General features: G+C 64.3%; 51 protein-coding genes, 1 tRNA gene and 4 pseudogenes (1 of these 56 only partly in view). 32 read left to right on the top strand and 24 right to left on the bottom strand.

Features of this window, described 5'->3' with window-relative positions:
- Positions 1 to 1,369: the 5' portion of an MATE family efflux transporter gene (locus IVA87_RS30070; protein WP_247299500.1), read on the bottom strand. It extends 17 nt beyond the left edge of the window; the window shows 1,369 of its 1,386 coding nt (coding positions 1–1,369); it begins with the start codon at positions 1,367 to 1,369; the stop codon falls past the left edge of the window.
- Between the two features lie 80 nt (positions 1,370 to 1,449).
- Positions 1,450 to 1,977, bottom strand: a complete 528-nt coding sequence (locus IVA87_RS30065; RefSeq protein WP_247336546.1) for a GNAT family N-acetyltransferase — start codon at positions 1,975 to 1,977, stop codon at positions 1,450 to 1,452.
- A 232-nt stretch (positions 1,978 to 2,209) separates the two neighbouring features.
- On the opposite strand from IVA87_RS30065, the gene IVA87_RS30060 reads away from it, so the two are divergent.
- The 11 genes and pseudogenes from IVA87_RS30060 to IVA87_RS30010 all read left to right on the top strand — a co-directional run bounded on the left by IVA87_RS30060 (position 2,210) and on the right by IVA87_RS30010 (position 10,201).
- Positions 2,210 to 2,806, top strand: a complete 597-nt coding sequence (locus tag IVA87_RS30060; RefSeq protein ID WP_027573470.1) for a superoxide dismutase — start codon at positions 2,210 to 2,212, stop codon at positions 2,804 to 2,806.
- Positions 2,807 to 3,079: 273 nt separating this feature from the next.
- Positions 3,080 to 3,660: pseudogene (locus IVA87_RS30055) on the top strand (permease).
- Positions 3,657 to 4,156: pseudogene (locus tag IVA87_RS30050) on the top strand (hypothetical protein). The pseudogenes IVA87_RS30055 and IVA87_RS30050 overlap by 4 nt, the downstream one beginning before the upstream one ends.
- Before the next feature lie 43 nt (positions 4,157 to 4,199).
- Positions 4,200 to 4,424, top strand: a complete 225-nt coding sequence (locus tag IVA87_RS30045; RefSeq protein WP_247299173.1) for a hypothetical protein — start codon at positions 4,200 to 4,202, stop codon at positions 4,422 to 4,424.
- Between the two features lie 2 nt (positions 4,425 to 4,426).
- Positions 4,427 to 5,182: an ABC transporter ATP-binding protein gene (locus IVA87_RS30040; RefSeq protein ID WP_247299175.1), complete on the top strand. Its 756-nt coding sequence runs from the start codon at positions 4,427 to 4,429 to the stop codon at positions 5,180 to 5,182.
- 6 nt (positions 5,183 to 5,188) lie between these two features.
- Positions 5,189 to 6,058, top strand: coding sequence for a metal ABC transporter permease (locus tag IVA87_RS30035; protein ID WP_247299177.1), 870 nt, complete (start codon positions 5,189 to 5,191; stop codon positions 6,056 to 6,058).
- A gap of 2 nt (positions 6,059 to 6,060) precedes the next feature.
- Entirely contained in the window at positions 6,061 to 6,924 is an 864-nt protein-coding gene (locus IVA87_RS30030) for a zinc ABC transporter substrate-binding protein (RefSeq protein WP_247299179.1), read from the top strand.
- Between the two features lie 54 nt (positions 6,925 to 6,978).
- Positions 6,979 to 8,004: a GTP-binding protein gene (locus IVA87_RS30025; protein WP_247299180.1), complete on the top strand. Its 1,026-nt coding sequence runs from the start codon at positions 6,979 to 6,981 to the stop codon at positions 8,002 to 8,004.
- The gene (locus tag IVA87_RS30020; RefSeq protein WP_247299182.1) at positions 8,004 to 9,023 is read left to right on the top strand and encodes a WD40 repeat domain-containing protein; all 1,020 of its coding nucleotides are present in this window, start codon (positions 8,004 to 8,006) and stop codon (positions 9,021 to 9,023) included. The genes IVA87_RS30025 and IVA87_RS30020 overlap by 1 nt, the downstream gene beginning before the upstream one ends.
- A gap of 30 nt (positions 9,024 to 9,053) precedes the next feature.
- Positions 9,054 to 9,770, top strand: a complete 717-nt coding sequence (locus IVA87_RS30015) for an MgtC/SapB family protein (protein WP_247336543.1) — start codon at positions 9,054 to 9,056, stop codon at positions 9,768 to 9,770.
- A gap of 101 nt (positions 9,771 to 9,871) precedes the next feature.
- Entirely contained in the window at positions 9,872 to 10,201 is a 330-nt protein-coding gene (locus IVA87_RS30010) for a hypothetical protein (protein WP_247299502.1), read from the top strand.
- Positions 10,202 to 10,315: 114 nt separating this feature from the next.
- On the opposite strand, the gene IVA87_RS30005 is transcribed toward IVA87_RS30010, so the two are convergent.
- From IVA87_RS30005 to IVA87_RS29985, 5 genes are all read right to left on the bottom strand, one after another.
- A complete protein-coding gene (locus tag IVA87_RS30005) occupies positions 10,316 to 11,758 on the bottom strand; it encodes a homospermidine synthase (protein ID WP_247277706.1) in 1,443 nt (480 codons plus the stop codon).
- 49 nt (positions 11,759 to 11,807) lie between these two features.
- A complete protein-coding gene (locus tag IVA87_RS30000; protein ID WP_247277705.1) occupies positions 11,808 to 12,197 on the bottom strand; it encodes a RidA family protein in 390 nt (129 codons plus the stop codon).
- Positions 12,198 to 12,346: 149 nt separating this feature from the next.
- Positions 12,347 to 12,934: an N-acetyltransferase gene (locus IVA87_RS29995; protein WP_247299187.1), complete on the bottom strand. Its 588-nt coding sequence runs from the start codon at positions 12,932 to 12,934 to the stop codon at positions 12,347 to 12,349.
- A gap of 131 nt (positions 12,935 to 13,065) precedes the next feature.
- Positions 13,066 to 14,208: a type III PLP-dependent enzyme gene (locus IVA87_RS29990; RefSeq protein WP_247299188.1), complete on the bottom strand. Its 1,143-nt coding sequence runs from the start codon at positions 14,206 to 14,208 to the stop codon at positions 13,066 to 13,068.
- A 691-nt stretch (positions 14,209 to 14,899) separates the two neighbouring features.
- Entirely contained in the window at positions 14,900 to 15,154 is a 255-nt protein-coding gene (locus tag IVA87_RS29985; RefSeq protein ID WP_247299190.1) for a hypothetical protein, read from the bottom strand.
- A 137-nt stretch (positions 15,155 to 15,291) separates the two neighbouring features.
- Here IVA87_RS29985 and IVA87_RS29980 point away from each other — a divergent pair, with 137 nt between their 5' ends.
- The 3 genes from IVA87_RS29980 to IVA87_RS29970 are packed head-to-tail and all read left to right on the top strand — an operon-like array spanning position 15,292 to position 19,114.
- Positions 15,292 to 17,373 (top strand): M3 family metallopeptidase, encoded by a 2,082-nt coding sequence (locus tag IVA87_RS29980; protein WP_247336541.1) that lies wholly within the window; start codon positions 15,292 to 15,294, stop codon positions 17,371 to 17,373.
- A complete protein-coding gene (locus IVA87_RS29975; protein WP_247336538.1) occupies positions 17,373 to 18,011 on the top strand; it encodes a DUF1007 family protein in 639 nt (212 codons plus the stop codon). The genes IVA87_RS29980 and IVA87_RS29975 overlap by 1 nt, the downstream gene beginning before the upstream one ends.
- Positions 18,008 to 19,114, top strand: coding sequence for a nickel/cobalt transporter (locus IVA87_RS29970; protein WP_247299195.1), 1,107 nt, complete (start codon positions 18,008 to 18,010; stop codon positions 19,112 to 19,114). Before IVA87_RS29975 ends, IVA87_RS29970 begins: the two co-directional genes overlap by 4 nt.
- 69 nt (positions 19,115 to 19,183) lie before the next feature.
- On the opposite strand, the gene IVA87_RS29965 is transcribed toward IVA87_RS29970, so the two are convergent.
- Entirely contained in the window at positions 19,184 to 19,582 is a 399-nt protein-coding gene (locus IVA87_RS29965) for an MAPEG family protein (protein ID WP_247299197.1), read from the bottom strand.
- Between the two features lie 80 nt (positions 19,583 to 19,662).
- Here IVA87_RS29965 and hemH point away from each other — a divergent pair, with 80 nt between their 5' ends.
- The 3 genes from hemH (at position 19,663) to IVA87_RS29950 (ending at position 22,377) form a co-directional block, all read left to right on the top strand.
- Positions 19,663 to 20,700: a ferrochelatase gene (hemH, locus tag IVA87_RS29960; RefSeq protein ID WP_247299199.1), complete on the top strand. Its 1,038-nt coding sequence runs from the start codon at positions 19,663 to 19,665 to the stop codon at positions 20,698 to 20,700.
- A 218-nt stretch (positions 20,701 to 20,918) separates the two neighbouring features.
- Complete coding sequence (locus IVA87_RS29955) at positions 20,919 to 21,917, top strand: SPFH domain-containing protein (protein ID WP_247299201.1); 999 nt, start codon at positions 20,919 to 20,921, stop codon at positions 21,915 to 21,917.
- A 16-nt stretch (positions 21,918 to 21,933) separates the two neighbouring features.
- Positions 21,934 to 22,377: an NfeD family protein gene (locus tag IVA87_RS29950; protein ID WP_247299202.1), complete on the top strand. Its 444-nt coding sequence runs from the start codon at positions 21,934 to 21,936 to the stop codon at positions 22,375 to 22,377.
- A gap of 39 nt (positions 22,378 to 22,416) precedes the next feature.
- Here IVA87_RS29950 and IVA87_RS29945 read toward each other — a convergent pair whose 3' ends face one another.
- A complete protein-coding gene (locus IVA87_RS29945; protein WP_247299204.1) occupies positions 22,417 to 22,740 on the bottom strand; it encodes a helix-turn-helix domain-containing protein in 324 nt (107 codons plus the stop codon).
- An 83-nt stretch (positions 22,741 to 22,823) separates the two neighbouring features.
- Between IVA87_RS29945 and IVA87_RS29940 the strand changes: the two genes are divergently transcribed.
- Positions 22,824 to 23,375 carry a carboxymuconolactone decarboxylase family protein gene (locus tag IVA87_RS29940; RefSeq protein ID WP_247336611.1) on the top strand — a complete coding sequence of 184 codons (552 nt, stop codon included), beginning with the start codon at positions 22,824 to 22,826 and terminating at the stop codon, positions 23,373 to 23,375.
- Positions 23,376 to 23,534: 159 nt separating this feature from the next.
- Here IVA87_RS29940 and IVA87_RS29935 read toward each other — a convergent pair whose 3' ends face one another.
- Positions 23,535 to 24,542 (bottom strand): KpsF/GutQ family sugar-phosphate isomerase, encoded by a 1,008-nt coding sequence (locus IVA87_RS29935; protein ID WP_247299206.1) that lies wholly within the window; start codon positions 24,540 to 24,542, stop codon positions 23,535 to 23,537.
- 192 nt (positions 24,543 to 24,734) lie between these two features.
- On the opposite strand from IVA87_RS29935, the gene IVA87_RS29930 reads away from it, so the two are divergent.
- Positions 24,735 to 26,489, top strand: coding sequence for an outer membrane beta-barrel protein (locus IVA87_RS29930; RefSeq protein ID WP_247336535.1), 1,755 nt, complete (start codon positions 24,735 to 24,737; stop codon positions 26,487 to 26,489).
- Positions 26,490 to 26,691: 202 nt separating this feature from the next.
- Here the strand turns inward: IVA87_RS29930 and IVA87_RS29925 are convergent, their stop codons facing one another.
- Both IVA87_RS29925 and gltB read right to left on the bottom strand, forming a co-directional pair.
- Positions 26,692 to 28,143, bottom strand: coding sequence for a glutamate synthase subunit beta (locus IVA87_RS29925; protein WP_247299210.1), 1,452 nt, complete (start codon positions 28,141 to 28,143; stop codon positions 26,692 to 26,694).
- 155 nt (positions 28,144 to 28,298) lie between these two features.
- Positions 28,299 to 33,032, bottom strand: a complete 4,734-nt coding sequence (gltB, locus tag IVA87_RS29920; protein ID WP_247299212.1) for a glutamate synthase large subunit — start codon at positions 33,030 to 33,032, stop codon at positions 28,299 to 28,301.
- 486 nt (positions 33,033 to 33,518) lie between these two features.
- On the opposite strand from gltB, the gene IVA87_RS29915 reads away from it, so the two are divergent.
- Positions 33,519 to 34,298, top strand: a complete 780-nt coding sequence (locus IVA87_RS29915) for a hypothetical protein (protein ID WP_247299216.1) — start codon at positions 33,519 to 33,521, stop codon at positions 34,296 to 34,298.
- A gap of 130 nt (positions 34,299 to 34,428) precedes the next feature.
- Here IVA87_RS29915 and IVA87_RS29910 read toward each other — a convergent pair whose 3' ends face one another.
- On the bottom strand, positions 34,429 to 35,199 hold the full coding sequence (locus IVA87_RS29910) for an alpha/beta hydrolase (RefSeq protein ID WP_247299218.1): 771 nt from the start codon (positions 35,197 to 35,199) through the stop codon (positions 34,429 to 34,431).
- 306 nt (positions 35,200 to 35,505) lie between these two features.
- Entirely contained in the window at positions 35,506 to 35,973 is a 468-nt protein-coding gene (locus IVA87_RS29905; protein WP_247299220.1) for an Hsp20 family protein, read from the bottom strand.
- Between the two features lie 206 nt (positions 35,974 to 36,179).
- Between IVA87_RS29905 and IVA87_RS29900 the strand changes: the two genes are divergently transcribed.
- Positions 36,180 to 37,127 carry an alpha/beta hydrolase gene (locus tag IVA87_RS29900; protein WP_247299222.1) on the top strand — a complete coding sequence of 316 codons (948 nt, stop codon included), beginning with the start codon at positions 36,180 to 36,182 and terminating at the stop codon, positions 37,125 to 37,127.
- A 98-nt stretch (positions 37,128 to 37,225) separates the two neighbouring features.
- On the opposite strand, the gene IVA87_RS29895 is transcribed toward IVA87_RS29900, so the two are convergent.
- Both IVA87_RS29895 and IVA87_RS29890 read right to left on the bottom strand, forming a co-directional pair.
- Positions 37,226 to 40,000, bottom strand: coding sequence for a di-heme-cytochrome C peroxidase (locus IVA87_RS29895; RefSeq protein ID WP_247336530.1), 2,775 nt, complete (start codon positions 39,998 to 40,000; stop codon positions 37,226 to 37,228).
- A 173-nt stretch (positions 40,001 to 40,173) separates the two neighbouring features.
- Positions 40,174 to 41,970, bottom strand: a complete 1,797-nt coding sequence (locus IVA87_RS29890; RefSeq protein ID WP_247299226.1) for a tetratricopeptide repeat protein — start codon at positions 41,968 to 41,970, stop codon at positions 40,174 to 40,176.
- A gap of 209 nt (positions 41,971 to 42,179) precedes the next feature.
- Between IVA87_RS29890 and IVA87_RS29885 the strand changes: the two genes are divergently transcribed.
- Positions 42,180 to 42,812, top strand: a complete 633-nt coding sequence (locus IVA87_RS29885) for a LysE family translocator (protein WP_247336527.1) — start codon at positions 42,180 to 42,182, stop codon at positions 42,810 to 42,812.
- Positions 42,813 to 42,818: 6 nt separating this feature from the next.
- On the opposite strand, the gene IVA87_RS29880 is transcribed toward IVA87_RS29885, so the two are convergent.
- Positions 42,819 to 43,571 carry a sulfite exporter TauE/SafE family protein gene (locus IVA87_RS29880; RefSeq protein WP_247299230.1) on the bottom strand — a complete coding sequence of 251 codons (753 nt, stop codon included), beginning with the start codon at positions 43,569 to 43,571 and terminating at the stop codon, positions 42,819 to 42,821.
- A 90-nt stretch (positions 43,572 to 43,661) separates the two neighbouring features.
- On the opposite strand from IVA87_RS29880, the gene IVA87_RS29875 reads away from it, so the two are divergent.
- The 4 genes and pseudogenes from IVA87_RS29875 (at position 43,662) to IVA87_RS29860 (ending at position 47,309) form a co-directional block, all read left to right on the top strand.
- Entirely contained in the window at positions 43,662 to 44,552 is an 891-nt protein-coding gene (locus IVA87_RS29875) for a LysR substrate-binding domain-containing protein (RefSeq protein WP_247336524.1), read from the top strand.
- 548 nt (positions 44,553 to 45,100) lie between these two features.
- A pseudogene (locus IVA87_RS29870) lies at positions 45,101 to 45,885 on the top strand (succinate dehydrogenase iron-sulfur subunit).
- A gap of 76 nt (positions 45,886 to 45,961) precedes the next feature.
- Positions 45,962 to 46,480, top strand: coding sequence for an NUDIX hydrolase (locus IVA87_RS29865; RefSeq protein WP_247336521.1), 519 nt, complete (start codon positions 45,962 to 45,964; stop codon positions 46,478 to 46,480).
- On the top strand, positions 46,449 to 47,309 hold the full coding sequence (locus IVA87_RS29860; RefSeq protein ID WP_247299238.1) for an SIR2 family protein: 861 nt from the start codon (positions 46,449 to 46,451) through the stop codon (positions 47,307 to 47,309). Before IVA87_RS29865 ends, IVA87_RS29860 begins: the two co-directional genes overlap by 32 nt.
- 8 nt (positions 47,310 to 47,317) lie before the next feature.
- On the opposite strand, the gene IVA87_RS29855 is transcribed toward IVA87_RS29860, so the two are convergent.
- Positions 47,318 to 47,686, bottom strand: coding sequence for a hypothetical protein (locus IVA87_RS29855; protein ID WP_247299240.1), 369 nt, complete (start codon positions 47,684 to 47,686; stop codon positions 47,318 to 47,320).
- Between the two features lie 107 nt (positions 47,687 to 47,793).
- Entirely contained in the window at positions 47,794 to 48,027 is a 234-nt protein-coding gene (locus tag IVA87_RS29850) for a DUF3551 domain-containing protein (protein ID WP_247299242.1), read from the bottom strand.
- Between the two features lie 136 nt (positions 48,028 to 48,163).
- Between IVA87_RS29850 and IVA87_RS29845 the strand changes: the two are divergent.
- Positions 48,164 to 48,421, top strand: a pseudogene (locus tag IVA87_RS29845) (NADH-quinone oxidoreductase subunit D); the annotation flags it as partial.
- Positions 48,422 to 48,428: 7 nt separating this feature from the next.
- On the opposite strand, the gene IVA87_RS29840 reads toward IVA87_RS29845, so the two are convergent.
- The 3 genes from IVA87_RS29840 to IVA87_RS29830 form a co-directional block, all read right to left on the bottom strand.
- Positions 48,429 to 49,397 (bottom strand): tripartite tricarboxylate transporter substrate binding protein, encoded by a 969-nt coding sequence (locus IVA87_RS29840; protein ID WP_247299244.1) that lies wholly within the window; start codon positions 49,395 to 49,397, stop codon positions 48,429 to 48,431.
- A gap of 21 nt (positions 49,398 to 49,418) precedes the next feature.
- On the bottom strand, positions 49,419 to 50,201 hold the full coding sequence (gene hisN, locus IVA87_RS29835) for a histidinol-phosphatase (RefSeq protein WP_247299246.1): 783 nt from the start codon (positions 50,199 to 50,201) through the stop codon (positions 49,419 to 49,421).
- 523 nt (positions 50,202 to 50,724) lie between these two features.
- A complete protein-coding gene (locus tag IVA87_RS29830; RefSeq protein ID WP_247299248.1) occupies positions 50,725 to 51,615 on the bottom strand; it encodes an N-formylglutamate amidohydrolase in 891 nt (296 codons plus the stop codon).
- 329 nt (positions 51,616 to 51,944) lie between these two features.
- Between IVA87_RS29830 and IVA87_RS29825 the strand changes: the two genes are divergently transcribed.
- From IVA87_RS29825 to IVA87_RS29805, 5 genes are all read left to right on the top strand, one after another.
- Entirely contained in the window at positions 51,945 to 52,304 is a 360-nt protein-coding gene (locus tag IVA87_RS29825) for a response regulator (protein ID WP_200296331.1), read from the top strand.
- Between the two features lie 73 nt (positions 52,305 to 52,377).
- Positions 52,378 to 52,452 (top strand) — tRNA-Val (locus IVA87_RS29820).
- Between the two features lie 158 nt (positions 52,453 to 52,610).
- Complete coding sequence (locus IVA87_RS29815; protein ID WP_247299250.1) at positions 52,611 to 52,826, top strand: DUF2945 domain-containing protein; 216 nt, start codon at positions 52,611 to 52,613, stop codon at positions 52,824 to 52,826.
- 27 nt (positions 52,827 to 52,853) lie between these two features.
- Positions 52,854 to 53,390, top strand: a complete 537-nt coding sequence (locus IVA87_RS29810) for a DUF488 domain-containing protein (RefSeq protein WP_247299251.1) — start codon at positions 52,854 to 52,856, stop codon at positions 53,388 to 53,390.
- A 110-nt stretch (positions 53,391 to 53,500) separates the two neighbouring features.
- The gene (locus IVA87_RS29805; protein WP_247336515.1) at positions 53,501 to 53,986 is read left to right on the top strand and encodes an L-2-amino-thiazoline-4-carboxylic acid hydrolase; all 486 of its coding nucleotides are present in this window, start codon (positions 53,501 to 53,503) and stop codon (positions 53,984 to 53,986) included.
- On the opposite strand, the gene IVA87_RS29800 is transcribed toward IVA87_RS29805, so the two are convergent.
- On the bottom strand, positions 53,956 to 54,465 hold the full coding sequence (locus tag IVA87_RS29800; protein WP_247336512.1) for an NUDIX hydrolase: 510 nt from the start codon (positions 54,463 to 54,465) through the stop codon (positions 53,956 to 53,958). The two genes, IVA87_RS29805 and IVA87_RS29800, sit on opposite strands and share 31 nt — an antisense overlap.
- 192 nt (positions 54,466 to 54,657) lie before the next feature.
- Entirely contained in the window at positions 54,658 to 56,292 is a 1,635-nt protein-coding gene (locus tag IVA87_RS29795) for an AAA family ATPase (RefSeq protein WP_247336509.1), read from the bottom strand.
- Between the last annotated feature and the right edge of the window lie 102 nt (positions 56,293 to 56,394).

Below are 56,394 nucleotides of genomic sequence, written 5' to 3'. Positions count from 1 at the left end.
CGAAGGCGACCGAGGCGGCAGTCGACAGCCCGAACACGACCATGGCGCCGCCGACCAGAGCGAACAAGGTCCAGGCCGGCGCCTGCACCATCATGAGGCTGACGCCGCCGACCGCGACGATCAGGAGCCGCGCCGTGGAGGCGAGCACGGGCCCGCCGACGCGCGCCGCGCCTTGTGAGGAGAAATACAACGATACGCCCATGCCGAAGAACACGAAAGCCGGACCTGCCCAGTAGAAATAGCTGTAGGCAGCGGCGGTTACGCCGGGATCCCGTGTGAAGAGCGCGACCCATAGCGACGGATCGAGCGCGATCACGAGGCCGATCAGGCCGACCGTGAGCCCGGAGGCGGCGGCCGCGGTCCAGGCCACGCGCCGCGCGCGCTTCAAATGTCCGGCACCGATCGCCATGCCGACCATCGGCACCGATGCGATGCCGAAGGCGAAGGTGATCGGGATCAGCAGGAATTCCAGCCGCGACCCGATGCCGTAGCCGGCCAGCATCTCGGTGCCGAAGGTCGCGAGGATTTTTGTGAAGATCAGAATGGTGAGCACGGTCTGGAGCGGCGACAGGCAGGCCACCGCGCCCACCTTGAGAATGTCCAGGAACATCGCCCGGTCGAAATGGAAGGCGCGGACGTCGAGCTGCAACCGGCTGCGGCCGGACAAGAGATACCAGAGCAAAAAGACCGCGGCGCAGCTGAACGCGATCAGTTGGCCGCTCGCGACGCCCGGCATGCCGAACTGCTTCACGCCGAACAGGCCGAGGCCCAGCGTGCCGCCGAGCGCGACCTGGAGCACGCTCGCCCCGATCAGCGTCATCGAAGGCAGACGCATGTCGCCGGTGCCGCGGATCGCCGAGGCCAGCGTGTTGACGAGCCAGATCGCGACCGCGCCGGAGAACAGCACCTGCGAATAGCCGCTGGCCTCCTCGAGCACGCGCTCGCGGCCCCCGAGCAGCGCAAAGAACGAGCGGCCGAACACGAGCATCATCACTGTGAAGAACAGCCCGCCGCAGAGGCCGATGATGGCCGCATGCAGCGCGAGCGTCGCGGCGCGGTCGCGATCTCCCGCCCCGAGCGCGCGGCTGATCGCGGAGGAGACGCCACCACCCATCGCGCCCGCGCTCATCATCTGCGTCAGCATTGCGAATGGAAACACCAGCGCGATCGCGGCGAGCGGGATCGTGCCGAGCCGGCCGATATAGGAGGTCTCGGCGATCGCAACCAGCGTGCTGCCGACCATCGCGATCATGTTGGGGATCGCGAGCCGCAGCAATGTCGGCAGGATCGGCGCCGTCAGCAGGCTGGCGATGGGGGAGACGACCGGCGCAATCGGCGGGACGGCGTCTGCAGAGGCGTCGATCGTCATGTTCACCGGGCGGGATTTTAAATGATGGCTGACATATTATAGGCGTGAGGCGGCCGGCGCAGCCCTCGCTCACGCAGGGCTCACCACGGCAGGCCGCATAGGTCGATGGTGCCCAGCGTCGGCGCGCGGACGATGTCGAAGACGTAGGGTGCCATGTAGTCGAAGCGGATTCGGCCCTCCGGCTGCTCGCAATAGACCTCGCCCTTGAAGGGCTGCCATCTGCGTGCCTCGTAGAACGCGAAATTGTGCGGCTCGCAGAACAACAGCGCGAAGCGCACCGCCTCGTTGGCGCGCATGGTGTGCACCGCTGCGTCCATCGCCATGGTGGCATAGCCGCGGCCGCGCCGGTCCTCGCGGGTGCAGACGCCGCCGATGCCGCCGACATGGACCTTCTGCCCGTTCCAGGTGACGGTTCGGAAGTAGACGCCGACATGGCAGACGAGACCATCCTCGGGCGTTTCGATCAGCACGCGGAGATCGGCATTGGCCCATTTGACATAAGCCCAGGGCTTATCCGCAACCATGTGCGGGCCCCAGACCGCCTGGTGCAGCGGCTCCGCGATCGGCCACGAGGCGTCGCCGTTCAGAATGTCGATTTCGATGCTCATGACTTTCTCTTTCGCGGTCGAAGCATTCGTTCTGCGATAAGCGCCTCAAAGGCAATGATATTTTGTACCAGGGCACCCAGCCGTGCGAATGCCCGTGCTGCGACGATTTTTGCAATCGTGCCAAGCGTCCGCCTCACGCATATTCGCAAATTGGCGGTATTTAACGGCGACGGAACCTTCTATAAGGGGTGACCGTTAGAACTCGTTCCCCACCAGTTGCGGACAAGAAGCCATGACCTTTACGCTGCCCCCCCTCCCTTACGCCTATGACGCCCTCGGCCAGTACATGTCGAAGGAGACGCTGGAATATCATCACGACAAGCATCATCAGGCCTACGTCACCAACGGCAACAACGCGCTCAAGGGGACCGAATGGGAAGGCAAATCCCTTGAAGAGATCGTCAAGGGCTCGTTCGGCAAGAACCCCGCGGTGTTCAACAATGCCGGCCAGCACTACAATCACATTCATTTCTGGAGCTGGATGAAGCCCAATGGCGGCGGCACCAAGCTGCCGGGCAAGCTCGAGAAGAAGATCAACGAGGACCTCGGCGGCTTCGAGAAGTTCAAGACCGACTTCCAGGCGGCCGGCGTCGGCCAGTTCGGCTCCGGCTGGTGCTGGCTCCAGGTCAAGAACGGCAAGCTTGAGATCTCCAAGACCCCGAACGGCGAGAATCCGCTGGTGCACGGCGCCACCCCGATCCTCGGCTGCGACGTCTGGGAGCACTCCTACTACATCGACTATCGCAACCGCCGTCCGGACTATCTCAAGGCGTTCGTCGAGAACCTCGTGAACTGGGAATACGTCGAGTCCCTGTTTGAGAAGGCGTAAGGTCTCACCTCGTTATCCGGGATGGTGCGCCAGCACCAGACCCGGAATCTCGAGATTCCGGGTTCGCACTTCGTGCGTCCCGGAATGACAGACAAGGCGGTCGCATGCGCGGCCGCCTTTTTGCTGTGCGGAATTCGTCTGCTCTGCGGAATTCGTTGGCGTCTCGCATGGCCCTGCGCAGGGCACGCAACGCGCCCGCCGCGCTAATGTTTGCATCGTGAGGACGGCGCCCCTAATCAGGACGGGCATCCCCTCGATCCGACCCAAGCCCGTTTGTCAGAACCTTCCCCGAAAGACCCGGCGTCTGCCGAGGACGCGGACTCCGAGCCGCGGCCTGGGCGTGTGCGCAAGCCGCTGGTGGTGGTGAGCGCCGCTCTGGTCTGGCGGCGTGACGGCACGGGCGGTGTTCTCGACATTCTCACACACGACCTTTCGCTATTCGGCGGCATCCTGCCGCGCGTGCTGGCCGGCTGTCTGCTCGGCGCCTTCATCTCGGAGATCCTGCCGCATGAAAAAGTCTCGCGCTCGCTCGGGCCGAAATCCGGCCTGATGGGGCTTCTGATCGGCACCGCCTTCGGCGCGATCCTGCCGGGCGGTCCCTTCACCGCCTATCCGGTCGCGAGCGCGCTGCTCGCGGTCGGCGCCGATTTCGGAGCCACCATCGCCATGGTCGTGAGTTGGACCCTGATCGGCTACGGTCGGGCTGTGGCGTGGGAAATCCCGATCATGGGCACCGATTTCACGCTGTGGCGGATCGTGATCTCGCTGCCGCTGCCGGTGCTTGCCGGCGCGCTCGGCCGCTTCGTCTATGTCCGGCTCTATCCGAGCCGATCACGAAGGATGACGAGACGTGAGCGCCGCGTTTCTGATCGACATCTTGTTGTGGAGTTCGGTGTTCGGCGTCGGCCTGATCGCCTTCCGCCGCGGCCCTGCCGTGTTCAAGGCTTCGCTGCGCGAAGGCTCGATGGACTTCATCAACATCGTGCCGCGGATCGCGCTGGGAGTGATCGGCGCCGGCTACATCGCCGCCATCATCCCGCAGGAGGTGATCACCGGCTGGCTCGGGCCGGACAGCGGTTGGCTCGGGGTCGCATCTGCTGTGGTCGCCGGTGCCGCCACGCCGGGCGGACCTGTCATCGGCTTCTCCATCGGCACGGTGGCGCTGAAGTCGGGCGGCGGGGTGCCCCAGGTGGTTGCCTATGTCGTTGCCTGGGCCCTGTTCGCGTTCCAAAGGGTGATCCTGTGGAGATCCCGTTCATGCCGGCCCGTTTCGTCTGGTTCCGCTGCGCCGTATCGATGCCGTTCCCGTTCGTGGCGGCCGCCATCGCCATGCTGATCGGCAAGCCTTGAGCCCGGCGTGGACAGACGAAATGTTATAATATAACGTCCTGCCATGGTTCCCGCCGTGTCTCACGCCCGTCACCACGACCACTCCCACGACCACGTGCATTCGCACGGGCACGACCACACCCATGCCCATGTCCATGATCCCGCTTCGCCGCATCCGGCCCAGGCGGCCCCGTGGTCGATCCTGCGCATGACCATGGCCGGCCGCCTCGCGGCCGCGCTCGCCGTCTGCGCGGTGCTCTGGGGCATGGTCTTTCTGGCGATGAGGTGACCATGGCGGCGCTACACTTCCACAATGTCACGCTCGGCTATGACCGGCATCCGGCAGTGCACCATCTCAATGGCGAGGTCGCATCCGGCGCGCTCGTCGCAGTGATCGGCCCGAACGGCGCCGGCAAGTCGACGCTGCTGCGCGGCATCGTCGGCATCCTCAAGCCGCTCGACGGCAGCATCCATCTGGGCGGCCTCGACAGCAGGGACATCGCCTACCTGCCGCAGAGCGCCGAGATCGACCGCAGCTTTCCGATCTCGGTGTTCGATTTCGTCGGCACCGGGCTGTGGCGCGGGACCGGCCTGTTCGGCGGCATCGGCAAGGCTGCGCGGGACAAAATCCTGCGCGCAATCGCCGCCGTTGGCCTCAACGGTTTCGAGAACCGTCCGATCGGCACGCTCTCCGGCGGCCAGATGCAGCGCGTGCTGTTTGCCCGGGTGCTGCTTCAGGACGCGAGCCTGATCGTGCTCGACGAGCCTTTCAACGCCATCGACAGCAAGACCACGGCCGATCTGCTCGCGCTGGTGAAGGATTGGCACACCGAGGGCCGCACCGTGCTGGCCGCGCTGCACGACATGGAGATGGTGCGTACCCATTTCAGCGAGACACTGGTGCTGGCGCGCGGCCCCGTGGCCTGGGGGCCGACGGCCGAGGTGCTGACGCCGGAAAACCTGATGGTCGCGATGCGGATGTGCGAGGCTTTCGACGACAGCGCGGCGGCCTGCGCGGGCGACGACGGGCGGTCGCAGGCGGCGTGATTGCAAATGACCTATGACGCGCTGATCGGTCCGTTCACCGAATTCGAGTTCATGCGGCGGGCACTCGCCGCCGTGATCGCACTGTCGCTGGCAGGCGCGCCGATCGGCGTGTTCCTGATGCTGCGGCGGATGAGCCTCGTCGGCGATGCCATGGCACATGCGATCCTGCCGGGCGCCGCCGTCGGCTTCCTGCTCTCCGGGCTCAACCTGTTCGCGATGACCGCCGGCGGCCTGATCGCCGGCTTTGCGGTCGCGATCCTCGCCGGTGTGGTCGCGCGCTCGACCGGGCTGAAGGAGGACGCTTCGCTGGCCACCTTCTATCTGGCCTCGCTGGCGCTCGGCGTCACCATCGTCTCGATCAAGGGCACCAATATCGACCTGTTGCATGTGCTGTTCGGCAACATTCTCGCCATGGACGACCAGACGCTGCTGGTGGTGGCCTTCAACGCCACTGTGACGCTGCTCGTGCTGGCGGTGATCTACCGCCCGCTGGTGATCGAGAGCGTCGATCCCTTGTTCCTGCGCACGGTGAGCCGCGCCGGGGGCCCTGCGCATCTCGCCTTCCTCGCGCTCGTCGTGATCAACCTCGTCAACGGCTTTCAGGCGCTCGGCACGCTGCTTGCGGTCGGCCTCATGATCCTGCCGGCCGGCATTGCGCGATTCTGGTCGCGTGATCTCACCGCCATGATCTGCATCGCCGTGATTGCTGCCGCGGTCTCGGGTTATGCCGGCCTTGTGCTGTCGTTCCAGACCCGAGTGCCGTCGGGCCCTGCGATCATTCTGGTGGCGACGGTGCTCTACGTGGCCTCCGTCCTGTTCGGCCGCGTTGGCGGCATCGTCCGGCAATTGTTTCCCGGCCGGCATCTGGAAGCGTGACGATGCGGCTCATCCTGCTTTGCGTGCTGTTGCTGATCGCCTCGCCGCTGCACGCCGCCGAGCGGCTCAACGTGGTTGCGAGCTTCTCGATCCTGGCCGATTTCGTCCGCAATGTCGGCGGTAACAGGATCAATCTGACCACGCTGGTCGGCGCCGACAGCGACGTCCACGTCTACACGCCTGCGCCGAGCGATGCGAAGCGGATCGCCGATGCAAAGCTCGTCGTCGTCAACGGGCTCGGCCTCGAGGGATGGCTGCCGCGGCTCGTGCAGTCCTCGGGCAGCAAGGCGACGGTCGTGACTGCAAGCGCCGGTATCACGCCCCTGAAATTGGGTTCGGCCGCAGATCCGCACGCCTGGCAGTCCATCCCCAATGCCAAGATCTACGTCACCGACATCGCCAATGCGCTCGCCGCTGCTGCCCCGGATGACGCGGCGTTCTTCCGCGCCCGGGCCAAAGCCTATCTGGAAACGCTCGAAACTCTCGACAGTGAGGTCCGCGAAGCCGTGGCGAGAATCCCACTGGAGCGGCGCAAGGTGATCTCCACCCACGACGCCTTCGGCTATTTTTCCGCCGAATACGGTATCCAGTTCATCGCCCCCTTGGGCGTCTCCACCGAGACCGAGCCCAGCGCGCGCGACATCGCCGCGATCATCGGCCAGATCAAGGCCCAAAAAATCCCGGCTGTATTCCTGGAAAATATCAGCGACGACCGGCTGATCCGGCGGATCGCGGCCGAGACCGGCGCAAAGGTCGGCGGGACCCTGATTTCCGACGGTTTAACCGGCGAAAAGGGGCCTGCACCCACTTACATTGACATGGTCAGGCACAATATAAAGAGCCTGATCAGCGCGCTTGACCATTAGGGCAGGGGGCCACCCCGCCTCGCGTCGCGCGAAAGCCCGAAGTCCGGAGTTGTTATGTCTGAAGTGACCTCCCCAAAAATTCCCGTGACCGTCCTGACCGGCTATCTCGGTGCCGGCAAGACTACGCTTTTGAACCGCATCCTGTCGGAAAACCACGGCAAGAAATACGCTGTCATCGTCAACGAATTCGGCGAGATCGGCATCGACAACGATCTTATCATCGGCGCCGATGAGGAAGTGTTCGAGATGAACAACGGTTGCATCTGCTGCACCGTGCGCGGCGACCTCGTGCGCATCATGGACGGCTTGATGAAGCGCAAGGGAAAGTTCGACGCCATCATCGTCGAGACCACGGGCCTTGCCGATCCCGCGCCCGTCGCCCAGACCTTCTTCGTCGACGAGGACGTGCAGAAAAACGCGCGGCTCGACGCAGTGGTGACGGTCGCCGATGCAAAGTGGTTGTCCGACAGGCTGAAGGACGCGCCCGAGGCGAAGAACCAGATCGCGTTCGCCGACGTGATCGTGCTGAACAAGACCGATCTCGTCAACAAGGGCGAGCTCGCGGAGGTCGAGGCACGCATCCGCGCCATCAATCCCTATGCGAAGCTGCATCGCACCGAGCGCTGTTCGGTGGCGCTAGCTGACGTGCTCGATCGCGGCGCGTTCGACCTCGACCGCATCCTCGACATCGAGCCGGATTTCCTTGAGGCCGATGATCATGATCACGACCATGATCATCATCACCATGATCACGGCCATGGCCTGAAGCACTACCACGACGAGGACATGCAGTCGCTGTCGTTGAAAACCGACAAGCCGCTCGATCCGAACGTGTTCATGCCCTGGCTTCAGAACCTGGTGCAGGTCGAGGGCGGCAAGATCCTGCGCTCCAAGGGCATCCTCGCCTTCCACGATGACGATGACCGCTACGTCTTCCAGGGCGTCCACATGATGCTGGAGGGCAACCACCAGCGGAAGTGGAAGGAGGGTGAGCCGCGCGAGAGCCGCCTCGTCTTCATCGGCCGCGAACTGCCGGAAGAGGCCATCCGCAAGGGTTTTGAGAGCTGCATCGTCTCGTGATGAAAGAGTTTACGCCGGCTCCCGAGTCCGCCTCGATCGTCTCCGTCACCGACCGCGTCAAGCCGATCGCGCTCGGCATGGGCGTGACCTCGGCGCATTTCCTCGCCGATCGGGCCGCCTTCGTCGGCGGCGAGGAGAAAGTCGCGCTGGTCGACCCCAAGGGCGAGATCAGCACGGTCGCCGTGCACAGCGGCGGCATTCTCTCGACCGCCTCCGACGGCAAGCGCCTCGTCATGGGCGGCGACGACGGCAAGGTCGTCTCCCTCGATGCCAAGGGGGAGGTGACGCTGCTCGCCACCGACCCCAAACGGCGCTGGATCGATGCGGTGGCGCTGCATCCAGATGGCGCCTTAGCCTGGTCGGCCGGCAAGACGGCGAACGTCAAGAGCGGCAAGAACGAGGAGAAGTCGATCGAGGTGCCCTCGACCGTCGGCGGGCTTGCCTTCGCGCCAAAAGGCCTGCGGCTTGCGATCGCACATTACAACGGCGCGACGTTGTGGTTTCCCAACATGGCTGCCACAGCCGAATTCCTGCCGTGGGCCGGCTCGCATCTCGCCGTCACCTTCAGCCCGGACAACAAGTTCCTGGTCACCGCGATGCACGAGGCGGCGCTGCACGGCTGGCGGCTCGCCGATAACAGGCACATGCGCATGACCGGCTATCCCGGCCGCGTCCGCTCGATGTCCTGGAGCGCCGGCGGCAAGGCCCTGGCGACCTCGGGCGCCGACGCCGTCATCCTGTGGCCGTTCGCCAGCAAGGACGGTCCGATGGGCAAGGAGCCGGCCATGCTCGCGCCGCTGCAGGCCCGCGTGTCCGTGGTGGCCTGCCACCCCAAGAACGATATCCTTGCCGCCGGCTACAGCGACGGCACCGTGCTGATGGTGCGGCTGGAGGACGGCGCGGAGATCCTGGTCCGCCGCAACGGCACGCCACCGGTGGCCGCGCTCGCCTGGAACGCCAAAGGCACGCTGCTGGCGTTTGCGGATGAAAATGGGGACGGCGGCCTGCTGGAGCTTTAATCTGTCATGGTCCCGGCCGTATAGGGGGCCATGCGGTTTCTGACGACATTCCAAATTGCCGATTTCGCAGACACGCTGATCAGCCTGTTTACGGCCTTCGTGCTGGGGACGCTGATCGGCGCCGAGCGGCAGTACCGCCAGCGCACCGCGGGCCTGCGCACCAACGTGCTGGTCGCGGTCGGCGCCGCCGCCTTTGTCGATCTCGCCATGCATCTGGATGGCGCCGCCGGCGCGGTGCGGGTGATCTCCTACGTCGTCTCCGGCATCGGCTTCCTCGGCGCCGGTGTCATTATGAAGCAGGGCATGGACGTGCGCGGGCTCAATACGGCCGCGACGCTGTGGGCCTCCGCCGCGGTCGGCTCCTGCGCCGGGGCCGACATGGTCGCGCAGGCCGCGGCGCTGACCGTGTTCGTCATTGCCGGAAACACACTGCTGCGTCCGCTGGTCAATGCCATCAACCGCATTCCGCTGAATGAGCGGGCACTGGAGGCGACCTATTACTTCAAGCTGGCGGTGGCGGCCGACGCTCTGCCTGACATGCGCGACCGCCTCGTCGAGAGGTTGGAAGCCGCGAAATATTCGGTCGCTGATATCGACCTGGTAGAGATCGGCGAGGACATCCTGGAGATCGTCGCAAAGCTGGTAGCGACCGCGGTCGATCCGAACGAGCTGAACGCGGTCGCGACGGATCTCCAGCACCTTCCGGGCGTGCGCCACGCCACCTGGGAAGTCAGCACCACGGATTAAGCGCGGCGTTTTAGCGCGCAGGGGTGCAGTTCCCGCCCGGCCAAGCGCGGAACCCGCGCGCGGCCATTTCGTTGGTCCCGTGGACAAACGCGGTGATCGACATGACAGGCAATGACAAGCGCAGACTGAAACTCGACCTGATGATCGCCTGCACGCTGTTCGCCGCGGGCGTCGTGGTGTCGGGCCTGTCGCTGGCGCAGATTCGCGCCGAGAACCGGATGCAGATGGCGCAGGCAACGCCACCGCTCCAGGGCACTCCTTCGGACGATCAGGGCAAGACGCCTGCGGAGTCCAAGCCCGGCGGTGATCGCCCGACCACGCCGGCTCCCGAGCCCGCACGGCCCGAATCCCAGACGCAAGGCGCGGCGACCAAGCCCGCGCTGCCGGCCGCGCCTGCGGAGAAGATCGCGCCGCCGATCAAAGAGAAATAACGACAGCCAGTTGCGGCGTCACGGGTGGGCTTGTCCCGGCCGTCCACGTTCTTGGCGTCCCGCGAAAGAAAGTGCGTCGATGCCCGGGACAGGCCGGACATGACAGCAGAGCCCTCACCGCACCAAAATATTCCGGAACTGCCACGGATCGCTCGTGTCGATATCTTCCGGGAACAGTCCCGGACGATCGGTCAGCGGCGTCCAATCGGTGTAGAAGCCCTTCACCGGGCCGAGATAGGGCAGCTGGATTTCCAAGAGACGTTCGAAATCCATCTCGTCGGCTTCGACGATGCCTTCGTTCGGATTCTCCAGCGCCCATACCATGCCGGCGAGCACGGCGGAGGTCACTTGCAAGCCGGTGGCGTTCTGGTAGGGCGCAAGCCTGCGGGTCTCTTCGATGGAGAGCTGCGATCCGTACCAATAGGCATTGTTGTCATGGCCGAACAGCAGCACGCCGAGCTCGTCGATTCCGTCGACGATTTCGTTCTCATCGAGGATGTGGTGCTTTTCCTGCATCTTCGCCGCGCGGCCGAACATTTCATGCAGCGAGAGCACGGCATCGTCGGCCGGATGATAGGCATAGTGACAGGTCGGCCGATAGATCGCGGTGCCCGATGCGTCGCGCACCGTGAAGTAATCGGAGATCGAGATCGACTCGTTGTGGGTGACGAGGAATCCATACTGCGCGCCGCGGGTCGGGCACCAGGTACGCACGCGCGTGTTGGCGCCCGGCTGCATCAGATAGATGGCGGCGCCGCAGCCCGCTTCGTGGGTCCGCGCATTCTCCGGCATCCATTTCTCATGGGTGCCCCAACCGAGCTCTGAGGGCTGCACGCCTTCCGACAGGAAACCTTCCACCGACCAGGTGTTGACGAAGACGTCAGGCTCTTTCGGGTTCCTGGAGCGCTGGGTGTCGCGTTCGGCGATGTGAATGCCCTTGACGCCGGCCTGCCGCATCAGGTCCGCCCATTCGGCCTTGGTCTTCGGCTTGGGGGCATTGAGCTTCAGATCCGCGGCGACGTTGAGCAGCGCCTGCTTGACGAAGAAGGAGACCATGCCAGGATTGGCGCCACAGCAGGAAACGGCCGTCGTGGAGCCCGCGGGGCGCGCCTTCTTGGCGGCCAGCGTCACTTCGCGAAGAGCGTAGTTGGAGCGCGCTTCCGGGCCCTTCGAAGCATCGAAATAGAAGCCGAGCCAGGGCTCGTTGACGGTGTCGATGTAGAGGGCGCCAAGTTCGTTGCAGAGCTCCATGATGTCGGTGGAGCCGGTGTCGACCGAAAGATTGACGCAAAAGCCCTGACCGCCGCCTTCGGTGAGCAGCGGGGTCAGCAACTCGCGATAATTGTCCTTGGTCACGCCCTTCTGGATGAAGCGTACATTGTGCTTCTCGCAATGCGCCTTGCGGCCCTCGTCCTTGGGATCGATCACGGTGACGCGCGACTTGTCGTAATCGAGATGCCGCTCGATCAGCGGCAACGTGCCTTTGCCGATAGAGCCGAAGCCGACCATGACAATGGGACCGGTGATCTTCGCGTAGATCTGCGAGGCGGGGCTCATGGGATGGTTTCTCCGGAACGTGATGGCAGACAAAGAGCGACGGTGTGGATCAGGCGCTGCGGCGCTTGGCGGTGACTTCGATCTCGACCTTCATCTCAGGCTTGTAGAGCGCCGAGACGACCAGAAGCGTTGCGGCCGGGCGGATGTCGCCGAGGACTTCGCCGCAGACGGCGAAATGGGCGTCAGCGTCTTTGATGTCTGTGAGGTAGTAGGTCGCGCGGACGATGTCGGCCATCTCGAAACCACCCTCCTTCAGGGCGGCTTCAATGGTCTTGAAGCAGTTGCGTGACTGGCTCGTGACGTCGGCCGGCATCGTCATCGTCGTGTAGTCATAGCCCGTGGTTCCCGCGACGAAGGCGAACTCGCCGTCGATCACGGCGCGGCTATAGCCGGCGGCCTTCTCGAATGGGGAGCCGGTGGAAATCAGGCGACGGGACATGCTCTCGGACCTCAACTGAAGAGGGGGATGTTTCGCGGGTTTAAAGGGCGTTTCTCGGGCCCGTGCAACCCCAAACGAACGCATCAAGTCAGCCGCAGCCGGGCATGGCCGCTGGCTGCGGCTTCGGTCGTTGCGATCACCGCAATGCCTTAGGCCGCGTGTGCCTGGAGAGCGCGAACCGCCCTCCGTTTGGGCAGGGCCGCTCCGGTCGGAACGATCATCCCTGCGGCGCCGTCGAGCGCACCTTCCGCAAACTCGATCGCCAGCAGCCGGTTGCGCTCGAACGGGCCGGGCAGCGACAACGCGCCGGTTTTCTCGGGCGAGAAGCCGAAGCGAGCGTAGTACGGGGCGTCGCCGAGCAGGATCACGGCACCATGCCCGCGCGCCCGGGCGGCGGCCAGCGCTTGATGCATCAGCGCGGCGCCGATCCCGAGCTCGCGGCAGGCAGGGTCGACCGCCAGCGGTCCGAGGACCAGAGCGGGCCTGCCTCCGGCGCTGACGTGCCACAGCCGCACGGTTCCCACGAGCTGTCCCTCGCGCACGGCCGACAGGGCAAGGCCTGCGGCGGGGGCGCGTCCGTCGCGCAGGCGCTGGCAGGTCCGGCCATGGCGGTTCTCGCCAAAGCAGGCATCGAGCAACGCTTCACGCATCGCGACGTCGGCAGCACGCTCCGCTCGGATCGCGAACGGAGCGGCTTTCGAAGTGAGGGCGATCTGTGGCTTCCGAGGAGCAGTCATGGCGCGTCAGTCCCCGCTTGAACGGACATGCGAGAGGCACATCGGTCCAAGACGTCGTCAGAAATCGAAATTGTGAGGGAGGAGCCGGCAAGCCGGCTCCCGGGTTCGTCAGGCCCCAAGAGAGAGGCGGATCAGATGTGGTACGTCTTCAGCGGCGGGATGCCGTTGAACGCCACCGACGAGTAGGTTGACGTATACGCCCCGGTGCCTTCGATCAGCACCTTGTCGCCGATCTCGAGCGTCACGGGGAGCGGATACGGGGTCTTCTCGTACAGCACGTCGGCGCTGTCGCAGGTCGGGCCCGCGAGCACGCACGGCGTCATGTCCGCACCGTCGTGACGGGTACGGATGGCGTAACGGATCGACTCGTCCATCGTCTCGGCGAGACCGCCGAACTTACCGATGTCCAGGTACACCCAGCGCACCTCGTCCTCGTCGCTCTTCTTCGAGATGAGCACGACCTCGGACTCGATGATGCCGGCATTGCCCACCATGCCGCGGCCCGGCTCGATGATGGTCTCCGGGATCTGGTTGCCGAAGTGCTTACGCAGCGCGCGGAAGATCGACCGGCCGTAGGTCACCACTGGCGGCACGTCCTTGAGGTACTTGGTCGGGAAGCCGCCGCCCATGTTGACCATGGAGAGATTGATGCCGCGCTCGGCGCAGTCGCGGAACACCTGCGAGGCCATCGCCAGCGCACGGTCCCACGCCTTCACCTTGCGCTGCTGCGAGCCGACATGGAAAGAGATGCCGCACGGCTCCAAACCAAGGCGCTTGGCGAGGTCGAGCACCTCCACCGCCATCTCCGGGTCGCAGCCGAACTTGCGCGACAGCGGCCATTCGGCGCCGGCGCAGTCATAGAGGATGCGGCAGAACACCTTCGCGCCGGGGGCGGCACGGGCGACCTTCTCGACCTCCGCGGCGCAGTCCACAGCGAAAAGCCGAATGCCCAGCGCGAAGGCGCGCGCGATATCGCGCTCCTTCTTGATCGTGTTGCCGAAGGAGATGCGGTCGGGCGTCGCTCCAGCGGCCAGCGCCATCTCGATCTCGGCGACGGTCGCGGTATCGAAGCAGGAGCCCATGGAGGCGAGCAGGGCCAGCACTTCCGGCGCCGGGTTCGCCTTGACGGCGTAGAACACGCGGCTGTCGGGCAGCGCCCTGGCGAAGCTCTGGTAATTGTCGCGCACGACCTCGAGGTCGACGACGAGGCACGGCTCGGTGTCGAGGCCATCCTTGCGGCGGTTGCGCAGGAATTCCTGGATACGTTCGGTCATGGCACTCTCCCAAACGGCCCAGCGACGGGCCCGTTCAAAACATGACGTCGGATAAGAGCGCTCTGGCCAAATCGCGCGATGGAGGCGCGACGAAGCCAAAAAACTCAAACCAGACTGTGCTGCCGTGGATTGGTTGGGAGTGTTCCCGCCCGCACACCTGGCAATGAAGGACAAGCCTTTTCAGTAGCCCGCGCCGGCGTTGGACTGCCGGTAGAGACCAAAAAAGCCCGATCCGTCGTTGCTTTAAGTCGCGTCCCCCGTTGAGAGCGGGGTGCGCCGGTTCGCCTCCGGCTGCCAGTCACGGTTGCAAAGAGTGAAGTCACCTTCGACAAGGCATCCCTTGAGAGAGATGCTGGGCGCTCCGGGTTTGCTTTCAGTCCGTCGACTTTTCAGTCTTTCGACTTTCAAGTCTTCCGGCTTCTGCACGTCCGAAGAGCCCCTCGGCTTCTTCACCCCTTGGCGGCTGTCCGGCCTCTTGTCCGGATACCTACCGACTGACACACGACCACAGGCACGTGCGAAATTGGGCAAGTCCGCACATAAGCGTTTTGAATCGGCTTCGCAAGAATTTTTTTAGGCTGAGAACAGAATTGCCTAACACCTGCTTGCGCAGTGTTGAGCGAGCGAGGCGGAAGATGAACGAGCGTTAAGTTTTTTCGTGCAGCGCGCGTATCTCGCGCGCGAAGACGCGTCAGCGGCGCTTCGTGAACGGCTCGATGCGCTGAGCTGTGCGGATGAACGCGGTCATCACCAGCACGCCGAGTGCGAACAGCACGGCCTGGAGGATGTGCGCGCCCTGGTCGCCGAGCCCGAACAGGATTGCGAGCGCCCAGCCGCCGGCAAACGCCGCGCCGAACACCTCCGCGCCGATCAGGATGGCGGCGCTGATGACGGTGATGACGCTCGGCCAGGCAATCTGGCGGGAAGAGGAGGCAGGCGCGTTCATGAGTTCAGGGACCCCGTGTCTTCGAGGGCCGCAATCTCCCCGAAAAGGCGGTCGGGAGCAAGGGCAAACGGCCCAAAAAAGCCCCATCGCGTGCTATAGCTGGCCACAACAAATCGGCTCAAAAACCGGGACTTGTGATGTCAGAACTCCGCCAAATTACGGACGCCGAGACCAACCCGCTGCTGAAGGCCTGGGTGACGCCGTTCGCGACCCCGCCTTTCGACGAGATCAAGCCGGAGCACTTCCTGCCCGCCTTCGAGCAGGCCTTCGCCGACCATGCCGCCGAGATCGCGGCGATCACCAACGATCCGGCCGCGCCCGACTTCGCCAACACCATCACGGCGCTGGAGCGCTCGGGCAAGCTCTTGAACAAGGTCGCGGCGGTTTTCTACGACCTCGTCTCGGCGCATTCCAACCCGGCCATCCTGGAGATCGACAAGGAGGTCTCCTTGCGGATGGCGCGGCACTGGAATCCGATCATGATGAACGCCGTGCTGTTTGGCCGCATCGCCCAGCTGCACGAGAACCGCGCCAATCTCGGTCTCACGCCCGAGCAGCTGCGCCTCCTGGAGCGCACCTACACCCGCTTCCACCGCTCCGGCGCCGGCCTCTCCGACGAGGCCAAGACGCGGATGGCGGAGATCAACGAGCGGCTCGCCCAGCTCGGCACCAGCTTCAGCCATCACCTGCTCGGCGACGAGCAGGACTGGTTCCTGGAGCTCGGGGAGGCGGACCGCGAGGGCCTGCCGGAGAGCTTCGTCGCCGGCGCCAAGGCTGCGGCAGAAGAGCGCGGCATGGAAGGCAAGGCCATCGTCACGCTGTCACGCTCCTCGGTCGAATCGTTCCTGAAGAGCTCGGCGCGGCGCGACCTGCGCGAGAAGGTCTACAAGGCCTTCATCGCGCGTGGCGACAACGGCAATTCCAATGACAACAACGCAACCATCGTCGAGATCCTGAAGCTGCGCGAAGAGAGCGCCAAGCTGTTGGGCTACCCGACCTTCGCCGCCTATCGTCTCGAAGACTCGATGGCCAAGACGCCGGAAGCGGTGCGGAGCCTCTTGGAGCGGGTCTGGACGCCGGCGAGGGCGCGCGCGCTCGCCGACCGCGACGACATGCAGGCATTGATCACGGCCGAAGGCGGCAACTTCAAGCTCGCCCCCTGGGACTGGCGCTTCTACGCCGAGAAGCTGCGTCTTCAGCGTGCCAATTTCGATGACGCTGCGATCAAGCCGTATCTTTCGCTCGACAACATGATCGCCGCCGCCTTCGACTGCGCCACGCGCCTGTTCGGCATCACCTTCGAGGAGCGCAGCGACGTTCCGGTCTGGCACCCGGACGTTCGGGTTTGGGAGGTGAAGGGCAGGGACGGCAAGCACAAGGCGCTGTTCTATGGCGACTACTTTGCCCGGCCCTCGAAGCGCTCGGGCGCCTGGATGACTTCGCTGCGCGATCAGCAGAAGCTCGACGGCGAGGTCGCGCCGCTGGTTCTCAATATCTGCAATTTTGCCAAGGGAGCCGGGGGCGAGCCTTCGCTGCTGTCGCCGGACGACGCCCGCACCCTGTTCCACGAGTTCGGCCACGGCCTGCACGGCATGCTCTCCAACGTCACCTATCCTTCGCTGTCGGGCACTTCCGTGTTCACCGACTTCGTCGAGCTGCCGTCTCAGCTCTACGAGCACTGGCAGGAGCGGCCCGAGGTGCTGCAAAAGTTCGCGCGCCACTACCAGACCGGCGAGCCGCTGCCGGACGACCTCCTGCAGCGCTTCCTTGCCGCGCGAAAATTCAACCAGGGTTTTGCCACTGTCGAGTTCGTCTCCTCGGCGCTGATCGACCTCGAATTCCACACTCAGCCGGCTTGCGCCGCGCAGGACGTGCGCGCCTTCGAGAGACGCGAGCTGGAGAAGATCGGCATGCCCGAGGAGATCGCGCTGCGTCACCGGCCCACGCAATTCGGCCACATCTTCACCGGCGATCATTATGCCGCCGGCTATTACAGCTACATGTGGTCGGAGGTGATGGACGCCGACGCTTTCGGCGCGTTTGAGGAGGCCGGCGACATCTTCGACCCTGCCGTTGCCAAGCGCCTGCACGACGACATCTACGCCTCGGGCGGATCGGTTGATCCGGAAGCCGCCTATGAGGCCTTCCGCGGCCGCCCGCCGGAGCCGGACGCGCTGCTGCGCCGGCGCGGCCTGCTCGACGCCGCGAAGGCGGCGTGATGGGCATGCGCGTCCTTCTCGGCCTGCTGCTCGCCGCCGGCCTGTCGCTCGCAGCGGGGCCGGCGCGCGCGCATCCGCATGTCTGGATCACCGCGACCAGCGAGTTGCTCTTCGCGGCCGACGGCACCATCACCGGCGTGCGCCACGCCTGGACCTTCGACGACATGTTCTCGGCCTATGCGGTGCAGGGGCTCGAGAGCAAGACCAAGGGCGCCTATACGCGCGAGGAGCTAACGCCGCTGGCGCAGACCAATGTCGAGTCGCTGAAGGAATACGCCTACTTCACCTTCGCGAAGGCCGACGGCAAGAAGGAGCGGTTCCAGGAGCCGGTCGACTACTTCCTCGACTACAAGGATACGGTGCTGACCCTGCGCTTCACTTTGCCGCTGAAGAACCCCGTCAAGCCCAGGCAGCTGATGCTCGAAGTGTTCGACCGCTCCTTCTTCATCGACTTCCAGATGGCCAAGGACAATCCGGTCAAGCTGGTCGGCGCGCCCGCCGGCTGCCAGATGAAGCTGGAGCGACCGAACGACGGCACCGCGAGTGCGCAGAAGCTCAACGAGCAGACCTTCCTGAATGGCGAGAACTCGAATTTCGGCATGATGTTCGCCAACAAGATCACCGTGGATTGCCCTTGAAGCCGTATCTCTCCCCGTTCGCGCGCGGGCTGCTCGCCAGCGCCGCGGTTTGGTTCGTGGTGGCAGCTGCCGACGCCGCGCTCCACGATCTTCTTGCGCAAAATCCGTTCGGCGCGCCGCGGCCCACGCAGGCGGCGGAGCCTGAAGCCAGCGGCCTCATCGGCTGGCTGTTGGCAAAACAGTCGGAGTTCTATCGCCAGATGTCGGCGACCATCCGCGCCGCGAAGTCCGACGGCTCGGCGGTGTGGACGCTGCTCTTTATCTCGTTTGCCTATGGCATCTTTCACGCCGCCGGCCCCGGCCACGGCAAGGCGGTGATTGCCTCTTATCTCGTCGCCAATCGCGAGACCGCGCGGCGCGGCATCGCGCTGTCGTTCGCCTCCGCGCTGATGCAGTCGCTGGTGGCGATCCTGATTGTCGGGATCTCCGCCTGGATCCTGAATGCGACCGCCAAGACCATGTGCAAGGCGGAAGGCGCGATCGAGATCGCGAGCTATGGCCTGATTGCGCTGTTCGGCCTGCGCCTTGTCTGGGTCAAAGGCGGCGCCTTCATCCGCGCGCTTCAGGTAGCCCAGCCGGTGCCAGCGATGGCAGGCGTGCCGCATGACCATGGCCACGGCCATGATGCGGATGATCATCATGGCCACGATCATCATCACCATCACGATCGCAGCCACGCTCGCCATGAGCATGGGCATGGCCACGTCCATGACGAGCACTGCGGTCATTCCCATGGGCCCGCTCCGAGCGAACTCGCCGGCCCCGGCGGCTGGCAGCGCGGCTTTGCCGCGATCCTGACCGTCGGCATCCGCCCCTGCTCGGGCGCGATCCTGGTCCTGGTGTTCGCGCTGGCGCAGGGCCTGTTCTGGGCCGGCATCGCCGCGACCTTCCTGATGGGGCTCGGCACCGCGATCACGGTCGCTGCCATCGCGGTCGTCGCGGTCTCGGCTAAGAACATTGCCGCGCGCCTCAGCGCCGGCCGCGACGGGGGCGGCGCCCTCGTCATGCGCGGCATCGAGTTCGGCGCCGCCGGCCTGGTATTGCTATTCGGCGTCGGCCTGTTGTTCGGCTACATCGCCGCTGAACGGACAACGTGTTTTTGAGCCGCGCTCGCGTGCCCCGGCTCTGCGGAGCAGCGCATAGGGCGCCGGACCGCGTGCGGGCACGGCACCTTAAACCGGCAGAAACCGCTTTAAGGCCGGCATGAAGAAGATCCCGAGATTGATGGCAAAGCCGATGCTCCAGAGGATCGAGCGCAGCGTCGGGCGGTTGCCGAGATAGGTCAGCACATAGGCGATCCGCACGATCAGGAACAGTGCCGCGAGCTCATCGATCAGCCGCTGCGGCGAATCCCGGAATTCGGCGAGCAGCACCGCGAAGGCGAAGAACGGGAAGGTCTCGATGCCGTTCAGGTGCGCGCCGAGCGCGCGCTGCGCGAGGGCGTCCTCGAAGAAGGCGGGGTCGCGCGGCTGGGAATTGTCGAACGTGCGAAACCTGGCCCATTTGATCGAGACGATCGTTGCAAGGTAAAGCAGCAGCGCTCCCAGGACGCACCATTCCGCGAGTGTCATCTTCCCTCCCGCTTGGGTGCGACCCTAGCGAAATCGGCCTCATCTTGACAAGTTCGGAGCAACGCGCGACCCACGGAGCCATGACCAGCGTCGTTCCCATCGAAAGCGCGAAACCGGCAGCTCAATCCGCTCTGCCCCGCGTTGGCGTGCTTCTGATCAACCTTGGAACGCCCGATACTGCTGACGCGTCCGGCGTGCGGGTCTATCTGAAGGAGTTCCTCTCGGATGCCCGCGTCATCGAGGACCAGGGCCTGGTCTGGAAGCTGGTGTTGAACGGGATCATCCTGCGCAGCCGCCCCCGCACCAAGGCGCTGGACTACCGCAAGATCTGGAACAACGAGCGGGACGAGTCGCCGCTGAAGACCATCACGCGCTCGCAAGCCGACAAGCTCGCGATCGCGCTGTCGGATCGCAGTCATGTCGTCGTGGACTGGGCGATGCGCTACGGCAACCCGTCGATCCAGGCGGGCATCGACGCGCTGATCGCAAAAGGCTGCGAGCGCATCCTCGCCGTCCCGCTCTATCCGCAATATTCCGCCTCGACCTCGGCGACCGTCTGCGACGAGGTGTTCCGCGTGCTCGCCCGCCTGCGGGCGCAGCCGACGCTGCGGGTGACGCCGCCTTACTACGCGGACGCGGCCTATATCGAGGCGCTCGCAACCTCGGTCCAGACGCATCTGGCGAGCCTGCCGTTCAAGCCGGAGCTGATTGTGGCGTCCTTCCACGGCATGCCGAAGTCCTACGTCGACAAGGGTGATCCATACCAGAACCACTGCATCGCCACGACGGAGGCGCTGCGCCGCCGGCTCGGCATGGACGAGACAACGCTGCTGCTGACCTTCCAGTCGCGCTTCGGCAATGACGAGTGGCTTCAGCCGTATACGGACAAGACCATGGAGCGTCTGGCGAAAGACGGCGTGCGCCGCATCGCGGTGGTGACCCCGGGCTTTGCCGCCGATTGCCTGGAGACGCTGGAGGAAATCGCGCAGGAGAATGCCGAGATCTTCAAACATAATGGCGGCGAGCAGTTTTCCGCGATCCCCTGTCTCAACGACAGCGAACCCGGCATGGACGTGATCCGCTCCCTGGTGCTGCGCGAGCTTCAGGGCTGGATTTGACGTTTACGATGGGGCGGCAAATCCAACCTTTGGCGCTAGGTCCGCGCCGCATCCTTTCAAGAGCGCCCTCGCAAATACATAATCGTTGCCATTCCCGTTCTGTACGTCTTGTGCAGAATCGCGCCGGTACCGACGTTAGTCGCGACCGCTGAACCGGTAGGGTTGCGATCCCGACCAATGACAGCGCGGGAAAGGGCCTTTTCCCGTTTGGAGGAGATATGAGCGGTTTCGACATTTTCGCGATTGTTCTGGTGTTGCTCGTCATCGTTACGCTGGTGGCGGGCGTGAAGACGGTGCCGCAGGGCTATGATTGGACTATCGAACGTTTCGGCAAATACACGCAGACGCTGAGCCCCGGGCTCAATCTGATCGTGCCGTATTTCGATCGCGTCGGGCGCAAGATCAACATGATGGAGCAGGTGATCGACATTCCCGAGCAGGAGGTGATCACCAAGGACAACGCCACGGTGACGGTGGACGGCGTCGCCTTCTATCAGGTGTTCGACGCCGCGAAAGCGAGCTACGAGGTTTCCAACCTCACCCAGTCCATTACCGTCTTGACCATGACCAACATCCGCTCGGTGATGGGGGCTATGGATCTCGATCAGGTGCTTTCGCACCGCGACGAGATCAACGAGCGCCTGCTCCGCGTCGTCGATGCCGCGGTCTCGCCCTGGGGTCTCAAGGTCAACCGCATCGAGATCAAGGACATCGTGCCGCCAGCCGACCTCGTCGAGGCCATGGGCCGGCAGATGAAGGCCGAGCGCGTCAAGCGCGCCGACATTCTCGCCGCCGAAGGCCAGCGCCAGTCGGAAATCCTGCGCGCTGAGGGCGCCAAGCAGGGCCAAATCCTCCAGGCCGAAGGCCGCAAGGAAGCTGCGTTCCGCGACGCCGAGGCCCGCGAGCGGTCGGCGGAGGCCGAGGCCAAGGCAACCCAGATGGTCAGCGAAGCGATTTCCAAGGGCGATGTCGCCGCGCTGAACTATTTCATCGCCGACAAGTATATCAAGGCGTTCGGGCAATTGGCCGACTCGCCAAACCAGAAGGTCATCATGCTTCCGGTCGAAGCTATGAGCATGCTGGGTTCGCTCGCCGGCATCGGCGAGATCGCCAAGGCGACGTTCGGCGAGAGCGCCGCGTCCGCTGCGCTCGCTCGCCGTCCCGGCTCGGTGCCGCCGACCGGCAGCACGCCGCCGGCCGCGCCGCCGCAGGGATAATCAAAGAGGTCGTATCATGGCCGACATGTTGGTATCGCTCGGCACCTGGAATTGGCTGATCTTCGGTTTCATCCTGATGGCGCTGGAGGTGCTGGCGCCGGGCATCTTCCTGTTCTGGCTCGGGCTCGCCGCGCTGCTGGTCGGCCTGATCTCGTTCACTGTCACCGTGTCCTGGCAGATCCAGCTCGTGATGTTCGCAGTCTTCGCTGCCGCCGCCGTGCCGGTGTGGCGCCGCCTGGCGCGGCCGAAGCCGGACGCCAGCGCCAGCCCCTTCCTCAACAAGCGCACCGAGGCGCTGTTAGGGCGCGAGTTCACGCTGGAGAAGCCGATCATTGACGGCGCAGGCACCGTCCGCATCGGCGACACGGTGTGGCGCGTGGCTGGCCCTGACACTCCGGCCGGGACGCGCGTGAAAGTCGTGCAGGTCGATGGCGCGAATCTTACTGTGGCCGCGGCGTAGCTTCCTTGCCCACCCCTCCAGGGGAGGTAAACAAGATCGCTACCTTTTCCATCGCTCGGCAAAACGGTGCAATGGCATGAATGTCTCGCACAGCTCGCGTCCGAGCGGCGTCAATGCGTAACCTCCGCCTTCGCCAAGCTCGACGAATCCCGCTGCGCGCAGCTCCGTCAGCCGCGCCTGCAGCACCGTCGGCGAGGCTTCGTCGCAGGCGCTGCGCAGCGCGCGCGAGGTGAGGGGCTCGCCGCGCAACTCCCACAATATCCGCAGGCTCCAGCGCCGGCCGAGCAGGTCCAGCAGCGCCATGATCGGCCGCCCGGTGCGCGAGCCGCGGACGCGGCGTTCTGATGCTGGCTGCTTTGCCATACCGGCCTGTTGCGTAGCGCTACAGATAATGTAGCGTGTTGCTACGATAATTGTAGCAACGGAAGCAGTCCATGTCTTCTGCCATGTCACCCTCCTCGCCGCGTATTGCGCCGCTCGATCCGCCTTATCCCCCGGAGATCCAGGCGCAGTTCGAGCGCATCATGCGCGGCGCACCGCCCCTGGTGCTGTTCAGGGCGATGGCAAGCCACAGCCGCGCTTGGGACAAGTTTCGCGCCGGCGGCCTGCTCGATCCCGGCCCGCTGTCCCTGCGCCAGCGCGAGATCATCATCGACCGCACCTGCGCGCTGAACGAATGCGAGTATGAATGGGGCGTGCATGTCGCCATCTTTGCCGGGCCGGCAAAGCTCACGGAGGATGAGGTGCGTGCGACGGTGCTGGGCGACGCCATGTCACCGTGCTGGTCGCCGGCCGAGCAGGCGCTGATTGCGGCCGTCGACGCGCTGCATCATCGTGCGACGCTTGATGACGAGGAGTTCGCCGCGCTGTCCGCGCATTACGACGAGGCGCAGATCCTGGAAATCATGCTGCTGTGCGGCTTCTATCGCACGGTGTCGTATCTGGCGAACGGGCTGCGCTTGCCGCTGGAGGAGAACGCGGCGCGGTTTCCGGCGTAGGTCTCTCCGCCGTCATTGCGCGCCACACCCTCGGTGTCATTCCGGGGCACGCGAAGCGTGAACCCGGAATCCATTGGGCAGCGATCTCGGAGATGAATGGATTCCGGGTTCGCGCCCAAACGGGCGTGCCCCGGAATGACTCCCTGGAGTGTGTGCGCCTTACGCCACGCCCGCCCGCAACAGATCGTGCAGATGCACGATGCCGACCACCTTGCCCGCTTCGGTCACGACCAGGGTTGTGATCTTGCGTGTGTTCAGCACCTCGATCATCTCGGTCGCGAGCATCGACGGCGGCACCGTCTTCGGTTCAGTCGTCATGATCTCATCGACCGACGCAGCCAGCAGGTCGGGGCGCATGTGGCGGCGCAGGTCGCCGTCGGTGATGATGCCGACGGCCTCATCCGCATCATTGACGATACAGACGCAGCCAAGCCCCTTGGCTGACATCTCGACCACGGCCTCCGACATCTTGGTGCCGAGCGGCTTGACCGGAATTTCCGTGCCGGTGCGCATGTAGTCACGGACGAATTTCAGCATCGCCCCCAGCTTTCCGCCGGGGTGGAAATGCGCGAACTCCAGCGCGGTGAAGCCGCGGCCTTCGAGCAGCGCGATCGCGATGGCATCGCCAATCGCGGCCTGCATCAGCGTCGAGGTGGTCGGCGCCAGATTGTGCGGGCAGGCTTCGCGTGCCTTCGGCAGCTCGATCACGATGTCGGCGGACTGGCCCAGCGAGGACGCCGCGCTCGACGTCACTGCGATCATGGGAATCGCAAAGCGCGCAGAATAATTCACGAGGTTCTTCATCTCCGGCTGCTCGCCTGACCAGGACAGCGCCATGATGACGTCGTCGGACGTGATCATGCCGAGATCGCCATGGCCGGCCTCGGCCGCGTGCACGAAGAAGGCGGGGGTGCCGGTCGAGGCCAGCGTCGCCGCGATCTTGCGGCCCATATGGCCTGATTTGCCGAGCCCGGTGACGATGACGCGGCCCTTGGCGTTGCGGATCAGGTCCACCGCTCTCGCAAATGTCGCACCCAGCGGGCCGCGCAGGGCGGCGGCGAGCGCGTTGATGCCGCCGCTCTCCGTCTCCAGCGTGCGGAGCGCGGATTCGACGCTATCAGCAATGGGGCCGGATGATGCGGTCATCAGCGGTTTCGAACTCGGCATGTTCAGGTCCAGGGAGGAGGAGCGTTCGCCCGTTGGCACCTGCTTAGCACGCCCGGGCAGGCGAGGCGACGCGCCGGCCAAATCCCTCAACTGGTCATTAACCATAATTGTTTTAAGTCCATTAACGATGGTTCCCGCCAAGCGGTGGGAGCTCGTCGTGAAAGTAGTTGATTTCGTTGGAGTTCTTCCATCGTGGGGTCGCCTCCAGGCACCGGCCGGAGCAAACGCGCGCATTTCCTGCGCGCCGTATTGCCGTGCCTGATGCTGACGGCCCTCGAGCGTGCACCGGCTCTGGCCCAGAGCCTCACGCCTGATCTGTTCAATCCCAACCGCGGCGGCTTCGCTGCGCCCGAGACGCTGCCGACACGGCGCACCGCCGGCGTGCCGCAGGCGCCATCGGACGCGCTGCCGACGCTGCCCGATCCCAACGATCCGCGCAGGCGCCAGCAGCCCCCAGCGATCTCGCGCGCCGGCCAAAGCCCGACCGGTCAGGTCCCGACCTATGGCCTGCCCGCGGCCAACGGCGCGAGCGGCTCCGGCTACGATTCGCTCAACCGCAAGCGGCAGCAGCCAAAACTCTATCCCGGACAGCCGAAGCCGAAGCGCCCCGTCGGCCCCGGCTCAAAGGTCGCGCCGGCAACGCTGGAGCGGACGCTCGGCCCGCCGCGCATCGCGCCGCCACCCTCCGAAACCGCGCACAGGACGCCAGTGCCGCCGGCGATGGCCGGCAACGTGCCCGGCCAGCCGCTGCGCCGCCGCCTCAAGCTGGACGAGGATCCGTTCGGCGCGGTCGGGGACTATGCCGGCAGCTTCCTGATCAAGGGCGGGCTCGAGCTCTCCGCCGGCTACGACACAAATCCAGCGCGTCTCAACAAGCCTGTCGGTTCGCCGGCCTATGTGGTCGCGCCTGATCTGCTTGTGGTGTCCGACTGGGAGCGCCACGCGCTGGTCGCCGATCTGCGCGGCTCGTTCTCGGGCTACACCAACAACATGCCGGCGACCATCAACGGCTTCGCCTCGCCGTCGCCGGTCGAGGTCGATCGCCCCGATTTCACCGGCCATGTCGACGGCCGCCTCGACGTCACCCGCGATTTCAGGTTGACCTCGCAGCTCCGCCTGCGGCTCGCCACCGACAATCCCGGCAGCCCGAATGTGCAGGCGGGTCTTCAGAAATTTCCGGTCTACGCCGCCTATGGCGCGACCGTCGGCTTCGACCAGACCTTCAACCGTTTCCAGGTCGCCGCCGGCGCCACCGTCGATCGCACCGCCTACACCGATTCAAAGCTCATCGACGGGTCGACCTTTGCCAATACCGACCGCGACTTCAACCAATATGGCGGCGTGGGCCGGTTCTCCTACGATCTGAAGCCGGGCCTCAAGCCCTTCCTGGAAATCCAGGGCGACACCCGCGTGCACGACCAGGCCGCCGACCGCAACGGCTACTTCCGCGATTCAAACGGCGGCTATGCCAAGGTCGGCTCCTCCTTCGAGTTCTCGCGCATCCTCACCGGCGAGATCTCGATCGGCTATTCCGCGCGCAACTATGTCGACCCGCGCCTCAGCCAGCTCGCGGGCTTCCTCACCACGGGCTCGCTGATCTGGAATGCGAGCGGCCTGACAACCGTGAAGTTCTTCACCGACACGCAGATCGCCGAGACCACGATCCCGGGCTCTTCCGGCGTCCTGGTGCGCACCTATTCGGCCGAAGTCGACCACGACTTCCGCCGCTGGCTCACCGCCGTGGGCAAGTTCACCTACGGCACGCTCGACTACCAGAACCAGAATCGCAACGATAAGACTTACTCGCTCGAAAGCAATCTGATCTACAAGCTCAACCGCAACATCTGGATCAAGGGCACGCTGCGCCACGACATTCTGGATTCGAACGTCGCGGGGGCGAGCTCGTCGGGGACGGTAGTGATGCTGGGGGTGAGGCTGCAGAACTAGGTAAGACGGGGCGCGTCGCTCGAGGCCACGCTCTCTCGTCCCCACTCCGCTGTCATGCCCCGCGCAGGCGGGGGCATCCAGTGCGCCGCGGCGGATCTGGTGAGTGCGTGCTCTCTAAGGAGAGCCTCTGGAAATACTGGATCGTCCGCCTTCGCGGACGATGACAGCGTCATTTGAAGCTGGCTGCAGCGCGAGCCGGCGACTAGCGCGGCAGATCCGTCTTCCCCATCAGGAACGTGTCGATCGACCGTGCGCACAGCCGCCCCTCGCGGATCGCCCAGACCACCAGCGATTGGCCGCGGCGCATGTCGCCGGCGGTGAACACGTTCGGGCGCGAGGTCTGGTAGTCCAGTGTGTTGGCCTTGACGTTGCCGCGAGCGTCGAGCTCGACCGCGAGCAGCTTCAAGAGGCCCTCGTGCACGGGATGCACAAAGCCCATCGCGAGCAGGACGAGCTCGGCATCGAGCACGAACTCCGTGCCGGCAATCGGTTTGAACTTGTCGTCGACGCGCACGCAGTGCAGCTTCTTGACCTTGCCGTTCTCGCCCGAGAACCTCTGCGTCAGCACGGCGAATTCGCGGATGGCGCCTTCGGCCTGGCTGGAAGAGGTGCGCATCTTCAGCGGCCAGTTCGGCCAGGTCAGGCCCTTGTTCTCGCGCTCGGGCGGGGCGGGCATGATCTCGAGCTGGGTCACCGAGAGCGCGCCCTGGCGCAGCGAGGTGCCGATGCAGTCAGATCCGGTGTCGCCGCCGCCGATGACGACGACGTGCTTGCCGCCGGCCAGGATCTCCTGGACGCCGCCGAGCGGCTCCTCGGAGACGCGGCGGTTCTGCTGCGGCAGGAAGTCCATCGCGTAGTGAATGCCTTCGAGATCGCGGCCGGGGATCGGCAGGTCGCGCGGAGCTTCGGCGCCGCCGGTCAGTGCGACAGCGTCGTACTCGTTGAGCATCTCGCGCGGATCGACATTGCCGTCGGCGCCGACATGGCTGTTGTAGTGGAAGGTGACGCCTTCGGCTTCCATCTGCTTGACGCGGCGGTCGATGATGCCCTTCTCCATCTTGAAGTCGGGGATGCCGTAGCGCAGCAGGCCGCCGGCCTTGGCGTACTTCTCGAACAGATGCACGTCGTGGCCGGCGCGGGCGAGCTGCTGCGCGCAGGCCATGCCGGCCGGACCCGAGCCGATCACGGCGACCTTCTTTCCGGTCTTGACGGTAGCCACTTCCGGCGTCACCCAGCCATTGTCCCAGGCGCGATCGACGATTGCGCATTCGATGGTCTTGATGGTGACGGGATTGTCGTCGATGTTGAGCGTGCAGGAGGCTTCACACGGCGCCGGACAGATGCGCCCCGTGAACTCCGGGAAATTGTTGGTCGAGTGCAGGTTGCGCGAGGCTTCTTCCCAGTTGCCCTGATAGACAAGATCGTTCCAATCAGGGATCTGGTTGTTGACCGGGCAGCCCGGCGTGCCGGGCGCGACCGAGCCTGTGCCGTGACAATAGGGAATGCCGCAGTTCATGCACCGCGCGGCCTGGTCGCGCACCTCCTTCTCGGAGAGGGGAACGACGAACTCGTGAAAATGCTTCACGCGCTCGGCGACCGGGATGTACTTGCGGTCATGCCGTTCGATTTCAAGAAAACCGGTGATCTTGCCCATTAAACCCGTAGTCCCTGCCGCTTAGTCGTTTGCTCTCTCACTCCTCATCCTGAGGGGCGGCGCCCTTTCGCGCCGCGTCTCGAAGGATGAAGGCCCGGATGGTGGCCTCATGGTTCGAGACGGCGCTCCGCGCCTCTTCACCATGAGGTTATTCTCTACGCCCCGATTGCGATCTTCGGCTCGGCGTCCGCATTGGCGGCCATTTCGCGCAGCGCGCGCCGGTACTCGACCGGCATCACCTTGCGGAATTTAGGCAGCCATTCCTTCCAATTGGCAAGGATGTCGGCGGCGCGCTTGGAGCCGGTCGCTTTGGCATGGCGAGAGATCAGCACGTGCAGCCGCTCGACGTCGGAGGCGAGCAAGTTCTTGAACACGTCGACCCGGCCATGCGCCTCGAGGTCACCGGCATGGTGATAGGTGCCGGCATTGATCAGCTCTTCCGACAGCACCGGCTCGAGCTCGACCATCGACAGGTTGCACAGCCGGTCGAAATCGCCGGCCTCGTCCAGCACGTAGGCGATGCCGCCGGACATGCCCGCCGCGAAGTTGCGCCCGGTCTTGCCGAGCACGACCACGATGCCGCCGGTCATGTATTCGCAGCAATGATCGCCCGCGCCCTCGACCACCGCGACCGCGCCCGAGTTGCGCACGGCAAAGCGCTCGCCGGCGATGCCGCGGAAGTAGCATTCGCCCTCGATCGCGCCGTACATCACGGTATTGCCGACGATGATGCTCTCTTCCGGCACGATCGCAGAGTTCCTCGGCGGCTTGACGATGATCTTGCCGCCCGAGAGGCCCTTGCCGACATAGTCGTTGGCCTCACCCTCGAGCTCGAAGGTGACGCCGTGGGCCAGCCAGGCGCCGAAGGCCTGTCCGGCAGTGCCCTTGAGGCTGACATGGATGGTGTCGTGCGGCAGGCCGGCATGGCCGTAGATCTTGGCGACCGCACCCGACAGCATGGCGCCGGCGGAACGGTTGGTGCTGTTGATCGCGGCCTCGATCTTCACCGGCGCGCCGCGGTCGAGCGCAGGCGTCGCCTTCTCGATCAGCGTGCGGTCGAGCACGGCCTCCAGATGATGGTTCTGGCGCTCGGAATGATAGATCTTCTGGCCGTTCTCTTCCTTCTGCTTGACGAACAGCTTTGAGAAGTCGAGGCCCTTGGCCTTCCAGTGTGCGACCAGCTTGGTCTGGTCGAGCAGCTGCACCTGGCCGACCATCTCGTTGAAGGTGCGGAAGCCGAGCGAAGCCATGATCTCGCGGACTTCTTCCGCGACGAAGAAGAAGTAGTTGATCACGTGCTCGGGCTGGCCGGTGAAGCGCTTGCGCAGCACCGGATCCTGCGTCGCGACTCCGACCGGGCAGGTGTTGAGATGGCACTTGCGCATCATGATGCAGCCGGCCGCGATCAAGGGCGCGGTGGCGAAGCCGAACTCGTCGGCGCCCAGCAGCGCGCCGATCACGACGTCACGGCCGGTGCGGAAGCCGCCGTCGACCTGGACCACGATGCGGCTGCGCAGCCGCTCGCGCACCAGCGTCTGATGGGTCTCGGCGAGGCCGATCTCCCAGGGCGAGCCGGCGTGCTTGATCGAGGTCAGCGGCGAAGCGCCGGTGCCGCCCTCGAAGCCCGCGATGGTGACATGGTCGGCGCGCGCCTTGGCGACGCCCGCGGCGACCGTGCCGACGCCGATCTCGGAGACGAGCTTGACCGAGACGTCGCCCGCCGGGTTGACGTTCTTGAGGTCGTAGATGAGCTGCGCCAGATCCTCGATCGAGTAGATGTCGTGGTGCGGCGGCGGCGAGATCAGGCCGACGCCCGGCGTCGAGTGCCGTACCCTGGCGATGGTCGCGTCGACCTTGTGACCGGGCAGCTGGCCGCCTTCGCCGGGCTTGGCGCCCTGTGCCATCTTGATCTGCATCATGTCGGAGTTGACGAGATACTCCGTGGTGACGCCGAAACGGCCCGAGGCGACCTGCTTGATCGCCGAGCGCATGGAATCGCCGTTCGGCATCGGCTTGAAGCGGTCGGCTTCCTCGCCGCCTTCACCGGTGTTCGACTTGCCGCCGATCCGGTTCATCGCGATCGCGAGCGTGGTATGGGCCTCGCGCGAGATCGAGCCGAAGCTCATCGCACCGGTTGCGAAACGCTTGACGATCTCCTTGGCCGGCTCGACCTGGTCGAGCGGCACCGGCTTGCGCTTCTCCTCCTCCGCGTTCTTGATCCGGAACAGGCCGCGCAGCGTCAAAAGGCGCTCCGACTGCTCGTTGAGGATTTTTGCGAAGGTGCGATAGCGCTCCTGCGAATTGCCGCGGGCGGCGTGCTGGAGCAGCGACACTGACTCGGCGGTCCATGCGTGGTCCTCGCCGCGGCTGCGATAGGCGTATTCGCCACCGACGTCGAGCGCGGTCTTGTAGACCTGCGCCTCGCCGAACGCGTCGGCATGGCGGCGCACCGCTTCTTCGGCGATCTCGGAAAGACCGACGCCCTCGATGCGGGTGTGCGTGCCGGCGAAGAACTTTGCGACGAAGTCCGCCTTAAGGCCGACTGCGTCGAAAATCTGCGCGCCGCAATAGGACTGGTAGGTCGAGATGCCCATCTTGGACATCACCTTGAGCAGGCCCTTGCCGATCGACTTGATGTAGCGCTTGACGATCTCGTAGTCGTCGAGCGAGCCGGGCAGGCGGTCCTTCATCGCGATGATGGTCTCGAACGCGAGGTAAGGATTGATCGCTTCGGCGCCGTAGCCGGCAAGGCAGGCGAAGTGATGCACTTCGCGCGGCTCGCCGGATTCGACGACGAGGCCGACCGAGGTGCGCAAGCCGGTGCGGATCAGGTGGTGATGCACGGCGGCGCAGGCCAGCAGCGACGGGATCGGCACCCGGTCGGTGCCGACCATGCGGTCGGACAGGATGATGATGTTGACGCCCTCGCGCACGGCGCTCTCAGCGCGCGCGCAGAGCTCGTCGAGCACCTGGTCCATGCCGGCCGCCCCGAGGCCAGCGTGGAAGGTGGTGTCGAGCGTGCGCGACTTGAAGTGCGACTCGGCGACGTCGGAGATCGAGCGGATCTTTTCCAGGTCCGCGTCGGTCAGGATCGGCTGGCGCACTTCGAGGCGCTTGGTCGTGGCCATGCCTTGCAGATCGAACAGGTTCGGCCGCGGCCCGATGATCGAGACGAGGCTCATCACCAGCTCTTCGCGGATCGGGTCGATCGGCGGGTTGGTGACCTGCGCAAAGTTCTGCTTGAAGTAGGTGAACAGCGGCTTGGCCTTGTCCGACAGCGCCGAGATCGGCGTATCGTTGCCCATCGATCCCGCGGCTTCCTCGCCAGTGGCCGCCATCGGCGTCATCAGGATGGTGATGTCTTCCTGGCTGTAGCCGAACGCCTGCTGGCGATCGAGCAGCGACAGGTTGGAGCGCACGCCGGTGGTCGGCACCTTCGGCAACTCCTCCAGCACGATCTGGGTCCGCTCCAGCCACTCCTTGTAGGGATGGCTCTTGGCAAGCTCGGCCTTGATCTCGTCGTCGGGAATCAAGCGGCCTTGTTCGAGGTCGACCAGCAGCATCTTGCCCGGCTGCAAGCGCCACTTGGTGATGATCTGGTCCTCGGGGATCGTCAGCACGCCCATCTCGGACGCCATCACGATGCGGTCATCCTTGGTCACCAGATAGCGCGCCGGCCGCAATCCGTTGCGGTCGAGCGTGGCGCCGATCTGGCGGCCGTCGGTGAAGGCGATCGCGGCGGGGCCATCCCACGGCTCCATCAGCGCGGCGTGATATTCGTAGAAGGCGCGGCGCTTCTCATCCATCAAGGGATTGCCGGCCCACGCCTCCGGAATCATCATCATGACGGCGTGCGGCAGTGAGTAGCCGCCCTGCACCAGGAATTCGAGCGCGTTGTCGAAGCAGGCGGTGTCCGACTGTCCCTCATAGGAGATCGGCCAGAGCCGGTTGATGTCCTTGCCGTAGAGCTCGGAGCTCACCGAGGCCTGGCGCGCCGCCATCCAGTTGACGTTGCCGCGCAGCGTGTTGATCTCGCCGTTATGCGCGATCATGCGGTAGGGATGCGCCAGCGACCAGGCCGGGAAGGTGTTGGTCGAGAAGCGCTGGTGAACGAGTGCCAGCGCGCTCTCGAAGTCCTTCTCGTGCAAATCGGGATAGTACTTGCCGAGCTGGTCGGCGAGGAACATGCCCTTGTAGATCACAGTGCGGCAGGACATCGAGCAGGGGTAATAGCCCGCAAGTCCGCGGTCGCGGCGCTGGTAGATCGCTTGCGAGATCGACTTGCGCAGGATGTAGAGCCGGCGCTCGAATTCGTCCTCGGTCTTGGCGGTGCCGTTGCGGCCGATGAACACCTGCATGCAGGCCGGCTCGGTTGGTTTCACGGTGATGCCGAGCGAGGAATTGTCGGTCGGCACGTCGCGCCAGCCGAGCAGCGTCAGGCCCTCTTCCTTGATCTGGTCGGCGATGATGCTCTTGATGACGTTGCGCCAGGCGGTGTCGCGCGGCATGAACAGCGCGCCGATGGCATATTCGCCCGGGTTCGGCAGCGCGAAGCCGAGCTCCTTCGCCTTGCGGCTGAAGAAGGCGTGCGGGATCTGCACGAGGATGCCGGCACCGTCACCGGCGCGCGGATCGGCGCCGACGGCGCCGCGATGCTCCAGGTTGCAGAGGATGCTCAGCGCGTCCGCGACGATCTCGTGCGACTTCTTGCCCTTGATGTTGGCAATGAAGCCGACGCCGCAGGAGTCCTTCTCCAGGCTCGGATCGTACAGGCCTTCGGCTTTGGGGCGCGAATTGTGTTCCTGAATCGGATCGGTCGTTTTCGAGGCGACCGTCGCCGACAGCTGTTCTGCCACGATGTTTGCGCGCCCGAATTGCGACCCGTTCATTGTCCTGTCCTCTCCATGCGGCAAGCTGCCTCACCGCCATCTTCGGCGCACCTTGGGCGTTCCGCGGCACCCGCCTCTGGGTCACCGCTCGTCCGCTAGCGAGCCGCATTTTCTTAAATTCAGGCCTAGGCGTTCTTCGTCCCCGAGAACGGCTTTGCCTGCTACCTTCCGGCGCTCGAGAGCACCGCTTTCGCTGCAATCCCCATGCCGGGACCGCAAGCAAAATTGAGACAGCTTTCCTGTCCTAACCATCACCTTGCCAAATTTTTGTCTAGCACACAAGCGCGCACAAGTCCCGATTCCCGAGGTGTCATTTCCCTCTTTCATAGGGCCGCAGCCCCGGTTTTGAAGCAGACGTGCCCCGATCCGGCCCCGCGGCCGCCGAAATCCCAAATGAAGCTTCGGATCAACCCTTCGGAAGGCGCGCCACGCCGCGCGAAGCGAAAGAGGGCCGCCGTCGGGGGGCCTGACAGGAGCGTCTCGACCATGAAGTTTTTCACAGGATGTGTGGCTGCCGCCCTGGCTCTGGCCGCAAGTGCGGGCCATGCGCAGGTTCCCCCGAACGGTATCGCGAGAGGGGCCGTTATCGCAGTGTCGGATTTCGACGGACCCTATGCGCCGCCGGAGGCCGCGCCGCCATCGCCGCCGCGTTACGGCTATGGCTACGGCTCCGAGGGGCGCGGTCCGGCCCCGGTGCTGCTGCCGTCGAGCGAGGTCTATGCGGTGCTGCGCGAAAACGGCTTCTCGCCGCTCGGCATCCCGCGCCTGCGCGGCAGCGTCTACACCATCGCAGTGATCGACCCTCGCGGCGACGATGGCCGGCTGGTGATCGACGCCCGCGACGGACGGATCATCCGCTTCATGCCCGCCAGTGACGCCTACGGCATGGCGCCCGCCTATGACGAGCGCGCGGTCGCGCCTTACGGGCCGCAAAGCGCGCTGCCGCCGCCGATCGTGATCCGCAGCGGCCCGCCGCGCCCGCCGGCTTCGATTCCGCATGTCGCCAGCCGCACCGTGCCGCTGCCCAAGGCCGCCCCGCGGCTCGGGGCGAGCCCGGTGGCCGCGGCGAAGCCGGCCGAACCCGCGCGGCAGGAGGCTCAGGCGCCGCCGCCGGCACAGGCACAGCGCGCGCAGCAGACCACTGCCGTGGCCGCAAAGCCTGCCGAGGCTGCTCCGCAGGCGGCCCCGCCAACCGCCGCTCAGGCCAAGCCGGCGCCGGCGATCATGCCGACCCAGGAGATGCCGGCCGCACAGGGTCTGGATTAGCGAGCTGCTGCTTGAGCGACGGCCCGTGTCCTCGGTGTTGTCCTGGCTTGACCAGGACGCTGCGGAGAGATGTGGGAAAAAATAAAGGCGCCCGACAATCTCGGGCGCCTTTGCATCAGGCCATCGTTCCTCAGCTATGCCCATACCCCGCCGCGTTCAGGATCAGCTTCGCCACTTCCCTCGGATGCGACACCAGCGAGAGGTGGCCGGCATCGAGCTCGATCGTGGTGGCGTTCATGCGCTTGGCGAGGAAACGTTCGAGATCGGGATTGATGGTGTAGTCGTTCTTCGACACCGCGTACCAGGTCGGCTTGCTATGCCATGCAGCTTCCGTGGTGCGGCCGGCGAAGATTGAGGCGGCGGTTGGCCATTGCACCGCGTAGAGCTCCTTGGCCTGCTCCGGCTTCACGCCATTGGCGAAATATTTCAGGAAGGCGTCTTCCGAGAGTTTTGTGTAGCCGTCGCGCTCGACAATGCCTGCGCGGGCAGGTCCCGCCGGAAACTGCTTGGACAGCGCGACGAAATCTTCGTTCGCGTCGGGAGCACGTGCAGCGACATAGACGAGGCCGGTGACCTTCGGGTCAGTGCCGACCTGGCTGATCACGGTGCCGCCCCAGGAATGCGCGACCAGCACAGTCGGTCCGTCCTGTTCAGCCAGTACGCGCTTGGTCGCCTCGACCGAGTCCGCCAGCGACGACAGCGGATTCTGCACGGCGGTCACGTGCAGGCCTGCGGCCTGGAGGATCGGGATCACCTCCGACCAGCTCGAGCCGTCGGCCCAGGCGCCGTGCACCAGCACGACGTTGTTGGCTTTCACCGTTTGCGGTGTCTGCGCGTCGGCAAGGCTGATGGGGGCCGCCAAAAGGCTCGCGGCGACGAAAAGGCTGCGCCAGAGTGTCATGATCCTTTTCCGTCTCGTTTTGGTTTCGATGATCATAGGACGGAGGGAAGGGTGGCCGCGTTACGCGACTTCACTGCTCTGTGATGCGGTGCAATAGCGGCACAGAAAACGGTGTCGTGGCGAAGGCCAGAACCCATAGGTCATCGGCCGAGGTGAGGTGTTCGTGCCGGACGGCGAGTCTTCGCCAATCGTCTCGCTGGGGTGTGGGTCGTCGCCTTCGCCAGAACGACGGCGGGAGGCGTGACCACGAACGAAAAAACGCCCCGGGGCACCGGGGCGTTTTCGTAACTTGGAAGTGACGTGCCTTTACGCGGCGGCTTGCGCGGAGCTCTCGATCACCTGCGCCTTCGGGGCGCTGGTGTTGATCGCGATCTGGCGCGGCTTCTTGGCCTCGGGAATCTCGCGTACGAGGTCGACGTGAAGCAGGCCATTCTCGAGCGAGGCGTCCTTCACCTGCACGAAATCGGCAAGCTGGAAGGCGCGCTCGAAGGCACGCGCGGCGATGCCGCGGTAGAGCACTTCGGATTGCGAGTTCTCGTTGGCGACTTTCTCGCCCTTGATCGTCAGCGTGTTTTCCTTCGCGAGGATGGAGAGCTCATCCTTGGCGAAGCCCGAGACCGCAACGGTGATGCGGTAGGCGTTCTCGCCGGTGCGCTCGATGTTGTAGGGCGGATAACCGGGGCTGCCGTCCGATGTTGCCTGGTCGAGCAGGCTGAAGAGGCGGTCGAAGCCGACGGTGGAACGATAGAACGGGGTGAGATCATAGCTACGCATGGTCAAGTCCTCCATAGAGCGACTGTTGGGTAACCCGCCCGCCAATCGGGCCGGGCTTTCGTCTGTGTGCAGCCTGATGTTCCGGTTCCGAAACACTGGTAGCGGCCTGCACGAAAATGATATGGGTGGAACGAGACGGCGTTCAAGAGGGCGGCATTTGCGCCTTTTCGGCGCTTTAGCCCCTTGATTTGCAGTACTTCCCGCCTATGACGCTGGTCTCGATCCCGTCCAATCCCGTCCCCGAAAACGTCGTCAGCGGCACCATCAAGACCCCCGATGGTGCCGAGTTGCGCTTTGCACGCTGGGCGCCGCCGGCGGGCCGCAAGGGCACGGTCTGCATCTTCACCGGGCGCAGCGAGCAGATCGAGAAATATTTCGAGACGGTCCGGGATTTGCGCGACCGCGGCTTTGCGGTGGCGATGATCGACTGGCGCGGACAGGGCCATTCCTCGCGCCGCCTGCGCGATCCGCGCAAGGGCTATGTGCGCGACTTCACCGATTTCGAGGTCGACGTCGAGACCTTCGTGCAGCAGGTGGTGTTGCCGGATTGCCCGCCGCCGTTCTTCGCGCTCGCCCATTCCATGGGCGGCACGGTGCTGCTGCGGGTCGCGCATGCCGGCAAGCGCTGGTTCGACCGCATGGTGCTGTCGGCGCCGATGATCGACCTGCCTGGCCGCACCACGTCGTTTCCGGCCCGCGCGCTCATAAAGACGATGCGCCTGTTCGGGCAGGGCAGCCGTTATGTCCCCGGCGGCAGCAGCCGCATCACCGGGCTCGATCCCTTCATCAACAATCCCTTGACCAGCGATCCCGTGCGCTATGCGCGCAATGTCGCGATCCTGGAGGAGGATCCGACGCTGGGACTGGCGTCCCCGACGGTGGCCTGGGCCGACGCTGCCTTCAGCGCGATGCAAACCTTCAAGCGCGTGAAATATCCGTCAGAGATCCGCCAGCCAATCCTGATGCTGGCGGCCTCCAGCGACACCGTGGTCTCCACCGCTGCGATCGAGGAGTTCGCCTATCATTTGCGCGCCGGCTCGCATCTCGTCATCGCGGGCTCCAAGCACGAGATACTCCAGGAGCAGGACCGTTACCGCTCCCAGTTCTGGGCCGCCTTCGACGCCTTCGTGCCGGGCACGCCGCTGTTCAAGTGAGAGCCCTGCTTCCGCAAGAGTGGTGCGAGGTGTGGACCTGCAGAGATCCTCATTCTCCGCCATGCGGGGAGCTCTTGCGACGAAGCAAATGGCGGTGCTCACAGCGTCTTCAAATACTCGATCAAATCGTAGCGCTCTGCATCGTCCTTGAACGCGCGGCCGATGACGCCGGGGCGTTTCGGATCGCCTTCCTTGCGCTCGAAGGAATGGCCGAGCACGCTGTTGCCCTGGATCGGCTTGCCGTCCGATCCCGTCGCAGAAAATTCCGTTTCGCCGGTCTTGCAACGCTCGTTGGCGGTGACTGCAAAACCGACGGTCTCCGGATCATAGTCGCGGCGGCCCATGCAGAATTTTTGCGGGCGCTCGCCCGCCGGCTTCAGCAACCAATACAGTGAAGGTACCGAACCGTTGTGCAGGTAAGGTGCGGTGGCCCAGATGCCGTTCAGTGGCCGCGCGCGATAGCGCGGATCAGGCGCCGGATTGAGACAGTTCTTGCGCGCGAGATTCCACAATTTCGCCCGCTCGTGCTCCGGCATCTTCTCGTCGTCCATCCATTTGCGGGCGACGAGATCGACCACCGTCATGAGGCCGAGCGCATAGACCATCTCGTTGGGCGAGGTGCTTGCGGTCGGGATGTCGCATTGCCACCATTTCTGGAGATCGGCCGTGTTCACCTTCAGGAAGCCGGGCACATCGACGGTCCTCTTGCTGAGGACAAGGGACTGTTCGGGATCCGTCTTGATCTCGTCGAGGGGGATCGTCACCGCGTTCAGGACCTTGCTGTCGCCGCTCGGCTCCCAATGCTTCGATGACCAGAAGGCCGGGCTGTCGATGGCGGGCAGATGGCATCCGGAGCACATTTCGGTGTAGATCGCACGGCCACGTTCGACGCGATCAGGCTTCAGCCTCCAGGCATCGCCGAGGATCTGCGAGGGCCATTTCGGCGCGAGCAGGCCGCCGAACTTCGGACCGGAGGAAGGATCGACGGCCTTGAACGGATCGGGGCCTCTCAGCATGTCCTCGATCCAGCCGAGTGTCGTGATGTTCACCGAGGAGCGCCACAGCCTGTCCTCTGGATAGGCATCGGACAGGTTAAGCAGGGCCGTCACGCCGAGGGCTTCGCCGGCGTTGCGGATCAGCGGCTGCTCGATCGAGGCGTCGTACTGGGCGAACTTGAACCACGGCACGGTCCAGATCGCGGGATAGCTGACCGGCGCGTCCTGGGCGTGCAGGTTCTTCTCGAATCCCTTGACGCCGCTCAGAGCGAGATCTTGCGAAAAGACCTGATTGCCGATGCGGTTGAGGGCATCGAGCCGGCCGAACCCTTCCTCGGTATCCTTCTGCTGCTTGCCGTCCCAGGTCGTCTTGCCTTCGATCGTTTGTTGCTGGGTTTTTGCCCAATCGATCAGGAAGGTGCCGATCGTGCTGAGCTTCTGCTTGAGCGCGGCGCGGTCCGTCTTGCTGGCCTCAGCGCCGAGCACGCGATCGGCGAAGCGCTGAAAGCGGAACGGAACGTGCAGCGTGTAGGCGATCGACAGGCCCGTCGCGAGCTCGAGCTTCTTCAGGTCGGTCATCGCCGGACCGCCGTCGAAGCGGACGTCGACGCCCTGATAATGGATCTGGCCGGTATGACAGGCCGCGCAGGTCAGCCCGATCTTATCCTCTTCGCGGCGGCCCGTCGCGGGATCGACGACACCGGTCATCCGCGCGAAGCCAACCGGCAGGCCGTCGACGTTCTCCGCCGGCGTCCATCTCGTCGACCAGTCCGACACCTGCGTCGTTTCGTAGACATTGGCGTAGCCGAACCGGCGCAGCGTCGCCGTGTCGGTCAGGATCGACTGCGGGCTCGGGATGAAGCCGAAGCGCTCGAGATAGGCGCTGTCCTTCATCATGCCCGGCTTCGAGAACAGATGAAGGCGCGGTTGCTCCAGCGCCACGAACCACTCATAGGGCACCGGGAAGGTGGCAGTGCCCTGGCTGGCATGATGGAACCAATGCCGGTCCTTCAACGACCAGTTCTGCTCAAGCCAGTAAGCGGCCTTGGTTTCGTGGATCGCCGGCAAGGGTGGCGGCAGAAGATTCACGAGAATGCCCTTCTGCGGCAGCATGGCACGGATCTGGTTGGGGAATTCGGCGACCGCGATGAGGGCGAGGAGACCGAGACCGATCACGACCGCTGCGAGCGCGACGGCCCAGCGAAAGCCGAGCTGGCAGGCCGACAGCAGCGGCTGCGACACGATCCGCTGGCTGATACGGTCCGGGAATTTGCGCTGCTCGAACAGTGTGCGCACGTCGGCCACGCTGAGATAATGCTCCTCGCCCTTCTTACCCTTGCCCATGATCTTCAGGAGGATGGGCCATTCGAACCTCATCAGCAGCGGGTCGTACCAGCGTGCGGCGTTGCCGGCGCGCTGGAGGTTGTCGCGCATGAAGGTCTTGATTTCGACGGCGTTGAGGCCAACCTCGCCGATGCCGGTGTTGGGATCGGTGTAGGTCCGGCCGAAGCTCGCGAGCCGCGTGATCTCGTCCTCGTTGACCTTGCCGTCAACGCCGAGGATGCGCGAGCCGGCCCCTCGCTTGTCGAGCGGACCGCCGCGCAACGCGTCGAGCTGCGCGCCCGACCAGATGGTCTTCAGGACGTGACTGATACCGTTGGCAATGAGCGCAACGCCGCGAACCTGGATGCGGGCCGAGATCTTCTTCACCCCCGTCTCGCCGCTCGCATTCGCAATGGTCTGCGATAGCGTGTTGAGCGGGACGGTCTTGCCGTCGATGAAGCCTTCGCCGACGAGGCCGCGAAGGAACGGACAGGGATTATTTGGCGAAACCTGGATCGAAGGGTCAAAGGGCGGCTTCGAAGCGGCGTGATGCATGGCCCAAATCCGAATCGTGAAAAAGCAGGCGCGCCGTTAGAGCGCGAAAGTTCTAACAAACCGACAGCACGATATACGACTTCAGCGTGTGACGAAGTGTGGCGGATTTCACTGTCTTGGAAAGAAGAGCAGACGTGAGGCTGCCAATGGACTACAATGGACCCGTGGCCCTGTCAGGACTCGGCGGCGCGCTTGACGTCGCTCTGCACCAGGGTCAGCTTGCCGAGCGGCACGCCAGCCTTCAGCAGACCCTCGCGGTAATGGGCGATGTCCTCAGGCCGCTTCCAGTGGAAGTTGCGCAAGTGCCTGTCGACATTCAGGGTTGGATAGTTTGTCATCAGCACGCCGACGGCCTCGCTCGCCTCGCCGCTCCGTCCCATTTGGGCCAATGCCGCGGCGCGGATCGCCAGCGCCTGCATGTGGTTCGGGTTGATGTAGAGCTGCTCGCGCGCCCATGACAGGGTCGCGTCATATTGGCGCAACAGATAGTGACTGAAGGCGTTCAGCGCCGCCCATTGGTAGCGCGGGTCGCTGTTGTCGCGCTGCGCCGCCATCGAGAACAGCTCGATCGCCTCACGGTGTTCGCCGATAACGAAATGGCAGATGCCAAGCACGCCCCGCGCGCCGTTGTCGTAGGGGTTGAGTGCGACCGCGCGCTTGGCGGCGTCCATCGCGGCGTCGTAATGCCCCTCCATGGCGTGGGCCCAGGACAGGAGCGAGAACGCGAAGGAGGAGCGCGGGTCGAGCCGGACGCTGGTCTCGGCGAGGTCCATCGCCTCGGCCCACATCTCGCGCGTGCCCTTGACCCAGCCGAACTGGATGCTCTGGATCTGGATCGTGCCGAGATAGGCATGCGCGATCGACAGTTTGGGGTCGAGGCTGATGGCCTCGCGGAACAGCTCGACGGCGATGGCCAAATCCTCCTTGGTCTGCCGATAGTAGTGCGACAATCCCTTGAGGAAGCGGTCCCAGGCGCTCACGTCGGTCGAGAGCCGCGCCGGCGCCGAGGCTTCGGCGCGGACGATCTCGGTGGCGATGGCGGCGGACAGGTTGGTGGTGATCTCGTCCTGCATCGCGAACAGGTCGCCAATGTCGCGGTCGTAGCGGCCGGTCCAGAGCTGCTCGCCGCTCTCCGGAGCGATCAGCTCGGCGGTGACGCGGATCTTGGCACCGGCGCGCCGCACCGAGCCCTGGATCAGATAGGTGGCATCGATCTCGCGCGCGATCAGCCGGGTGCTCGTGTTCTTGCCCTTGAAGGCGAAAGTCGAGTTGCGGCTCAGCACGCGGTAGAAGGATTGCAGCGACAGCGCGTGGATCAAATCCTCAGTGAGTCCGTCGGAGAAATATTCGTCCTGGGCATCGCTGAGATTGGCGAAGGGCAGTACGCCGACGATCGCGGTGCGGTACTGCTGCGAAAGGGCGGACGCCTCCCTCAGCTCGGGCGCGAGCGGCGGCGCGCCCTCGGGCGTCCAGGTCCAAACTCCGACCGCATCCTTGATGTTCTTGAAGCGATGGTTGCCGGCGTCGGTGAGCGGCACGGTGAGATGCTTGCTCGCCTCGCGATAGGCCTTCGCCGAGATGGCGAAGCCGCCCGGGCTCGCCACCGATTCCAGGCGGACGGCAATGTTGACGTCGTCACCGAACACTTCGTCCTCATCGGCGATGACGTCGCCCATGTGGATGCCGAGCCGGAACTGCATGGCGCGGTCGGCGGGCAGATGATGGTTTCGCTCCGCCATCAGCGTCTGCATCGCGATCGCCGCCTCGGTGGCGCCGACGATCGAGGGAAACTCGAGCAGGAAGCCGTCGCCGGTGTTCTTCACGACACGGCCGCCGTGATTGAGGATGATGGGGTGGATCGCGCTGCGATGGGCCTTGAAGGCAGCATGGGTGCCGGCCTCGTCGCTGCCCATCATGCGCGAATAGCCGGCGACATCGGCGCAGACAATGGCGGCCAGACGTCTTTCCATATCCCAGGAGCTCCAAGGGACCTGCGATCGGCCACGGCGTGGCAGTCGCCCCGAATCCCGCATTTCAAGAACCCTGCCTTTATAAAGCAGATGGGGCCGCGCGAAAGTATGATCCGCATTGCAAATTCGAGTTAATTCCACGCAATTGCGGCAGTGGACGGGGAGGGGCGAACCGACTAAGCCGCTTCAAGGCCGACGGGGGGCATCACATGCTGGGCATTCACGAGATCTGGCTCTTCATCCTGTCGGGCGTGCTGCTCAACATCACGCCGGGCCCTGATACCGTCTATGTCATCGGCCGCAGCATGCAGATGGGCTGGCGGGGCGGCGCCGCCGCCGCGCTGGGCATCAGTTGCGGCTGCTTTTTCCATGTCGCGGGCGCCGCGATCGGCCTTTCGGCCCTGCTGATGGCCTCATCGACTGCGTTCTCGATCCTGAAGCTGGTCGGCGCGGCCTATCTGGTCGTCACAGGACTTCAGATGCTGTGGTCGCGCCCGGCTCTGGCGGCGGTCAGGGACGAGGGCGAACGGAGTTCGCTGCGGCGCGTCTTCCTCCAGGGCGTCTTAACCAACGCGCTCAATCCCAAGGTCGCGCTGTTCTTCCTCGCCTTCCTGCCGCAATTCGTCGCAGCCGATTCACCGCACAAGCCGCTCGCCTTCCTGACCCTCGGGTTGCTCTTCATCTGCACGGGGACGCTGTGGTGCCTGGTGCTGGCCGCCTTTGCGGCAAGGGCGGCCCATCGCTTGCGGAGCTCCGAGGGCGCGATCGCCTGGGTCAACCGCGCGCTCGGCGGCCTCTTCATCTATCTCGGCATCCGCGTCGCCATGCTGGAGACGCGGTGACTTCCGTCAGGCAAATTCCTTCGCCAGCGCGCTGCCGGCAAGATAAAGGCCGAGCAGGATCATTGCGATCAGGAACCAGCGGCGGAACGCCTCCGCTGGCATCCGCGCCCGTACCGACTGGCCGATGAACATGCCGGCAAAGGCCATGGCGAGTCCCACGGCGCCAGGCACGGCGTTGGCGGGCGTCAGCAATCCGACGGCGGTCAGGTTGAAGGCGAGCGCCAGCGTCGCCGTTGTGAAGAACACGCCGAGCGCCTGCACCAGTTCGTCCTTCTCCATGCCGATCGCCTGCATGAACGGCATCGAGGGGATCACCTGCACGCCGGTCGAGGCCGAGATCACGCCGGTGACGACACCGACCACGCCGCCGACCCATTTCTCGTTCTTAGGCGCGACGCGGAACTGGAATTTGTTCAGGCCGATCACCGCGTAGACGACGAGCAGGGCGCCGAGCACGATCGTGCCGTAGCGCGCATGCGGGCCGGTCAGCGCGCCCGCATTGAGCCAGCATCCAATCACGGTGCCGATCATCAGCGGCCAGAGCCGCCTCAGGATGTCGCGCAAATGAGGGCCGACGAAGGTCTGCCAGATGTTGGTGATAATCGCGGGCACGATGACGATGGCGATCGCGCGGCTCGGCGCCATGCTCACCGCGAGCAGGCCCATGGACACCGTCGGCAGGCCGAGCCCGACGACGCCCTTAACGAATCCGGCGATCAGGAACACGGCGGCGACGGCAATGAGAAGGGGGTCGAACATATCCGCACATTGACCTAAGCCTTGCGCCGGCACAATCTGGAGGTTACGGAGACAGCCTTCGCTGAATACGAAGGCTGAGGAGAAACCGTCATGCGCTTCGACCTTGTCGACCTCCAGCTCTTCATCGCGGTCGCCGATCAGCGCAGCATCACCCGCGGCGCGGAGCGGTCGCACCTGGCGCTTGCCTCGGCCAGCGCGCGCATCAAGGGCCTCGAAGATGCACTCGGCGTCGCGCTGCTCAAGCGCGGGCGCCGCGGCGTCGAGCTGACCGCGGCGGGCGAGAGCCTGCTTGATCACGCGCGCCTCGTCATCCACCAGATCGACGCCATGCGTGGCGATCTCGCCGGCTTTGCCAGCGGCGTGCGCGCCAGCGTGCATTTCCTCGCCAATACCTCAGGGCTCTCGGAGCACCTGCCGAAAGCGCTGGCCGGCTTCCTGCGCGAACATCCCGACGTCGCCATCGACATCGAGGAGCGCGAGAGCACCGATATCGCGGCGGCGATTACCGCGGGGGCCGCCGACCTCGGCTTTGCCGCCGAGCACGCGCTGCCAGAGCATATCGAGCGCTTCCCCTTCAGCGAGGATCGGCTGACGCTGGTGACGTCGCGCCGCGGCCCGTTCGCGGGCCGCCGCCAGATCGACTTTCAGGAAGCGGGCGCCTGTGACTTCGTCGGGTTGACCAGCGCCACTGCGCTTCAGATGCATATTTCGAAACATGCGGCGCGGCTCGGCATGCGCCCGCATTTCCGCGCGCGGCTGCGCGACTTCGATGCGATCTGCCAGATGGTCGCCGCCGATGTCGGCGTGGCGCTTGTGCCCGAAGCCGCCGCCCGCCGCTGCGCCAAGACCATGCCGCTCTCCATGGTCCGCCTGCGCGATGCTTTCGCCAACCGGAAGCTCGTGATCTGCGCGCGTAGCTTCAAGACGCTGCCAAGACTGGCGAAGATGCTGGTGGAGCATTTGCGGGCCACGGCGGCATGAGTCGGGTGTTGCCGCGGAATTGCGGTGCGCGACAAGGCGAGCTGAGTTGTCTGCATCGCGCCCGCGCCACCTATGAGGTGGCCGTCCGGAAGTCTCTCTGCGAAATGGTTCTGGCGCTTGCCGCGTAGTCGACAAGCCGAGCCTGCCAAGAGCGGGCAAAAACGATCCTTGCAGCAGATTGCATCTCCAGTGCGTGGACGACAGACGCATCGCCGCGTCGAACGTTCCTACTTCGTCGAGAAGATCGACATGGAGCAGGCGTTGGTGCCAACCAGCGTCTTGGCCGTTTAACGCAGGTTGGTCTCGATGGATTGGCTGCTTCGATGCGCAAGCCTCGCGCCGCGGAGGCGCGATCGTCATAGGAACGTTTGCGCGAGAGATGGCTTGTTTCTCGCGGCAAAAGTGCCGGTTCGCGCACGGGTCATCAATGCAAGGCATCAGATGCTGCTCGCGACAGCGCCGGCATTCAGGGTCATCTTATTCGGTCTCTTGCTGGATGATCTTCTGCAGTTGCGTTGCTCTGTGCCGATCTGACGGAGGAGGTGACCATGGTGGAGTTCAGGCTTCCAAGAAACTCCCGCATCGGGCAAGGAACGGTCTGGCCAAAGCCGCGCAGCAAAAGCTTGCGCGAGTTTCACATCTATCGCTGGAATCCCGACGATGGCCGCAATCCCCGGCTCGACACCTACTTTGTCGACACGACGGATTGCGGGCCGATGGTGCTGGACGGCCTGATCTGGATCAAAAACAACGTCGACTCGACCTTGACGTTCAGGCGATCCTGCCGCGAGGGCGTGTGCGGCTCATGCTCGATGAACATCGCCGGCCAGAACACGCTGGCCTGCACCAATCCATGAGCGAGGATATCCGGGATGGTGAGCCGCTCCGCGTGCTGCCCTTGCCGCATCAGCCCGTGGTGAAGGATCTGGTGCCGGACCTGACGAACTTCTATGCGCAACTCGCCCTCATCGAGCCGTGGCTGCAGACCAGTTCGCCCATGCCTCAGAGGGAATGGCGGCAAAGCCTCGAGGATCGGGCAAAGCTCGATGGCCTGTACGAGTGCATTCTCTGTGCCTGCTGCTCGACGTCGTGCCCGAGCTACTGGTGGAATTCCGAGCGCTTCCTGGGCCCGGCGGCCCTGATTCAGGCCGCGCGATGGATCAACGACAGCCGGGACGAAGCCACAGGCGAGCGCCTCGACATGCTCGAGGACCCTTTCAGGATCTATCGCTGCCACACCATCCTCAATTGCGCCAAGGCATGTCCGAAAGGTCTCAACCCGGGAGAAGCCATCGCCGCCCTGCGCCTCAAGATGGTCGAGCGGAAGTTCTGATCGCTGCAGACGCCACTCCGCAGACAGGAACCATGCCTGCGGCGCTTGCTTATCAATCTCCGAACGGAGGAGTTTGATGGGAAAGAAGCAGTTCGCCGCTTTGCCGTTTCGTCTGGATAATTCCGAACTGCGCGTGATGCTGATCACGACCAGGCGCAAGCGCAGATGGAGTGTCCCCAAGGGATCGCCGATGCGCAACAATGAGCCGCATCTCACGGCTGCGCTGGAGGCCTACGAGGAGGCGGGTCTGGTCGGCATCATTGCGACACGCGCGATGGGCAGCTTCAAGCATCGCAAACGGAAGGGCGACCGCAAGCGGACCATGGACGTTGCCGTCTTCCCCATGAAGGTCCATGGTCAGGAGCGTTGGTGGCCCGAAAAAGGGGAGCGGGAAGCGATCTGGGTCTCCCCGGAAACGGCGGCGCGTCTGGTGCACAAAGCGGAGCTCCGGCGGTTGATTGCCCGCTTCGCGGCGCGAACGGAAAAGGGTGCGTCCTCGCTGCTGAGCGGCAGGCGGGCTTTCTTGTCCAGGAACCAGCGTCCCGCGCAATCATTCAAGCTAGATGAAGCAAAGACCGACAAGGCTTGCATCTGAGGAGCGGCCGCCTCACGAAGTTCTGGCTGCGGCCATAGAACGACGTCGCGCGGTGCTGTTCGTCGGCGCCGGCGTCTCGATGGCCGTCGGATTGCCATCCTGGCAGTCCCTGATCGAGCATCTGCTCGACGATCTCGGCCTCGAACGGGACGTCCTCGAGGGAATGCACGGCGGCTATCAGATGCTTGCGGAGTATTACCGGCTGAAGCGTGGGGGCATCGGCCCGCTCCGCAGCTGGCTCGATCGCAATTGGCGCGTCGATCCAGAGAGAATCGCCACCTCGGAGCTCCACCGGATCATCGTCGAGCTCGATTTTCCGGTCATCTACACAACGAACTACGATCGCAATCTCGAGACTGCCTTCGATGTTCTGAAAAAGCCATACGCGAAGATCAGCAACGCGAAGGAGATCGCGAGCGCTGGCGCCGGCGTCACGCACATCATCAAATTCCACGGCGACTTCGACGATGATGCCTCGCTCGTTCTGACCGAGACCGACTTTCTCAACCGGCTCGCATTCAATTCCCCGCTCGATATCCGTTTTCGCGCCGATGCTTTGGGAAGCACGCTGCTCTTCGTCGGCTACAGCATGTCCGATCCAAACATACGGCTGCTGCTGCACCGGATTTGGCAGATTTGGGATGAATCCGGGCACCGACAGGACCGGCCGAAATCCTTCGTGTTCGTCGCCCAGCGCAATCCGGTGCAGGAAGCCGTATTGGCGAACTGGGGCATCACGACCATTGCGCCGCCTGAGGGAATGGCCGCCGACGATGGTCTGACCCGATTTCTCCTCGACGTGCGTCAGCGTATCGATCGAAGCTCCTAGAGCGATCGCTATCGCCGGCGCACGGTGCAGATCCCGTTCCGGATCGGAGCGACGCTTGCTGCATATTGCATATCCAGAAGGCCCGCCCGCCACCGCTGCGCCACCGCTTCCGAAAGATCAAAGGATTTTTCAGGTCCGGCCTCTTCGCGACCCTGGCGGTAGCCCTGGAGATCGACGAGGTCGTCGCAAACAAGGTCCTGCAGCTCCGCGCGAAGCTGGCGGGCTTCCAGGGCATGGCCCAGGCGCTGAAATGTCTGGTTGCCGTAGGTCAGGTCGCTTTTGCGCTCGGCTGCAGCTTCATCGCCGAGCCACCGGCCGGCAATCTGCACTGGCGCGAACTCAGGGAGGAAGCCGCAACTGGCCAGAATGTGATCCATTTCGATCCGTTACGGCGGTGAGCTGGCGCTCTGCTGTCTCGGCGCCGCTCGGCTCAGCGGCGCGGTCAGTCAAGGCGGGCCCCGGTTGTCGGTCTGATTCAGGCTGATCACCGGTATCCCCTGTGGCGGCGTGCGTAGGCATGTCGAGGGTTGATGCCGCAATAGGCCTGCGTGCCCGATGCGGTCGCCATGCACTGAGCGTAGCTGGCGAACTGGCAATTGCCCGGATAGCCCCAAATCCGGCCCTGGAGGCAGTAGCGATCCTGTGCGACCGCCGTCGCAGGGCCGAAGCTCGTCACAAACGACAGGACGGCGGCAATCATCAGCAAACGATGTTTCATTGAAATCTCCAATTTCGACAATGAACGCGGCCGGTGAGGCTGCGTTCCAAAAAGGGCGCGCAGCACGCGCGTCCCAGGGATTCAAGCGTGCGATTAACCTGTATGAAGCCGCTCGCAGTGGATCGCGGCTAGGGTAATCGCTGCAACGTCTCGATCGGAAGCAGGATACCCGAACAGTCTTCGAGCCTCAGAACTTCAGCATCAATTTGGTCCTCAGCATCCGCGACCAATAGCGTGCTGCGGCTCGTGCTCGCGCTCGACAGCGAGGTCGCCGCGCGCGTCGATCCCCATATCGGATTTGCTGCGTCGAGGCAGCGAGAAGCTGATAGAGGCCAAGGCATACCTCCACGCAATTCCGTATTTCGACCGGCTCGACAAACTATTTCCGGCGTCTGTGGGCTTTACTTTGCCGTCTCCACGCCGGCGTCCTTGATCACCTTCGCCCACTTCTTGGTCTCATCCGCGATGAAGCTGCGAAAATGCTCCGGCTCATCGCCGATCAGCGTCGCGCCTTGGGCTGCGAGCTTCTCCTTCACCGCCGGATCGGCCATCGCCTTCGTCGCAAGAGCATGCAGCGCGGCGACGATCTCGTTCGGTGTGCCCTTGGGGGCGACCATGCCGTACCAGTTCTCGATACGTAGCGCGGGAAATCCCGCTTCCGCGGTGGTCGGCACGTCGGGCGCGGTCGGTGCGCGCTCGGCCGAGCCGACCGCAATGGGGCGCAAGGCGCCGGCCTTGACCTGCGGCAGCAGCACCGGCAGGTCGAGGAACGTCATCTGCACCTGCTGTCCCAGAAGATCGTTCACCGCCGGCGCGGCGCCGCGATACGGCACGTGCACGATGTCGATCTTCGCCGTCAGCTTGAACAATTCGCCGGCGAGATGCGGTAGGCTGCCGGGGCCGGAGGAGGCGAAGTTGAGCTTTCCCGGCTGCGCCCTGGCGAGCGCAATCAACTCGCCGATGTCCTTGGCGGGCACGTTGGTCGCGACCACCAGCATTTCCGGCACGGTCGCAACCAGCGTCACCGGCGTGAGATCGTTGAGCGTGTCGTAGGCGACCTTCTCCATACTCGGGCTGATCGCCAGCGCGCCGGCTGAGGAGATCGCGACGGTGTAGCCGTCGGGCGCGGCCTTGGAGACGGCGTCAGTGCCGAGCACGCCGCCCTGGCCGCCGCGATTGTCGATCAGCACCGGCTGTCCCGACAGTTTCGACATGCGCTGGCCGATCACCCGGGCGATGATATCGTTGGGACCGCCGGCCGGGAACGGCACGATCAGCTTGATCGGCTTGGCCGGAAAATTCTGCGCGGAGGCGAGCGTCGGCAGTAGAAGCAGGAACAATCCGAGGAGCAGCCTGCGTGAGACGGTCATGCAAGCCCTCCGCTCGCGTTGTTATTGGTTCAATAGCTTGAGTGCTTCTTCGTGGACCCTGGGGTCGCCAGCCGCGATGATGCGGCCGCCCCCCTGGGCCGGCTTGCCTTCCCAGGTGGTGACGATGCCGCCGGCGCCGGTCACGATCGGGATCAGCGCCGCGATGTCGTAGGGCTTCAGCTCGGTCTCGACCACGAGGTCGACATGGCCGGCCGCGAGCATGCAATAGGAATAGCAATCGCCGCCATAGCGCGACAGCCGCGCGCCCTGCTCGATGCGGCCAAAGATGGCGCGGTCGCGCTCGTTCATCAGCAGCGGGCTGGTGGTGTAGGTCGTGGCTTGCGAGAGCGAGGCGCAGCGCCGGACCTGGAGCCGCCGCTCGCCGGAGGGCCCCTTGTAATTGGCCAAGCCGTTGTCGCCGGAGAAGCGTTCGCCGATGAAGGGTTGGTGCATCATGCCGAACACTGGCGCGCCCTTGTGCAGCAGCGCGATCAGGGTGCCCCAGATCGGAAAGCCGCCGATGAAGGATTTCGTGCCGTCGATGGGGTCGAGCACCCAGACATAGTCGGCGTCGTCGCGCTCATTGCCGAACTCCTCGCCGACGATGCCGTGCTGGGGAAAGCTGGCCTTGATCAGCCGCCGCATCACTGCCTCCGCGGCGCGGTCGGCTTCCGTCACGGGATCGAAATCCTTGGTCTTGCTCTTGTCGTCGACCGACAATGAGGTGCGGAAGAACGGCAGGATGGTTTCGCCGGAGACGGTGGCGAGCCGTCCGATGAAAGCTGAGAAGTCGATCACCGTCACGGCGTATCCTCGAAAGCGAAAGTCGAATGAAGCTCGCTTCTGCCTAGCTCAAATCGGCACAATCTTGCAGCGCTGTCTTTGAATGCTCCCTGGTATTTTGAATGCCGCAAGCCGGCTGCCTCATCTCAGTCATCTCTTGGCCAAATATCGATCACAGCGTTGAAAACTTAGTTCCAATGATGCCTCGTTCGTATGCAAACACCTATCAACCCATTGAATTTCCTTATCAATGGAAGTGAATCTGGGTTTCCATAGAAGCAACTGAGCCATGTGTGTTTTGCATGGGAAATCGCTCAAAAGCCCTTGCACTTTGTGCGGCGCGGTCGCATATTGTTGCGGTGCGGTAGCGCTTTGCGTTACCGCTGCCCTCCTTGGGCGTTTCCTCCCTAGACTTGGGCCGCTTCTTCATCAGAAGCGGCCCTTTTTTCTTTCGGAGCCTGTTTTCGTTTTCAGCGCGCCGGCGATGCGAAGCGAAACGCGCCCGCCGTTGCTCACGGCCCGGATCGTTCCGGAAAAATCCAAGCTATTCCGCTGCGGCCTGGAACGGGCCGAGATCGCCGAACGGGATCGTGGCCGCCAGCACGTCGGCGAGGATGGCGAAGTCGCTTGCGACTTGCGCAAAGCGCGGACCGCGCTCGCGCCGCCGTTCGTCCATGTAGATCGCGCGATTGAGCTCGAGCTGCACGGCGTGCAAGCCGCTTGCGGGGTTGCCGTAATGCTCGGTGATGAAGCCGCCGGCATAGGGCTTGTTGCGGCCGATCGAATAGCCGAGCCCCGTCATGGTCTCCTCGACGCGGTCGGGAAGCAGCGGCGTGCAGCTCGTGCCGTAGCGGTCGCCGATCACGATATCGGGCCGGCGCGGCTCGTCGCGGGAGACGCCGACCGAGGGCATCGAGTGGCAGTCGACCAGCACCACGGTGCCGAACATCTGGTGTACCTTGTTAATCAGCCGGCGCAGCGCGCGATGGTAGGGCTTATACAGCGTCTCGATCCGCCCCAGCGCGTCGTCGACCAGGATGCGGTCGCGGTAGATCTCCTGTCCGTCACCGACCACGCGCGGAATGGTGCCGAGACCCCCGGCGACCCGCATCGAGCGGGTATTGGCAAAGCTTGGCAGACGGCCTGTGAACATGCGCGGGTCGAGCTCATAGGGCTCGCGGTTGACGTCGACATAGGAGCGGGGAAAGTTGACCCGCACGGTGGGAAAGCCGCGATCGCTCAAATGGCCGATCAGCTCGTCCATGAAGGAATCTTCGGACCGCCGCAGCGTCGGCAGATCGATTCTGGAGGCGCTGAGGAATTCGTCCGGATAGGTCGAGCCGGAATGGGGCGAGTTGAAGATGACCGGGGCACGCCATTGCGCGGGCTCCACGATCTCAAAGGCTGGCGACGTCGCGCCGTCAAACCGGGTCATCTTCTCAGGCTTCGTCCCTTCGCGCCGGGATCTGGCGTGGTCCAGATCGCATTGATTCGGCCGATCGAGCGGCTCTTATGTGTCGTCATTGTCCGGAATCGCAACCATTCTGCCAAGCGAAAAGATGCGATGGCCGTTGGAACACGTCTTAACCGTGCGGGCAGGGAGGTGGGGATGCGTCGGCGGCTCGATTGATTCGATCTGCATTCCGGTTCACAAGGGACCGGCAGTGGCAGCTGTCTCAGGGTTAAGATTTTCACCCCAAATTTACCCTCTGTCGGGCTTAGTGACCTCTGCTGATATCCTCTGGGGATTCGACGTTTCCTGCCATGCCAAAGATCCTGCTCGCCGAAGACGACAACGACATGCGCCGCTTCCTGGTCAAGGCGCTGGAAAACGCCGGTTTTCAGGTCTCGTCCCACGACAACGGCCTGGCCGCCTATCAGCGGTTACGGGAAGAACCGTTCGAGATGCTGCTGACCGACATCGTGATGCCGGAGATGGACGGCATCGAGCTCGCCCGCCGCGCCTCGGAACTCGACCCCGACATAAAAATCATGTTCATCACCGGCTTCGCCGCGGTGGCCCTGAACTCGGATTCGGACGCCCCCAAGAATGCCAAGGTACTGTCCAAACCCGTCCATCTGCGCGAATTGGTCAGCGAAGTGAACAAGATGCTGGCGGCCTGAATCGGCCCCTTCCGTCCTTGCACAGGCTCCCCTGAGCCGTTATAGGGACCCCACCCGATCTAGACGACCTCTAGGGCACGTAGCTCAGCGGGAGAGCACTACCTTGACATGGTAGGGGTCACAGGTTCGATCCCTGTCGTGCCCACCATCCTTCGCTCGCGAAGCGAGAGAAGGATGCCACGCCGAAGCCCAAAGGGCGCAGGCGGGCTTATCGCCGGCAAGCCACGATTCAACGGATACTAACGCGAAGCGTAGACGGACTGGGGTGTCCCTGGAACAGCCCGATGCCATCGGTATTGGTCCGCCATGCCGAAAACCTTCAAGCGCGGCGACCACGTCAGCTGGAATTCGGAGGCCGGCCGCGTGCGCGGCCGTATCCTGCGCGTGCACACCGCGAACGTCGACTACAAGGGCTACGTCCACCACGCCACGCCGGACGATCCGCAATACGAGATCAAGAGCGATAAGACCGATCACGTCGCCCTGGACAAGGGCAAGGCGTTGCGATTGTTGCAGAGCTGACGAACGTGAGGTGGGCAAGGCATCCCCATGGCTCATCCCTTCTTCACCATCGGTCATGCCACGCGTTCGATTGGGGAATTCGTCGAGTTGCTGCGAGGCAGCTCGATCACATATCTGGCCGACGTTCGCACCGTTCCCCGCTCGCGCACCAATCCGCAGTATAATCGCGACACGCTGCCGGAGTCGCTCGCGGCCGTTTCGATCGGCTACGAGCATATCGCCTCGCTCGGCGGCCTGCGCAGCCGCAAGGGCGAGGTGCCGCGCGAGACCAATGCTTTCTGGCAGAACGGCAGCTTTCATAATTATGCCGACCACGCCATGAGCGCGGCCTTTCACGATGGTCTGGCTCATTTGCGCGATCTCGGGCAGACGCAGCGCTGCGCCATCATGTGCGCGGAAACATTATGGTGGCGATGTCACCGACGCATCATCACCGATTATCTGCTCGCCGCCGGCGAAACCGTGTTTCACATTCTGGGACCAGGGCAGGTCAAACCGGCCGAGATGAACCCGGCGGCGCGCGTTATGGCTGACGGCAGCTTGGTTTATCCTGCGGAAAGTTAGCCAATCGTCGCTATCGCGGCTATTCTTGCCGCAGTCGTAGATCCTCTGCGGTGATGGTCGTCACCGTCACTCATAAATCTACGGCCTTGATCCAAGACGCGAGGCTGCCCATGAGCGTGTCCGTCATCGAACAGGCAAAAATCCAGGCGCAGGTGCTGGTGCCGCTGGTCAAGGCATTGCAGGCCGAGCTCGGCGAGGCGCGCGCCAACGCGCTGGTGCGCAAGGCGCTCGGCGATCTCTATCGCGGCTTCGGCGAGGAATTCTGGAAATCGAAGAACCTGAACAAGAACGAGACAGACCTCGGCCAGGCGGTCGGGTCCGCCTTCACGACCTATGCCCGCGGCGACGCGCTCGCCTATGACGTCATCGAGCAGTCCAAAGACGTCTTCGCCTTCGACGTGAAACGATGCGCTTATGCCGAGTTCTACAAGGCGCTCGGCGAGCCCGAGCTCGGCTTTCTCCTGATCTGCACCGCCGACTTTGCGACAGCAGATGGCTTCGGCCCTGACATCACGCTCACGCGCACGCAGACCATCATGCAAGGCGCCGATCATTGCGACTTCCGCTACCGACGCGACTCCGGCGAGCGCCGGTGAAGGGAGCGCCTCTCACGCCGACGCGTCTTTTGCCCCAGCAGCAGGTCTTTCAGCCCGGTCGGAAACAGGCTCGGGGCACCTTCCACGTCGAGATCGGCGAGATCGAACCAGCGGGCGACGACGTGCGCGCCGTTGTCCTCCCTGAAATCGATGTGGTCGTGATCGCGGAATGCAGCATCGGGAAACTCGACCTCGGAGATGAACATCACCTCGTGCCCGGTTGCTCCCTCGTGCGCGAAGATATTCTCCAGCATCAAGGGCTCGCCTTTGAGGACGACGTCGACGCCGAGCTCTTCGTTGAATTCGCGCGCCAGGGCAGCCCGCCAGCTTTCGCCGAACTCGATCTCGCCGCCGAGCGGGCGCACGCCCTTGATCCGGCCTGCATCGTCACGAACCTCGGCCGCCAGCAGGCGTCCGTCCCGCCAATGCAGGCCGATCGCGACGACCCTGATATGGGCATGAGGACGCCATCTGGTCATGGGGCACCGTTAGTCCGCCTCCGGCCTCTGTGCAACGCGCCGTGTTGCTTTCGCTTCGTCGTTGCGAGCACACCGCAATCATCAGCCGCCTCAAGGAGGGCCTTCATCGATTGGCGCCAGAGCAGCTTGCGGGGGCCGCTGGATCTAAACGCGGCGGCTCCTTAGGTGTCGGCAACAAGCGGTTGTCTCCTCTTAAGGGGACGGCGCCATTGCGAGCATCCGATCGCGCCACTCCAGCCAGGGTTCCGTTTGCCAGTTCCGGACGAAGCAGCCGATGGGCAGGCCGTCGATGACGAGATCGCAGGCGGGCATGCGCAGGAAGCCTGTGCCTTCGAGGAGAGGCGCAAAATGATCGGGGTGGACGGAAACCACGACATAGAACCTTAGATTGCGCTCGGTCGCCCAAAGGGTGGAGTGACAAATCTGCAAGGCGTTCATCGCCGGATTCAATCCGCGTCTTTCGCCCTCCGGTATCGTAAACCTGGACATCAACGATACGGCTATCCCATCCGGATCATGAAGTCCGTCGCCCAGCACCCCGCACACGGCATCCACGACCGGATCAATCGCGGCGCTGCGGTCGTCCAGTCCGTCGAGCCGCAGCACCAAGGTCACCCCACAAACCATGCCATCGCGTTGGCGCGCCACGAGCGCGCGGGTGGCGCTGTGTCGGCTCCAATGTTCAAACAACACGCGTTCGGCGGGCGGCAGCGCACCATCACGCAAGCGTGCGATGCCGCTCGAGTCAGCTTCCGTCGCTGGACCCACTGTTATGCTACCCATCGTGGGATAGTCGAAGTAGCGCTGCATCAGCGGCGAATGGCGGCCAAGGAACTGTAATTCGACTCCGGTCCGCAAGATGTCCCGGCCGTCGCGGAGGCGCCGAATCAAATGCCGACTGATCGAATGTTGAAGTCGTCGTAAGGCCTGAGGGTCTCGCCAACGCAGTTCTTCATCAATCGCCGCCCGCACCAGTTCATGCGGCTGAAGGCCGTGGGGGCTGACTCGCACATAATTCTGCATAGCGAGCCACTCGAACAGCATGGGCGCACTTGCCGAATCCACGACGTCGGACAACAACGGGGCCGTCGTTGTCAATGCCTGTGCACAGACTTCAAGCGCTGTCCGGTGCTGCGGGGTTGGGGCTTCGGCGACGCAGCGGCGGGTTAACTCCCGGACAATATCCGGACCCAATCCTTGAGGGACATGATCCGCGCGCCGAACCTCGGCAGCGAGCATGACCAAAGCTAGCGGATGTCCGTGGCAGAGATCGAGGATCGCGGCATGCGCGTCCTCCCCGACACCGTAAGCCGTGAGCAGATGCGCCGAATCCGTGCGGGAAAGAGAATCCAGGCCGATGCATTGCATTGCTGTGCACCACAGGGGATGCGCGGTCCAATGCGAGTCAGGCGGTTGACGTCCGGCCAACACCACGGTCGTTTGCGAAGGCAAGCTTGGGAGCAACGTATCGCGCACCCAGCCGCTGGCGGGCTCAAGGTGTTCAAACGAATCGATCACCAGCACGTTGCGACCGGATACCAGCCGGCCTGAAGCAAGCACGTCGATACCGTCGGCCTTACTGTCCGGTTCAATTGCGCTTCTTGCGGCACCAATGAGCGCCTCCGGTCTCGGTGGAATACCCGCGGCATCAATCATGAAAAAGCCGACGTCGCTTGTGACCGCTTCGGCGCGCAGCCGCTCCAGCAAGGTGGTCTTTCCGATGCCGCCGGGCCCGTGGATGAAATACAGCGACGTGCTCGGTGCGCTAGGTGAAATGGATGCGCGAAGCGCGCCAAGTTCGGTCTCGCGCCCGACGAAGCGTCTCAAGGCTGTCAATCGGCGTTCGACTGGGACCCCCTATCGGCATCCAAAAGGGACCCCTTTGATCGGCGTGCTCTGCTGGGAGCGCTCGGGTCGTCGGAGCTGGTC

It is taken from the genome of Bradyrhizobium sp. 147, from assembly GCF_023073935.1.
Taxonomy (GTDB): domain Bacteria; phylum Pseudomonadota; class Alphaproteobacteria; order Rhizobiales; family Xanthobacteraceae; genus Bradyrhizobium.
The sequence above is the reverse complement of the archived record's forward strand: the minus strand, read 5'-3'. Positions and strand labels throughout refer to the sequence as shown.

Coding starts and splice junctions, on each gene's coding strand:
- IVA87_RS29865 (WP_247336521.1), top strand. CDS start 45,962: ATGGGAAAGAAGCAGTTCGCCGCTTTGCCGTTTCGTCTGGATAATTCC.
- IVA87_RS30000 (WP_247277705.1), bottom strand. CDS start 12,197: ATGTCCCGTCGCCTGATTTCCACCGGCTCCCCATTCGAGAAGGCCGCC.
- IVA87_RS30065 (WP_247336546.1), bottom strand. CDS start 1,977: ATGAGCATCGAAATCGACATTCTGAACGGCGACGCCTCGTGGCCGATC.
- IVA87_RS30030 (WP_247299179.1), top strand. CDS start 6,061: ATGCGGCTCATCCTGCTTTGCGTGCTGTTGCTGATCGCCTCGCCGCTG.
- IVA87_RS29925 (WP_247299210.1), bottom strand. CDS start 28,143: ATGGGCAAGATCACCGGTTTTCTTGAAATCGAACGGCATGACCGCAAG.
- IVA87_RS29895 (WP_247336530.1), bottom strand. CDS start 40,000: ATGCATCACGCCGCTTCGAAGCCGCCCTTTGACCCTTCGATCCAGGTT.
- IVA87_RS29975 (WP_247336538.1), top strand. CDS start 17,373: ATGGGCATGCGCGTCCTTCTCGGCCTGCTGCTCGCCGCCGGCCTGTCG.
- IVA87_RS29860 (WP_247299238.1), top strand. CDS start 46,449: ATGAAGCAAAGACCGACAAGGCTTGCATCTGAGGAGCGGCCGCCTCAC.
- IVA87_RS29840 (WP_247299244.1), bottom strand. CDS start 49,397: ATGACCGTCTCACGCAGGCTGCTCCTCGGATTGTTCCTGCTTCTACTG.
- IVA87_RS29805 (WP_247336515.1), top strand. CDS start 53,501: ATGAGCGTGTCCGTCATCGAACAGGCAAAAATCCAGGCGCAGGTGCTG.
- IVA87_RS29915 (WP_247299216.1), top strand. CDS start 33,519: ATGAAGTTTTTCACAGGATGTGTGGCTGCCGCCCTGGCTCTGGCCGCA.
- IVA87_RS29855 (WP_247299240.1), bottom strand. CDS start 47,686: ATGGATCACATTCTGGCCAGTTGCGGCTTCCTCCCTGAGTTCGCGCCA.
- IVA87_RS29890 (WP_247299226.1), bottom strand. CDS start 41,970: ATGGAAAGACGTCTGGCCGCCATTGTCTGCGCCGATGTCGCCGGCTAT.
- IVA87_RS29810 (WP_247299251.1), top strand. CDS start 52,854: ATGGCTCATCCCTTCTTCACCATCGGTCATGCCACGCGTTCGATTGGG.
- IVA87_RS29850 (WP_247299242.1), bottom strand. CDS start 48,027: ATGAAACATCGTTTGCTGATGATTGCCGCCGTCCTGTCGTTTGTGACG.
- IVA87_RS29900 (WP_247299222.1), top strand. CDS start 36,180: ATGACGCTGGTCTCGATCCCGTCCAATCCCGTCCCCGAAAACGTCGTC.
- hemH (WP_247299199.1), top strand. CDS start 19,663: ATGACCAGCGTCGTTCCCATCGAAAGCGCGAAACCGGCAGCTCAATCC.
- IVA87_RS29945 (WP_247299204.1), bottom strand. CDS start 22,740: ATGGCAAAGCAGCCAGCATCAGAACGCCGCGTCCGCGGCTCGCGCACC.
- IVA87_RS29885 (WP_247336527.1), top strand. CDS start 42,180: ATGCTGGGCATTCACGAGATCTGGCTCTTCATCCTGTCGGGCGTGCTG.
- IVA87_RS29980 (WP_247336541.1), top strand. CDS start 15,292: ATGTCAGAACTCCGCCAAATTACGGACGCCGAGACCAACCCGCTGCTG.
- IVA87_RS30060 (WP_027573470.1), top strand. CDS start 2,210: ATGACCTTTACGCTGCCCCCCCTCCCTTACGCCTATGACGCCCTCGGC.
- IVA87_RS30005 (WP_247277706.1), bottom strand. CDS start 11,758: ATGAGCCCCGCCTCGCAGATCTACGCGAAGATCACCGGTCCCATTGTC.
- IVA87_RS29800 (WP_247336512.1), bottom strand. CDS start 54,465: ATGACCAGATGGCGTCCTCATGCCCATATCAGGGTCGTCGCGATCGGC.
- IVA87_RS30010 (WP_247299502.1), top strand. CDS start 9,872: ATGACAGGCAATGACAAGCGCAGACTGAAACTCGACCTGATGATCGCC.
- IVA87_RS29965 (WP_247299197.1), bottom strand. CDS start 19,582: ATGACACTCGCGGAATGGTGCGTCCTGGGAGCGCTGCTGCTTTACCTT.
- IVA87_RS29905 (WP_247299220.1), bottom strand. CDS start 35,973: ATGCGTAGCTATGATCTCACCCCGTTCTATCGTTCCACCGTCGGCTTC.
- IVA87_RS29880 (WP_247299230.1), bottom strand. CDS start 43,571: ATGTTCGACCCCCTTCTCATTGCCGTCGCCGCCGTGTTCCTGATCGCC.
- IVA87_RS29985 (WP_247299190.1), bottom strand. CDS start 15,154: ATGAACGCGCCTGCCTCCTCTTCCCGCCAGATTGCCTGGCCGAGCGTC.
- IVA87_RS29940 (WP_247336611.1), top strand. CDS start 22,824: ATGTCACCCTCCTCGCCGCGTATTGCGCCGCTCGATCCGCCTTATCCC.
- IVA87_RS30025 (WP_247299180.1), top strand. CDS start 6,979: ATGTCTGAAGTGACCTCCCCAAAAATTCCCGTGACCGTCCTGACCGGC.
- IVA87_RS29875 (WP_247336524.1), top strand. CDS start 43,662: ATGCGCTTCGACCTTGTCGACCTCCAGCTCTTCATCGCGGTCGCCGAT.
- IVA87_RS29825 (WP_200296331.1), top strand. CDS start 51,945: ATGCCAAAGATCCTGCTCGCCGAAGACGACAACGACATGCGCCGCTTC.
- IVA87_RS29830 (WP_247299248.1), bottom strand. CDS start 51,615: ATGACCCGGTTTGACGGCGCGACGTCGCCAGCCTTTGAGATCGTGGAG.
- IVA87_RS29950 (WP_247299202.1), top strand. CDS start 21,934: ATGGCCGACATGTTGGTATCGCTCGGCACCTGGAATTGGCTGATCTTC.
- IVA87_RS30015 (WP_247336543.1), top strand. CDS start 9,054: ATGCGGTTTCTGACGACATTCCAAATTGCCGATTTCGCAGACACGCTG.
- IVA87_RS29990 (WP_247299188.1), bottom strand. CDS start 14,208: ATGACCGAACGTATCCAGGAATTCCTGCGCAACCGCCGCAAGGATGGC.
- IVA87_RS29995 (WP_247299187.1), bottom strand. CDS start 12,934: ATGACTGCTCCTCGGAAGCCACAGATCGCCCTCACTTCGAAAGCCGCT.
- IVA87_RS29955 (WP_247299201.1), top strand. CDS start 20,919: ATGAGCGGTTTCGACATTTTCGCGATTGTTCTGGTGTTGCTCGTCATC.
- IVA87_RS30020 (WP_247299182.1), top strand. CDS start 8,004: ATGAAAGAGTTTACGCCGGCTCCCGAGTCCGCCTCGATCGTCTCCGTC.
- IVA87_RS29815 (WP_247299250.1), top strand. CDS start 52,611: ATGCCGAAAACCTTCAAGCGCGGCGACCACGTCAGCTGGAATTCGGAG.
- IVA87_RS30040 (WP_247299175.1), top strand. CDS start 4,427: ATGGCGGCGCTACACTTCCACAATGTCACGCTCGGCTATGACCGGCAT.
- IVA87_RS30045 (WP_247299173.1), top strand. CDS start 4,200: ATGGTTCCCGCCGTGTCTCACGCCCGTCACCACGACCACTCCCACGAC.
- IVA87_RS30035 (WP_247299177.1), top strand. CDS start 5,189: ATGACCTATGACGCGCTGATCGGTCCGTTCACCGAATTCGAGTTCATG.
- IVA87_RS29935 (WP_247299206.1), bottom strand. CDS start 24,542: ATGCCGAGTTCGAAACCGCTGATGACCGCATCATCCGGCCCCATTGCT.
- IVA87_RS29910 (WP_247299218.1), bottom strand. CDS start 35,199: ATGACACTCTGGCGCAGCCTTTTCGTCGCCGCGAGCCTTTTGGCGGCC.
- gltB (WP_247299212.1), bottom strand. CDS start 33,032: ATGAACGGGTCGCAATTCGGGCGCGCAAACATCGTGGCAGAACAGCTG.